The sequence below is a fragment of the Nostoc sp. PA-18-2419 genome, from assembly GCF_005869855.1.
Classification (GTDB): domain Bacteria; phylum Cyanobacteriota; class Cyanobacteriia; order Cyanobacteriales; family Nostocaceae; genus Nostoc.
In genome coordinates this window covers 1-57,671 of record NZ_SZNH01000016.1, presented here as the reverse complement: position 1 = coordinate 57,671, position 57,671 = coordinate 1, and the positions used below count along the sequence as shown (strand labels likewise).

Sequence of the window (57,671 nt, the reverse complement as noted above, 5' to 3'; positions counted from 1 at the left end):
GATATTGATTAATTTGGGTTTCGCCAGAATAGCTCACAACGTCACTGCTATATTCCCAGCGGCTTTGCCTATACCTAAAGCTTACAGATCCTAGCGAAAGGCAGGGGGCGATCGCAACTGTTCGCGCCAGAAAGTTGAAGGGAATGGGGAATAGGGCACTGGGAGATGGGGCATAGGGGCAGGGTGTAGAGGAGAAAATCTTCCCCTCTGCTCCCTGCTCCCCTGCCTCTTCCCATGCCCAATGCTCAATAATTAAAAGTTATTTCTCATTTCCCGAATCCGCGCAAAGGTTTGCACAGGATCGCTCCTCTTTACAGCTGATTGTAATGATGGGTGATCCCAACGTAAAAAGGGATTAGTGCGCTTCTCAACTCCTAGCAGTGAGGGTATGGTGGCTTCTCCTCGCTGCCGATAAGCTTGGACTTCACCGAAGTATTTTTGTAAGTCGGTGTTGTCGCCATCTAAACTTAAGGCAAATTTCAGATTTTTTAAAGTATATTCGTGGGCGCACCAGACGCGCGTATCATCGGGTAAGGAGCGAATTTTGCTTAAAGAGTCTACCATTTGTGTCGGCGTTCCTTCAAACAAGCGACCGCAACCTCCAGAAAATAAGGTATCACCACAAAATAATTCGCCCGTCTCACCAGCTTTTTCGGGAGGAAAGTAGTAGACGATGTGAGCACGGGTATGTCCGGGAACGAAGATAACTTCAGCTATGCGGTCTGCAAACTGCACGCGATCGCCTTCTTGCAAAAACACCTGCTGTCCAGGAATTCTACCACGATCCTCGGCTCCCCCATAAACTACCAATTGCGGGAATTGTTCAATTAACCGCTTGTTACCACCCACATGATCGTTATGGTGGTGCGTATTAAAAATCGCTACCAACTGAGCTTTTAGTTGTGCCAGTTTCTTTAATACTGGTTGAGCCTCAGCTGGATCGACAACAGCGGCAATGTTTTGTTTGGAGTCATGTAACAAAAATATGTAGTTGTCTGAGAGCGCTTCTAGACGGATTACCTGCATTACCTCTGTCTCCCTTACAACATAGATTAGTATTGAGTAGCAAGCCTACATGCAACTAAGTAATAGTGCTATCTGCACCAGCTAAAATGAGTATTTATACTTAAAGTTTTTGAGTCTAGTGCAATATTAACTATGATAATATACAACCTGGCTTTGGCGGTAATTATACTTAAAAAAAGTCAACTTCAGATGAATTTATCAGTGAATTTTCTCTGGGAAAAGCTACAAATATAAAGCTAAAGTTAATTTATTATTTTTTTGTTATTACAAACAATAAATTATCAGGATTATATTTGATTAGATTTATTCTATTATATTTAATAATAACTAAAATTAAAGTAATTTTTCTGAAGTCTAATCTGTTAGTTCAAGTGAAATTAAAAACTATTACTTAAAAATATGCAACCAGAAACTAGAGGATTTATTACTATTTTAACTGGACTTTATTCTTTTCAAGATTGTATTCATTTTTTAGCAGCCATTAGAAAATTTCATCAAGAACCAATAATTATTTTAATAGACGGAGTTCCTCCAGTTCTCTATCCTTTTTTAAAGGCTTTCAAAAATGTAATTTTAAAACCTGCTCCGCCGAATGAAAATACTGTTTTAGCATCACGAGAAGCAAAACTAGCTTTATATAGAACCTCTGAGTTTGATAAAACTATTTATCTGGATTCAGATATTTGCTTGCTTTCTGATATCAACGATGTATTTGAGTATTTAGATAAATATGATTTGCTATTAACTGAAATAAAAGTCCTTCATTGTACCTATCCTTATCGACCTCAGTATGCTAAAAATATTACTCGCTCCTTGTACACAAGAATTTTTGATAGATTGGCTAAAGTATTTTTACCGAATCAAGTTACAAATCCCTGGCGGAAGAAATAATTTATCAATAGGCAAATAGCTGATAATGAAAGAAAATTTAAAAGTATCATTGCTGGTATGGAATTTATCAACAAATGATGGATTTATTCGTGCATATTTATTAAAAAAAGCCCTGATTACCTTGGGCTATAAAGTACAAATATTAGGATTTTTATTTGGGAAAGAATTATATAAAGCAATTTCTGGTGAAGATGAAGTTTATACTGTGACTGGCTCAAATTATCCAAGTTTTTTTAAGTCCATTCGTCAAATTTTGAAAATTATTGATGGAGATATTATTTATGCTATAAAACCCCAGCCAGCAAGTTTTGGTATTGCACTTTTAAATAAATTCTACAGCAAAATACCAGTAATTTTAGATATAGATGACTGGGAACTTAGTTGGTATGGTGGTGATGAATGGCGTTATCGTCCTACATTTAAACAACTAGCTAGAGATTTACTAAAAAAAGATGGAGTTTTGAGGACACCTRATCATCCTTTGTACTTGAAATGGATGGAAGGTTTGGTCAATCAAGCTAATGCAGTAACCGTACATACTAACTTTTTACAGCAGCGTTTTGGCGGTCAGTATGTTCCCAATGGGAAGGATACTTCCTTATTTGACCCTGCTCGATACAATTGTGAAGAAAGTAGAACTCGTTATGGTTTATCTGAATATCGAATTTTAATGTTTCCTGGCGCCCCAAGACCTTATAAAGGATTAGAAGATGTTCTAATTGCTCTGGATAAAATTAATCAGCCAGACTTGAGATTGGTGATTGTGGGTGGTAGTCCTTATGATGATTACGATCGCCAACTTCAACAACAATGGGGACGCTGGATTATCAAACTACCAAATTATCCAGCTGATGTTATGCCTGATTTAGTAGCAGCCGCTCATATTGTAGTTGTTCCCCAGCGAGATACCCTAGAAACTCGCGCACAATTTCCTTTGAAGTTGACAGATGGCATGGCAATGGCTAAACCTGTATTATCAACACGCATTGGAGATATTCCCCAAATTTTAGATGATACTGGTTATTTAGTTGAGCCTGCTTGTCCCGAACAACTTGCTGAACAAATTCAATTTATTTTTCATAATTTAGAATTAGCAAATCAGCAAGGTATCAAGGCAAGACAAAGATGTGTAGAACACTATAGCATAGAGGCTATGGCTTCTACGTTGAAGTCAGTAATTGCCCAGTTGTGAATCATATTAATAAAAATACCCCATGTCTACCAGAAAACTACTACTAAGATTTGCAAAACCCTATCCTGGTTTGATTTTGCTAACAATATTGTTAGGATTTTCTGGAGCTTTATTTAATGGGATTAGCACAGCTTTAATTGTGCCGATAGTTTTAAAAATTGTTGGGCAAGAAGTAGATTTAACTACTGCGCCTCCCATCCTCAAAAAGATGCTATCTCCGTTTGATAATACTCCAGAAACTTATCGAATAGGAGTAATGGCTGGGGCAATTATATTTACAATTTTTTTAAAAAACTTAGCTACTTATGCCAGTGCCTTAGCATCGAGTTCCCTAACTCGCAAGCTGACATCAGATATGCGAGAAAGTGGATTAAAGCTATTACTAGAAATTGATATAGATTATTATGCCAAAACCAAGGTTGGTGATTTAATTAACCGCCTGGGTGGAGAAATTGGACGTGCTGCCAGTGCTGTCGGGAGTACAGTCAAAATTGTTATCTTAGGAATTACAATTTTAGTTTTTGTTGGTTTATTACTGTCAATTTCTTGGCAATTGACCGTTGCAGCTACGCTTTTGTTGTCGTTAGTGACGTTAGTCAATCAGTATGCTATTTCTCGCTCTAAAATTTATGGGAAGCAGCTCAGCGAGATGTCGAAAGCATATTCAATTTCTGTCTTGGAAACTTTAAACGGGATTCGCTTAGTTAAGGCGACAGGAAATGAAGAAAAAGAATACGAACGAATTAAAAATTTAATCCGCGATCGCGAATTAGCAGATTTTCGCTCTCAAATTAATTCTGAAGCAATCACACCCATCGGTGAGGTAATGGGTATTACAGCTTTGCTGATGATTGTACTTTTGAGTAAAACTTTCTTTGCTAATGAAGTTGCTTCACTTTCTACCGTACTTCTAACATATTTATTAGTACTGTTGCGAGTGTTGCCATTAATTTCTCAGTTAAATACTATTCGCAGTAACTTTGCTAGTACTGCCGCCAGTGTGGATGTAGCGAACGAGTTTTTAAGCTTGGATAATAAACCATTCATGGGTAACGGTAAACTTCCTTATACAAAATTACAAGAGGGAGTATCTTTTAATTCTCTTTGCTTTGCTTACCCCGATCATGAAAAGTTAGTTCTCAAAGATGTAAATTTATATTTACCGCGTGGCACGACTTTAGCATTAGTAGGCGGTTCTGGTGCGGGAAAATCGACTTTAGCAGACCTTTTGCCAAGATTTTACGATCCGGTGGCTGGTGGAATTACTATCGACGACACTGATTTGCGGGAATTTGATATGGTATCCCTGCGTAAGCATATGGGAATTGTCAGTCAAGATACCTTTCTTTTTAATGATTCGATAAAAAATAATATTGCCTATGGATGTCCTGAGGCGACTGAGGATGAAATTATTACAGCAGCTAAACGGGCAAACGCTTATGAATTTATTAGTAAATTACCTCACGGATTTGATACCTTAATTGGCGATCGCGGCGTCATGTTATCTGGTGGACAAAGGCAAAGACTGGCGATCGCCCGCGCATTAGTGCAAAATCCGGAAATTCTGATTTTGGATGAAGCCACCAGCGCTTTAGATACCGTTTCCGAACGCTTAGTCCAAGCTGCACTCGATGAACTCAGCCGCGATCGTACCACCCTAGTAATTGCTCACCGCCTTTCCACAGTCCAAAAAGCCGATCAAATTGCCGTATTAGATCAAGGACGAGTAGTAGAAGTGGGAACCCATGAAGAACTTTTACAAAAGGGTGGTTACTACTCACGCTTGTACTCAATGCAATTCACCGTAGATGCCGAGCAGCTTGTCGTCAGACATGGACCTAATAATAACTTGATTCAAACAAGAATCCTCAAGGCAATGCGCCAAAACTCAAAGAAATTTGCTGAACGTCCTGAAGTCATTACCAAACACAATCAAAGCTTGCTCCGGATTTCTCACGAAATTCGCACACAGTTGAACTCAATGATTGGGTTCCTGCGCTTATTACTTGACGATCTGGTAAATGATTCCCAAGAACGGCACGAATTAATTGAAAACTCTTACAAATCAGCCTGGAGAATTCTCAACACCATTGATATTTTTGAGGATGTTATTAACTTGCAAACCCAGGGGCAACTGATCTCCATTTCTGACCAAAATCAGAATGTTATCAGCGACTATTATCAAACCTTTAATCATATTTCTGTTGAATTTCGGACTTCTCTTAACCTCATACTTAGCTCTCTCCGCTCTTTAGCTGATTCTTTGATAGATACTCCTCAAGAACAACATGAATTAATCAGTGAAAGTTATGAATATGCTATGTACTTAATCGATAATTTAGAAAAATTTGAGGAAAGTATTAAAGTCTAACAATATGAAAAATCCTGCTGATCAAAAACACTATATTTATTTTATTGGTGAAGAATTGCCCCAGCCTGAGGCTCATTTAGTACAATCTACAAATGCTGCTAACGCCGTCGCTAACCTGGGCTACTCCACAGTTTTGGTATACCCTGATAAAAAAGCAAAAGCTACTAACCTAATTAACCTAGCACGTCCTTTTCAACCAAAAAAAACACCAACAGAACTTATTAAATATTACAACCTCCATAACAAATTAAAAGTTGCTCCCTTACCAATGCCTTGGCCGATTGACCATTTCTCCAGCAAATTCACAGATTCTAACACCATTGCCTGTAAATATTATTTTCCCTTTCACATACTTCCAACTACTAAACTTGTCCACAGTCGTAACTGGAATTTTGTCAAAGCTGCGATTAAAAATGGTGTTCCGGCAATTTACGAACATCATCATCACGAAGACAAACCATTTGAAGAAGAAATAGTTAATCATCCCCTATTACAAATTGCTGTCACTGTTGTAGAAACTATCCGCAAAAGCATGATCGAAAATGGGATGCCACCAGAAAAAGTAATTAGGCTGCACAACGGTTATAATCGCTTATTTATGGAAAGACAACCAGAAAAAGCAGCAGAATGGCGTCAAAAACTATTGTCAAATGAAAGTCAAAAATTAGTAGTTTATGCGGGAGCTATACAGCAATTTAAAGGTATTGATATACTAATTTATGTAGCTGAACAAATGCCGAATGTACAATTTGTTTGTGCAGGTGGAAAGTCAACAGAAGTCGAATACTACCAGCAATTAATCAAAGAAAAACAGGTTCACAACATTAAATTTTTGGGCTATGTCTTACATCATGAATTAGCATCTCTGCTACAAGCAGCCGACGTTTTAGTTCATCCTCATTGTTCGGGAAAAGCTGCAACTTTTACATCTCCCTTAAAACTATTTGACTACTTCGCCTCTGGAACCCCCATTGTCGCTACAGAAATTCCATCATTAATTGAATTTCAAAATACCCAAGCCATAGCCGCTTGGTGTGAACCAGATAACCCCAGCAAATTTGCTGAAAGTTTGCAGCGAGTCTTAGAAACTCATCCCCGAAAAATAGAAGGTTATCCAGATAGCATCGAATTTGTCAAACAATTCTCTTGGGAAAATCGAGCTGCAAAAATCCTAACTTACGTTGATAAATCTCTACTTCCTCCATTATAAAAAACCACATAAACTCCTCATTCCTCTTTGCGCCTCTGCGCCTCTGCGTGAATAGATCCTTATTTTAAAATCACAAATGACTATCAAAACTGTAGGCATGATTAGCAGTTATCGAGGTTTAGAAACCAGAGCCGATTGGCTTTGGCAACAAACCCCGCATCAATTTGGAATTTGGGGCAATATACAAATGCAAGCACTAGCAGCAAAACCTGATTTTCTGCTAATGTATCAATTTGATTTTCCCAAAGCAGTGCCACAACAATCCTGGTTTGATAGCTTACGCAAACGCCAGAAAAAATCAGTCATTAATGTTGATTCTCTATTGCGTGATGTCAACAAAGAACAGATTATTTATTTACTAAGAGAACCACCTTTAGATGAAGTTTTAGAAATCACTAATTATAATTATCAAGAAGCCCAGAAGTATTGCGCTTACATTTCTGGGCCTGATGATTTTGCCCCAACTCCTGACTATATGCCTGCTATTTGGTATCATTCAAATACATTTCAAGATTTGAATGAAATGCCACCTCCCCAAAAAGTTGCCCCATGTAGTTGGATTACTTCAGGAATTAACCGCACAGTCAAACATCGCCAGCGTTTAGACTTTTTAAAATCCCTACAATCTACTGGCATGAAGTTTGATTTGTATGGGCGCAACTTACCAGAATGGGCGAAAAAGTCAGGAGAATTGGGTAATAAGTGGTATGGCATGGCACCATATTATTATAATTTAGCAATCGAAAACTATGCTGATAATAATTGGTATGTAAGTGAGAAACTTTGGGATAGTTTACTTGCTTGGTGTCTGCCAATTTATTATGGGGGTCCGGCTGCTGATAATTTATTGCCACCCGGTAGTTTTTTAAGATTACCCAGTTTAGATGAAAAAGGCATTGCTTACATCCAAGAAGTGACAGCAACACCTGATGCTTGGTATCAAGCTAAAGATGCGATCGCCGAAGCACGGCAAATCATCTTACACAAATTAAATCTACTTAACTGGTTATCAAATTTTGTTGCTTAACACTGATAAATTATGAATGGTATTTGTACCCTTGGTAATGATTATGTTTTCGACCAGCTGGTGGCTTTACTCAATAGTATTGAGGTGATATTAGGCAAAGAAACTCCAGTTTGTATCTATCCTTTTGATGACCAAATACAACGAATTGCTGAGGAAATAACTCAGCGTCCTAATGTATTTATTTATGATAATCAAGAATCAATCAATCGCTGGGATCAATTTATGCTCTCAGCAGCCCCAGAACGATTGAATCGCAGTAAATTCCGTCTTTATGGCGCTCATCGTCGTTTTTGTGCTTTTGATGGTCCCTTCGATAAGTTTATCTATTTAGATGCAGACACTTTGGTGATGAATTCACTAGCGTCGGTATTTGAAAAGTTAGATAATTATGATTTTGTTGTCTACGATTTTCAATTTAAAGACGTTAGTAAAATCTATAATATTAATTCTCCAAAAGTATTAGAGATTTTTGAGCAAAAGCGCATTGATGCCGAAATATTTTGTTCGGGTTTTTATGGGTCAAAACAAGGAATATTTAACTCAGAACACCAAGATTGGCTGATATCAAATTTACAAAATGGTGAAGCGGAAATTTTATATGAAGGTGCTGGCGAACAACCTCTGATTAATTACATGGTCATGAGGTCTAATCTTCCTATTTATAACTTTGCTAAGCAATTACCAGATAATCTCAAAACAGGATGTTCTGCGACATCAAAACACTTTGAAGAACAAGAACATATTTTATATGATAAAGGTAATCGTCTAACTTACCTGCATTATATTGGTATTCCTCCTCATATCAATCAAGCAGTCTGTGCCGGAGAAAATATTGAGTTTCCCTATCGGGATTTATTTCTTTACTATCGTTATTTGCACGAACCAGAAAAGCGTCCAGTATTTACCAATCCCCCAAAGAACTATAATGACTCTCCCACACCAAATTTACTCACAAGAGCTTTGCGAAAATTAAAGTTAATAAATCAAGGATAATTTATGAACAGGGGAATTTATATTGTTGCCAATGACCGAGTGATCGATAATGCGATCGCTTTACTTAATAGTATTCGTTACTATGACCCAGAAGTGACTATTTATCTCATACCATTTAATGAAAATTATCACAAGGTAGCAGAACAACTTGCTACCTTACACAACGTACAAATTTTCCCAGATTTAGAATTTATTGACAAATTTACCAAACGCATCGGTGAAATTTTTGATAGAGATTTCCTCGCCTTACCCAATAAAATGCGTAAACTAGTGGCCTGGTTTGGCCCTTTAGATGAGTTTATTTATATTGATACTGATATTGTCGTTTTTGAAAAAATTGCTGATAATTTAGACAAATTTTCAGAAGTTGATTTCTTCTGTTGTGATTATCATCATGCTAACGACAAGCTGCGAAATATTTTTTCTCCATTGATAGAAGAACAGCAAATTTTTTCGGATGTCCAGCTTGAAGATGTTTTCAACAGTGGTTTTTGGGCTGCTAAAAAAGGAACTATTACCGAACAACAGATGGATGAAACTTTGCGCGAATGTGCTGCACATCGGGAATATTTTGATTTTTCCGAAGGAGTAACAGACCAACCAATTCTCAATTATTTAGTTCTCAAACTGATTGCCAAACGTGGTAATCTCGTCAAAATCCCTGGGGGAGGGCCTGGTAGTTGGGCGGGTTCGCGAAATTTTCAACAGCAAGACTACGCCTTATATGACCGAGGACAACGACTGAAATATCTCCATTGGGCTGGTACACGGATGAAAACTGGTAGCCCCTATTGGGAATTGTGGGAACACTATCGCTATCTTCATGAGGGTAAATTTGCCTTTATTCCTAAACTGACTCGGCGTTTATTTCCCTTTGTTGTTGCCCGCATTTAATATTAGGAGTATCCCAATGATTGATGGTATTTATATTCTGGCCAATGATGTTGTTTACGACCAACTAATTGCATTGCTTAATAGTATAGAGGCTAATGCTGGTAGAAAAATTCCTATTTGTATACTTCCATATAACGATCGCTTAGACAAGGTAAAAGCAGAAATTGCGTCTAGAGATAATCTCACGTTATTTGAAGACTCTGATGCCATAGCTTATTGGGATAATTTTGCTACCCAGATATGGAAAAATTACCCCAGAGCGCAAAAAACTTGGCGAGAGTGGGGTTTTCCAGAACTCTATGAGTTACCCATGCACCGCAAATTTTGTGCTATCGATGGCCCCTTTGATAGATTCATTTATTTTGATGCCGATACCTTGTTAATGGGGCCAGTAGATTATGTATATGAAAAATTAGATACTTGTGATTGGGTAGTCAACGATTTTCAGTATAAATCAGAATTAAAATTTATTTTTGATGGCTCTCCAGAGCAAATACAGCAAGTTTTTAATACAGACAATATCCAATCCAAAATATTTTGTGCTGGTTGGTTTGCCACTAAGAAAAATATTTTTTCCTCAGCTATCAGAGCCGACTTATTCGATAAATTAAAATCAGGTGAAGCTGATGTCATGGCTTTTTTAGCACCCGACCAATCTTTATTTAACTACATGGTATTGAGAAGCGGCATTTCATATTATAACTTTGCTTATCATAACTGCGAACAGGCAACTGGTAATCACTGGAGTTCTCAATTTGATGTAGTCGATAATATTCTCTACGACCAAGGGCGCAGATTGACATACTTACACTATATGAGTATATCTTCATCAGCTTTTGTGCGGCTTTGTGGGGGTGAAGATGTTGATATTCCTTACCGCGATGTTTTCTTACATTATCGCTACTTAAAATCGCCAGAAAAACGCCCCCAAACCTTTACACGCCCAAGCCAGTTAACACTTTTGCAAAAGTCTACTAGCAAGTTTATTCAACAAAGAATCAACAATTTTAAACTAAACTACCGTAATTTTAAAGATAAAATTACTCAATAAAAGGGGCTGGAGATTGAGTACTAAGAAAATATTCCTAAATATTTATTTCCTAATGCCTAGTCTCTAATCCTCCAACACCCTGCGGTTAAGACATATAGCCGTAGTTACATAGGTTAGGACAGTATTGATTGCTCAAACCTTGAATAAACTAGGTTTTTACTCACCACTTTGCTATATCTCCGTTGAGGCGGCACAAATGCTGCTTAACTTTTTTCTGGAACGGTATTTGACGTAAAATTATATTCAAAGAGTTTTCGTATATTTAAGTAGTTAGTTACGATGCCCAACCGTTAAGCAACTATTAGAAAATTTGATGAGAAGGAATCGCTATGTCTGAGGAGACGCGCAAAATTGTTTTTTTGGTTGGCTTTATCATCACTTATACGATTCGGTTTTACTTCGCAGGGCTTGCTAAACACAACAAGAAGGTGGTGGACGGACGGGTGACTGTTCTAGAAAAAGTTTTGCTATTTCTAGTAATTATTGGAATATTTGTCTTGCCTTTAGTGAATGTCTTTACACCTTGGTTTGACTTTGCTGCTTACGATTTACCTAATTGGACAGGATGGCTTGGTACAATCGTGTTTGGGTTGGCGATCGCCCTTTTTTGGCGCTCCCATACTGACTTAGGGCAGAACTGGTCAGCATCGCTTGAAATTCGTGACGAGCATACACTGGTTGAGAATGGAGTTTACCAATATATTCGTCATCCAATGTACGCGGCATTTTGGCTTTGGGGAATTGCCCAAGCACTGCTGCTACACAATTGGATTTGCGGACTGTCTTATCTGGTATCGTTTTTACCGATGTATCTATTTCGTGTGCCTCAAGAAGAACAGATGATGCTGGATACATTTAAACAGCAGTATCAGCAATACATGACTCGCACAGGTCGAGTTTTACCTAAATTCTTTCCACAATCCGACTAACATTAGACGCAAGCAGTAAGATTCTACTTCCCAATAATAAGAAGTGTTGCTTCCTTTGCAGAATAATTTTAGTGTTTTAGTGGGGTCAGCATCTCACCCGTCCTTTGTTTGCTTTTTATCTGTAATAAAAATCGAAATTACTCAAGGTTGCAAGTCTTAAGCGCAGCGAACGATAGTAATAGCCGATAGTTTTATCTAATCTAGATACCACCTTTTTGAAAATTGAACGCTTGGGGAATTCAATTGCTTCATGCTGTTGAAAATATATTAAACTTTCTTCTGGTTTTGCTTGTCCTTTTTTAATTTTTTGTCGTTCTACCCAATCTTTAAAATAAACAATATCCTCCATAGCATCCCATCTAACTGCTAATCCTGCTTTAGCAGCAGCTAATCCTATTGCATAACCTATAGCACAAGTAAAACCGTTTAACTCACAATAATATGCAATGGTTTCCCAATGCTTGAGAAATTCGATTTCGCGCCCATCTTGCCTTGTAACTGCAAATAGAACTTCCATCACAAACTGGGTATTATTATCTTCTAAATTTAAATCCAGTTTTTGTGCTAGCTTGTTAACAATTTCCAAGTCTCTAATTCTTTTTGGTTTATGCAAGTCATTGACTGAACCAACGTAAGCTTGATTATGTTTAACAATACTGGCGCAACTTCTCGCTGTAATTCCAGGAAGAAACTTGAGATTTGGTGCTACCTTATCCAATATTCGCATATCTACATCAACAAAAATGCCAGTATGAAATAGCGATAATGCTTTGGCAATCACAAATCTTTTATCGTGGTAACAACCAATACTTTGTTGTTGATGTGGAAAAGCTAAAACATGAGAATATTTACTAAATTCCTGTGGCTTATCTGTTAAGATTACAAACTTGGTTCCAGGTGAATGTTTTTCAATATCTTCAGCTAATAAAAAAGCATGAGAGCGATATCTCTCACCCAAAGCTAAGGCGCAAAAGCAGAAATCTTTTTCTTCTTGAGTCATAGTTTATAAAACTCCTCTTGTAAAGGTAAAAATAAATATTTATTTCTACAAAAAAATATTACAAAGTAGAGTATTCCTATTTATCTTTTTAAGCAGATATACTATGGTATTTTTACGTAATTCTAACGCAAATAAATATTGAAGTTTATGAAATTTCAGTAAAAAGTAAGTATTCACCGCCAGCAAATTATTTAGTGACGGTAAAGATTTACGTTGATTTAAATGTTGGTAAAGTGTTCTATACCTAAGAAAAAGAATCCAAATCTAGAGATTGCATTCCTTCGCGTTGGATAAAGGTGAGCATACTTCCTAATTGCAACCACACTAACAAACAAGTCAGCAGACTAATTGGTAAACCAACTCCTAAAGCTAGTAAGGAGGGAAAGCCAAATATTTCTAAGCCTGAAAACATAAATAAACAAATACCGCCTGTTATACCCAAAAATGGTACAAACAATTGTTTCAATGAGGAGCGCGGTTTAGCATTTTCTGTAGGCTCGCTTGGCCAATTCTGGACAATTACTTTCAAAGTTCCAGATAATGCAATACCAGATGTTAAGGCTGCTAAAAAGCCAACAAGTAATAGAAAATAAGGAGGTTGCAAGGGGAAATAGTACATGGAAACTCGTGGTTGAGATTAAAGACTTTTTAGTTTTTACTTGCTGACTGATTTCCAACAAAAGACCCAAGAAATGCAGCTTTTGGTAAAATTGCGGCTGCGCCTTCTCTGGATAATTCTGTTAAAATACCGATCGCTACGTTGAATAAACGATCCGGTTTTAAGTCATCTTTAACCAGGTTCCACAGGCGTTGGACTTCTTCGGTGTGCAAGCGGTCATCTTCTGTAAGAGCAAGCACCACTTGTCGCCGGAGAAACTTGCCTTCATCGGATATTAAATATTGGAAGCCCATTTGTGCTGTAGGTACAACATCAAAGTTACCATCAGTACGAGCGATCGCAATTAAATTTTCTAACCGCTGCCACTGGAATTTACCATCTTTGAATAGCACGTTCAATAATCGTCGCCGCAATTGGGCTGATTCTCCCGTCAGCAATCGCCGTGCTATATATGGATAACCCACCTCGACAATTTTGAAATCCCGGTTGAGGCTCAAGGCAATACCTTCTTGAGTCACCAAGGAACGAATAATCAAAGCAAACTTAGCCGGAACTCGGAAAGGATATTCATACATCAGTTCTGAGAATTCATCGGTGATAGTTTTGAAGTTAAAATCTCCGACGTTTTTACCGATAGCGTTTCCCAACACCGCTTCTAATGCGGGTACAATTGGGCAAATATTTGTGTCTGGAGTTAGAAACCCCAATTTGACAAAGTCTTCGGCTAAATCGTTATAGTCTTTATTCACCAAATGCACTAGTGCGTCTACTAGCGTTTCTTTGGTGGTTTGTTCTAACTGATCCATCATCCCAAAGTCTATGTAAGCCATGCGACCATCGGGCATAGCAAACAAGTTACCAGGATGGGGGTCTGCATGGAAGAAGCCGTGTTCTAATAACTGTTGCAAACCCGAGGTTACACCAATTTGGATGATAGCTTCTGGGTCTAAACCTGCTTCTCTGATGCGTTGAGTGTCTGTGAGCTTGAAGCCGTTAATCCATTCCAAAGTTAAAACGTGGGTATTGGTATAACGCCAATAAATCCCTGGAACTTTTACCTGGGGGTCGTTGTGGAAGTTGCTAGCAAATTTTTCGGCGTTGCGGCCTTCATTAATATAGTCAATTTCTTCAAATAACTTGATGCCAAACTCGTCCACAATTAAAGTCAGGTCATGACCGAGATTCAGGGGTAACCAAGGGGCTAGCCAACTCGCCGCCCAGCGCATCAAATATAAGTCGCGTGTCAGAATCGGGCGTAAGTTGGGACGTTGCACCTTGACTGCGACTTCTTCCCCAGTGACTAAACGACCACGGTATACTTGACCCAAGCTAGCAGCAGCTACCGGATTGGGTGAGAGTTCGCTAAAACTGTCGTGAATGGGGCGGTCAAGTTCGGTTTCGATAATTCGGTAAGCGATCGCATTATCGAATGGTGGTAACTGGTCTTGCAACTTGACAAGTTCTTCTAAAAAATCTTTGCGTATCAGGTCTGGTCTGGTGGAGAGGGCTTGACCAACTTTAATAAAAGTAGGACCCAGACCTGTGAGCAGTTTTCGCAACTGGATGGCTCGTTTTAATTTGTTCTGCTCAACTTTATCTTGCCATTCATCCAACTTTATATTAAGTAGAAATCCTGCAAAGGACCAGATAATTCTCAGTAATCGCCCCCAGGCTACCCAAGGACGGTAACGATAGTAGCGAGCGATCGCCTCTGGATTGTAGCGTTTTAGCTGAGCAGGTTGATACTGACCCACGCCTTTATTTGCCTCTTCAACTCAGAAATTTACACTTTTGTTGCTTTTTCTCCCGACCACAAGTTACTTGCATGTACAAGATAGCCGTAGTCTTCGATCTAAAACAGTTAGAACTTTACCCTTTTGGGATATCCTTCTAGGCAAATTTAGCCTGTGTTACTGCTTAGATTTGTTTATCTTTTTCTTAATTATACTTTATAAAACTACAACTACTTGTACGGCTCTCTGATAATTTTATCTTTTCTTAACTAACTTTTATATAATTCTACATATAAAAATTAGACAATGAACTCAAAATTCAGTAACTATATCTACTCTGAACTACATCTAATATCAGTATTCTCACTAAGATAGGAGTTGCTCAGTAGTCATAATTTATCTTGATTAGGCATGATTTTCTACAAAATAAAGTAAATTCAGAGTTTGATTTTTATAGATTCTGATACCAATTTACTTGTCAGTTGGACAATTTATAAATTTTTACTTCCACTCCCTCAACTGAAAGTTACGGTAAGACATGTAGATATTTCATAATTCAGACAGCCTTAGCCAAGCTTTTAGTTTTCCCTGAATAGTTGTACGGTGATGGTCTTGTAAAACGCTCATCCACACTGAAGTTAATAAAACAGCGCCACAAATTACTGCACTAGTGGCAATTACAGCCCATTCTGAAGTTATTCCTAACAGAAATAGACTTTTCTTAGCTAACCAAGATAAGCTCAAACAGCAGATTAAGACGGTAGCCCACAAACCAACTACCTGACGTAAATAGACACCAAAGTTGAGGCGCAAACGTACCATTGGTCTGTAGACTGCATACCAATTGTTTGTCAGCATCTGTGCCAACATTGTTGCCATTGCTACTCCAAGTAACCCCAGAGGTTTAATCAAAACCGATGTAAATACTAAATTCAGAATACCTGAAGTTAAAGCCCAAGGTGCGTACTTTTCATCCTCTGTGGCTCGGGAACTTGTTGTCAGAATCACATGTTGCGTTTCTAAGGTGACGATAATACAAAAAATCAACAAGACATCAAGACCAACAAAGTTACCATTACCCAACCACAATTTAATAAAATCTTCACCTGCCACAATCAAAAATGCAACTCCTGCTGCCACAATGGACAATCCTATGCGTGCATTACGTAAAGTCATTCGGTGAATTTCTGCTAAATTTCCTGCTTGCCAGGCTTGACTAATAAAAACTGCTGAAGAACCAGCAAAAGCAACAGCGGCTTGAGAAATATTAGCTATCAAATTATAAGTTGCTTGATAACTGGGAATATTGTGAGAACCCTTAAAAATAGCAATAAAATAAGTATCAGTTCGTAAAATCAAAAAGGTTCCTAAATCAGTTAACCACCAATATAATGATGGCTTAAATAGTGCTTTAGCATATTCAATATTCCAATTGCCCTGCAAAAGTAATAAATTAGGAAAACGCCAACGAATAATTGTGATAAATATTAACCGCTGGATTAAACCAGCAAATACAGAAATTGTTGCCAACGCTAATAATCCACCCCCCAACATGACTGCAATCATGTTACTAAATATAATTAAAAAATAGGTTAATACTGCAATCAGACCATCCCAACCAACATATCCCATACCTGCCAATAAGCAGTCAAAGTAAGATAACCAAACTGCGATCGCGTAACCAACACACATCAATGTCCAAGCCCAAAGTACTTGCTCTTGAGACACTTCATGTAACTCAAGTTGGCTGATTAAACCGTAACCAACAACCCACGCGATCAAGAAAACAGCTACAGCCAAGCATTGTAAAATTAACCGACCTGTAACTACTAAATCTCCGATATGTTGCTGAGTCTCATCTGTTAATTCTACTTCCGCATCGAAGCCACTTTTTCCTTTTGCCAAAGCTATATGCCGCGTCAAAGTTGGGGTAACTCCTAAAGACAGCAACCAGAAAAAAGATTGGCTATTACCTAATAAATACCATAACCCAAGTTCTTCTTTTCCCATAAACCGGAAAAGAGTTGGTGTTAAAACTAAGCCTGAGAAAATTATCGATACCCGACTTAGCCAGGAAACACTCACTGCAAAAGCAATTCGTCGAGAAACTGACATATAATATAATTCTTTAGATTGAGATAATGAGAAAAATTGTTAAAGCTAAACTGTGGCAAAAAATAATATTAAGTAGGCAAACCTAAAATCGGCGATCGCAATTTACAAGTCAGTCCTTGAACTCAAATATAATCTTCGACTCCAAACCACCTGATAATCGTTATTGCTAAAGTTAAACATATTTGGTCATTGAGGAAAAATTGATACAATACGACGACGGAAGGCGTAGATGATTACTAAAACTCTGTTAAAGCCGTCAAATCCCAACCATTCCATAATTGCGATCGCTATACTTAAACGAATGCACCAAGGCGAGTAACGTAGTCGAGAATAATAAGCGATCGCATTGTTACGAAAATAAGTCGCCTGTTGGCGATCGCCATTTTGTAGAGCTTTCCAAGCTAAATAGATATTGGCATAACCATAGCTACGATTTTTTAAAAATATTAGCTCTTTTGGAACTAATTGAAATAATTTTTCAATCACTCCAAAACCTTGTTCTAACATTTGCCAGTTTTTTGTAGCATTATTGAAATGTTGACGATAGTAAACTAGAGGTTCTTTAATTACAGCAAAGGAATAACGAGTAGCAATCCGCACCCACATTTCCCAATCTTGGGAGTAACGTAAGTCTTTATTAAATTCACCAACATTTTTCAAACAAAAATAACGGACTATTACAGAAGAAGTAACTACTGTATTTTGCTCTAACAATTTTTTTAAAGCGTTCCCCTCGGCATTAGATGTTATTACTCTCCCTGATGAATTTCCTTGCGAATCAATTAACGTCATACTTGTATGTAACAAGCCTACTTCTGGATGATTTATTAGATAATTTACTTGTTTTTCTAGTTTTGTTGGCTCCCATAGATCGTCAGCATCTAAAAATGCGATATACTTGCCTTTTGCATGGTTGATGCCTGTGTTGCGTGCTGTAGCTACACCCTGATTTTCTTGCACAATCAATCTCACTCGTGGGTCTGGTAACTCCCTAGCCCATTGCACAATATTGTCTGTACTACCATCATTAATAATTAATACTTCAAAATCACTGAAGGTTTGAAATAAGATACTTTTTAGAGTTTCTGGTAGATAATTCATAGCATTGTAGGCAGGAATAATAATAGAAACTTTTGGCATAAATCATTCTTATAGCTATAATTTGTAGTTAAGATTCTATTTGGATAATAATTTCATAAAGCTAGAGAAACATATAATAAATTTAAATAAGTCTTTAAAGTAAACAAATAATTAATAATAAAGAGTTAATAAATATTATTTTTAACTTTGTAACTCTGTATAAGCTTTTGATATCTGGGATGTTGAAGGTGGGATAAAATTTCACCCTTTTAAATTGCACGATTGCTCATGAGGGTCGTTAACTGATGATAGTTAATAGTCAACAGTCAACGATTAATACGAAAAGATGTGTTTTCTGAAATGGAAGAGCAGCTTAAGAGTATCTAGAGTTTATTTTTTTCCGACTGAATAATTGTCTGTAAAATTACATCTCGATAGCGTAAGGCAATAGCATCCCAGCTAAAACGTAAGGCACTATTTCTTGCTTTATCTTGCCAATCTCCACTCAAGACTTTGGCAATAGCAGCAGCATAGTTTTCTATATCAGTAACATCGCATAAAATTCCGGCATCTGCGACCATATAGCGACGCATTTCATCGTCTGTAGTAACTACTGGTAAGCCACTAGCCATTGCTTCCAAATAAGAAAGGCCACATGGTTCGTTAATGGAAGGCAATGTGAATGCATTTACACTTCGATAAACTTTTGGCATCCGATCAGCTGCAAAGGTTTTGATGGTAAAGCGATCGCTTCCCAACAACTGATCGCCTAAAGATTGAAAGTATGCTCGGTCGGTACCATCCCCACAAATGAGAAGACTGACTTGTGGTAAGCAAGCTACGGCTTTGATTGCTAGTTCAACCCGCTTATGACTGTCACGCTTGAGAGAAGCTACACACAAAACGAGAGGTTTGTTTAAACCTAAATCTAGCTGTTCTCCTTGGGGTGTAAAGCGGTTAGTATCTACGCCGTTAAGAATGATGCTTGTAGGTTGAGGAGGTCGTAAAGTTCGGGCAAAATTAGCCATAGTTTCCGAAAAAACTACGAGATGATCGGGACAAAATCGCAAGTTACGTGCAAGCGATCGCCCTTCACCTAACAATCCAGTGTGTTCAGTATAAATAATCGGTGTACCTATCAAGGCACGGACAAACGCTGCCATTGCTAAGCCTCCGTAGTCATTGCAAGGAAAAATTAAGTCAGCACGGCGTCTGAGCAGTCGTATAGCGCAAGGGAAAAAACTTGTCAGGTGTTCGATAACAATGTCAGGATGGGTAGAAAAACGTTTCAGTGGGGAAGCGATCGCTAAATAATTGAGAATCTGAMGCGCCTTTGTGCGGGGAATCCCATCAGCTGGATAGTAAAAAGGACTACAGCGGTCGCCTGCTAATAATTCCATTTCAAAGTAGGGGCTGAGGCGATCAGCTAGTTCGATAGCAAAAATCTCAGAACCGCCACTCCAGTTAACTCCTGCACTTGGATGAACCAAAACAACGCGATAGGGTCGTTCAACTCGAACGCTAAACTGGCGGTCATTAGTGGAGTCAATTATTTGGTAGGTCATCTTTACAGTACTCCAATTGGTACTCAATAAAGAACTGCGAATTTCAACATTCAGCTAGGTTTTAGCCACTTTAGATTTGAAAACAAAAAGCAATGGTTTCYCAATATATGCATAAACCAAACATCCGCAAATAATAGCTATCACGCCAATTATGACTCCTACAAAATTTAAATACCAAATATTGTGAACAATGTCTGGCTTTAATTTTTTTAAAATATTTGTCATATTATTAATGATAAAACCATGTGACAAATAAATAGAATATGAAGCATTACCTATAAATAAAATTAGTTGGTTTATTTTAATTGGTTGATTCTTTTCTAAAGATGCAGAACCCATGATCACTAAGGCTGAAGGAATACCGAAACAAATTATAGGTGATATTTGAATAAAATTATAATAATAATTAATAGCAGAAATAATATACAAAAATACTCCTATAATAATAATTTTTTTTCTATACTTCACTTTGTCTTGATATACTAAATAAGCTATTAAGCAACCTAAAACAAACTCAAGATTATGTCCCTCAAAAATAAATTGAGTTAAAAAATTTGCTTGATTAATTTCTACAATACCGAGAAAATGTAAAAATGTTCCTATGATCCACATCGTAATTATTGGTAAGTATAGCTCATATTTGAACAAAATTAATAAACTAAATAATAGATAAAAGAAAATTTCAAAGCTCAATGTCCAACTAACACCAAGAAAGTTACTTGACAGAATATTTCTATTTTGAGGAAATAATGTTAAAGCCTTAAAAATTTCTATAAAACTACTTTTCTGTGTTTCTATATTATAAGAAAAAAATACAGAAAATAAGATTTTATTAATTAATATTATCCAGTATAGTGGATATACTCGTGTAAATCTTTTTAATAAAAAAGGCCATGCTTTATCTCTTTTACCAATGTCTTTTTGGTGTATATAAAAGATGATAAAGCCACTTAATATAAAGAAAAAATCGACTCCTGAGCCACCAAAATTGAAGATTTTAAACAAAAAATCTTGATTCAAATTTTGATTAAATATCAGGTTTTCATGAGCAAGTACTACGAGTAATGCTGCCAATCCTCGAAATGCTTGAATAAGATTTAGCCGATTTAGTCTTTTATTGGACATAAATTTCAATTCATTATAAAACCGTAGTTTTAGCTGGTGGAGTATTTTTCGCAGGCGGCAGATTATTCCAGTTCCAACCGACTATTGCAAACAAAGTAAACCAGTAGAAAAAAAGAGTGGTATGACTCCAGATATTCTCAGTAATCATCGCCACTGGCATAGACACAAAAATAGCCAACAGGATAGAACACAGCTTGTACTGTGAACTTGAAGGGGATGTTGTTCGGATTAACTGAACAAGACGCGCACCCTGAACTATAAGAAAGACTAGAAAAGTTAACAGACCAATAATCCCTCCTTCTGTCAAAGCTCGGATGTAGTCATTATGGGGAAGATACACGCCTCCACCTGCTTGCAGACTCAAACCTAGACCGTAACCAAGGAGGGGATACTGTTGCGTTAAATTCAATAATAAATACCAATGAGCAAGTCGCCAGTTGAAGCTATTGCCGTCTCCTTGTGAGAGGAGAATTGCTCGTGATATATCCATGTCTGGATTGAGTAGTGGTGTGCTAGTAAGCGAGGCAAGGCGTTCTCGTCCAAACTCTGAACTAGCAAATATTCCTAGAACTACAGCAATAAATAGCACCGCATTAATGCAGCTAATTAAGCTTAATCTGGGGATAATCAAAACCAAACTAAAGGTAGCAAGCATGATTAAGCCAAATAAAGCTTTAGTACTCACGTAGAAAAATATTAGTAGGCTTAGTAGTATAAACCAGAGCCAGCGTTGCTTTGATTGACCTAGCTTCCAACAAGTTAGACCAATAAACAGTAACAGCAAAGTTACAAAGCCATTAGCGTGACCAATAGTCCCCTTGATTCGAGATGCAGATACTAAATCCTCTACGGTATTGATGGAGAGGATGGGAGGTAAAACCGATCGCATGAAAATCTGCATAAAGGCTACTGTGAGTGGGATGATAAGAGCTAAAAATAGCCCAGAGATTATCTTCTCTGGATGAAGTCGGTCTTTGAGCTGCATCACCAGTAAGTAGACCATTAGCCAGGAAAAAATCCGCACCCACTCACGGATGCTGTCTGGTAAAAACGAAGCATCGAACCCCAATCCTCCTAAAGGTAGGAGTATTACCCATAAACCTTGTAGCATCACCCAGCCAGCAAAGAACCACCAAAACCTATCGGTGTGTACAGTCCGACCAGTTAGTAACATCACTGCTACATAAAGCAAAGTCAAGACATCAACACCAATGGCAAATGCAGCAGGTATTTGGTGAGCAGAGAAAGGATCGAGCGCAGTACGCAAGATTAATAGCGCTAGTACGACTTGCTCAAATCTGGCAAAGAACAAGAAAACTACCAGTATTGCACCCACTGCTAACCCCAGGTAAACAGGTTGAATACCTGCGAGGAACCCCACAACTAAACCAATTCCTACACCTACCAAACTAATCCAAAGTGTTAACACAGAACTTGAGCTTTGATTAGTTAACATCTTTACTTCAACCTCAAACCGTTTACGGAATTGGCGGTATCCCTTAAAGTAGTTGAATCCTTGAAAGGACGGGATAAATAGCGGTAGGACTTTTCAATTTGAGGTGTCATCCCATTCACTACTACTCCTAGAATTGGTATCCGATTCTGTGTCAGTTCTGATACTGCTTTTCGTAATAACCCTTTGAGTGTGAAGTTGGGGCGTGTAATCAGTACAACACCATCACTATATCGACCCAATGTAGCTGCATCAGCGCTAGTATTCAGGGGTGGAGTATCTATGATCACTAAATCATATTTAGCGGTAGCTTCTGCTATTAGTGACCTCATCGTTTCAGAATCTAACAACTGCGAGGGGCGTGGGTGTGCTTTTCCACAAGTCAATACTGAGAGGTTCTCAATATCTCTAATCTGTACTGCATCCAGTAGAGAGCGATGTCCAGCGATCGCATCGGTAATTCCCGGCTTAGGATTTAAGTTGAATAACTTGTGCTGCATCGGGCGACGTAAGTCTACATCTATGATTAATGTCCGCCGAGATAACATAGCTGAGACGGCGGCTAAGTGCGAGACCACTACTGATTTACCTTCTCCAGATTTAGTACTACTAATCACAATGCTTCGCAACTTTCTAGAACTGCGAAACTCCAGCGTTTTTAGTAGCATTCGGTAAGGTTCAACCAAACCAATGTCGTCCAGAAATGTTTCTGCTGGTTCCAAGCTGAGTGTCTTGGCAGACAAGGACGGTAATGTTGCCAATATGGGGATTTTTTCCAGTATTTCTTCGGCTTCATCAGTATCGTAAAGTGTATTATCCATTGCTTCGATTAGCAGCACTACGCCAATGGCTAAAATAATTGCCAACACAGTAGCTAGTATCAGTACCAGAGAAAGCTTGGGGAAGGCAGGAGAAGTTGGTGGTTTCGCCGCTTCAACAATTCGGATATTACCAACCAATTGGGCTTCAGCAATACGTGCTTCTTCGAGTTTGGTTTGCAACAACTTTAGGGATGCAGCTGCTTCTTCGCGTTGGCGGGTGAGTGCAGTTAGGGGTTGCTGTTGAATTGGGAATTGTGCTAAGCGAGTTTGAAGGTTAGCTCTTAAAGACTTGACAACTCGTAGCTTATTTTCCACTGCCAAGCGTTCAATCTCATTCCTAATTAGCTCAGAAGTGAGATTCTGACTCAGGGGATCGGATGCAATATTATTAGGGGAAATAGTTGGATTTTCAGGCGAAAGGCGAGCTAGTTCACGAGCGTACAAGGTATGGATAGCTTGCTGCTGGTTTAGCAGCGAAATCAAAGTTGGATGGTTCTCTGTAAAGTGCAAACGCATAGTGACGATTTGCGTTTGCAAATCTGCCAACTTGGTGCGTAAGTTTTGAAGTTGTTGATCTTGTCCACTGCGTACAGAAGCGTAAGCATTAGTGAGGGTTGTGGCGGTAGTAATTTGGCGCAAAGATGCGTCCCGCGATCGCGTTTCTTGAAGTTGGGCAACTAAAGTCCGTTCTTGGTCTTCTAGAGTGGCCAAACTCTCAACTAAACTTTTGCTTTGGTCGTCAAAGGAAATAATGCCACTGGCTTGTCTGTATCTATTTTCCATAGCCTCAGCTTGTTGCAATCGCTGGCGAGCTGATGGCACCTCTATTTGCAAAAACTTCCTGACGCTAGCAGCTTCTTTGCGGATTTGTTGGGCACTTTCGTCAACCATTGTCTGGGAAATAGCATTAACAAGTTTCGCAGCCAGAATAGGATCTTGGGCTTGGTAGCTGATAACCAAGATATTCGTAGCTGGGACAATTTTTACTTGCAAACGTTTACTTAACTTTGCAGTTGTCAGCTGGCTTTGAGACTGGGGAAAAACCTTAGCTAGCGATCGCTCTAGTATCGGTCGCGATTTGACTAATTCTGCTTGATCGGCTAGTGGGCTAGGGCCACCTGGTGTACCCACAGGTACTTGGGTGAGGTCACGTCCCAATTCAGAAACACTCACCCGTTTATCATCTAATATCAAACGTGCTGATGCTTTATACAAACTTGGGGTAAAAGCTAAATATATAAATGATCCCCCAATTACAGCAGCAAATGTCGCCAAGGCTGGCAAACTTCGCCGCTTCAAGACCACTAATAAAGATGAAATGCCTTTGTCCATATATATCTTTGTGTCATTGGGCATAGAACGTTGGACAGCTGTGCCGACAGTCAAGCAACTGCCGTCATTGGGCATTGGTTTTTTGAAGTTACAAAAAACTAATGGCTAAAACCCTATTTTTTGTTAACAAACTCAGTAACTTTGCTGAAACTGGGCTCTGAAATACTTACTGACTCAGGCGAATTCAGAATTGTTGTATATAGTTTTAAGGTTTCAGAAGTAATTTGATCCCAACTATAGTGAAGCTGTACATATTTTTGGGCATTCTGAGCCATTACTGCCATTTCAGTCGGGTGATTAATCGCCCAGTCTAAAGAACGCATACAAGAGTCTAGGTTTCCAGCTGCAAAAAGCATCCCCTGCCTATTGTTAATCAATTGCTGATGAGGCGGGATATTACTTGCTAGCACTGGTACGCCTTCCTGCATCGCTTCTAACATTGCTAAAGGTAGTCCCTCGACGTCAGAAGGAAGGACAAATAACCCTGCTCCCCGGACGATTTCCCACAGACGAGAACCCTGGAGTTGACCGGCGAATACAATATCTCGATGATTCGCAACTGTTTCTAACAGCTTGGTGGTAAAGGATTTGCTATCGCTGACACCTCCGGCTAGAACCAGTTTCCATCCAGCTGGTTTCAATGCACAAAAAGCTTCAACAAGCAAGTCAGGACGCTTTTCTGGTACAAGTCTGCCCAAAAACAGAATATAGCGCCCCCTTAACAAACCCAGAGATGTGGCGTAGGAAAAGTTGGGGTCTGACCCACCGAAGCTAGCGGGAGCATTAGGGATATAGACAGTCTCCCTTCCATAAGTTTCAAGAAAGTAGGATTTTAAATCTTTTGATACTACAATTAGCCCTTGGGCAAAGCGCACAGCAGCTTTTTCCCCCATCAGAATTAGACGACTAGATAAATTGCCCCACTTAGCGCGTTGCCAATCTAACCCCTGACAGGTAACGACAACCTTTGCAGAGGTGGCTATTCTCGGTAAACAAGTAAATAGAGATGGGCCTAAAGCGTGAAAATGAACAATATCATATTGCTGACCGCTAGTAGCGATCGCTCCTAGCGCTGAGGTAATAAAGGCATCAACCCCACGCAAATGCAAACTGGGTAAGGAAATGACTCGCACACCCCAAAAGTCATAATGGTTAAACCAAGAATAGTCAGTATAAGAAGACCGAGCAAATAAATCAATACAATGACCCTGTGCCACTATGCGAGGATAAACTTCTGCACAGTAATGCTCAATTCCTCCCTGTTTGGGAGGCAAACCTTTGGCACCAATGACGGCTATTTTCATGGTAATTAATTCTTTTTTTGAAAATGGTTCATTAAGTCTTCAAGACGCTTGGTGTGCTTCTTTGCAGGAGTACCTTGGTGATTGAAGATTTGGCAGAATTTATTTCCCAGTACGCAGTCCCCAAGACTTACCTCCTAACTCCCAACGACTTAGCATTTTGTAGTAAATACCCTCGATAACAGTACGCGCATCATAAGGCTGTGCAGTCCTTAGACATGAAGCAATGGGATAATTTTCTGGATGTATTATTACCTGACGTAAGGCATCTGCTACACACTCTGATGTACGTTGCTTACAAATAACACCATTGTCAGCAGTTAACAATTTTGGGGTTTCACCGCATCTAGTGGTCACTACAGGTGTCCCACTACCTAGCGCTTCCAAAACTACTAAAGGCAGACCTTCGTAAGCACTGCATAGGATGAAAACATTACAAATACGATGTAACTTTGCTAATTCTTCTATTGCAACTGCTCCCAACATCGTTACCCGATTAGACAATCCCAACTGAGCAATTTCTAGGCGTATTTCCGTCGTTAACTCCCCATCACCTGCTATTAGTAAATGAGTGTTGGGTTCATTCAAAGCAGCAAATCCACGTACTAAGAGCATCGGATCTTTTTGCGGATGCAACCGACCCGCAAATAGAACAAAACGTGTTTCCTCATCCAAACCCAATTTTCTAGCTAATTTGCGTCGTTGTGCTTGCCGTTCTATCTGAGTTAAAGGGTAGAAAATTTCGCTATCAAAGGAATTTTTGATGTACTCAATACGCTCTTGGATATTGGGATAACGCTGTTTATAAAATTCTGTTGCATCTGTATTGCATGAAAGAATTTCGCTAAATTGACGAACTAGTAAACTTTCCAGAGCAAAATATAATGCGGGAAATCTTCGCCATAAAATCGCCTTTTGTTCGCCCCCAGCTTGTATCTGCGTGTGAATATCATTATGAACAAACAAAGTTTTTTCTCCCTGCCAATTCCAGGCTGCCAAACTTGGTTCTAGACGATGAAAATGCATAAAATCTGAGGAAAAACGACGTCCTAAAAGCGCAGCCGTATACTTGAGTGTGGTGGGAATCTTACTTCTAACATTATCATTTTTCAAAAAAAATAAAGGCAAAAAACTAATTTCCCTACCTACAATTTCTACTGTTTGCCACTTTTGAGTAGGCTGAAAGTTATCATCTCCTGTTCCTACAAGCCGCACCCTAAATTCTCTAGGTGCATATTTGATAAACATTTTGATTAACGTCTGAATTCCGCCAATACTGCTGTTCCAAGGATTAAATTGATAAAAAATTGTCAGAACTGGTTTACGCATGAAGTTAACCTTATATAACTTGCGTGTAAACACTCAGATATCTTTTCACATTTGACAATGTGAATGAGATTGACAAAATAGCTCTCAAACCTTTGTAAAAGAACTTTCTTAACTTATCCTTACAGATACTTAAACGTTATCAAGCATCTAAAATTTAGCAGAAGGTTACCCCAACTCAATTAACTCTGTTCCCGTTGGAGTTGAAGAAGGCTTGTAGTCAGATACTGCACTTTTATAGCCAAAAAAGTTAATTTATTGAGAAAATTCTCAATAAAATATCTCAAGTGACACTAAATGTGCATTTTAAATTTAGGAATTATTTCTAAATAAACCTTTCGCCTTTGATTTGTCAAACTCACGTTCAACAAAGACAGACGTAATCTTTGTTGTATCTACATCGGAACTTAATTACCTCTTCAATTTGTTGTATTCCGAAAGATAGATGCTTAACTGGAAAAGCAAAAATAAATTGTATGTGTCAATAATTACTATAAATCCTAAATCATTGCTCAAAGACAAGCTCCCCAACTTTTCAAAGAAGTCGAGGAGCTGTGACTTTCAATTTTCATAAATCAAATAAACAGAAACTTTTTTGTAGATCTAGCTGAAATTAGCTATTCGGTAATTAATAATTGTTGTAAAATTATTAATACTTACCAAATAGCTACTACTAATTAGACATTTTTTGTTATCATGTACTGCTACTTAGATTTAGCCTCCAAGTTTTCTAAGCGGCTTCTCAATTCTTGATTTTGTTGTTTGAGTTGGTCAAATTCCTCACGCAATTGACGCAGTGTTTTTTCAGTACCAATATTTTTTTGCACCTTAGAAATTTCTTCTTCCGCATAGCGGCGCACACGTCCGTCAGATGTTTGCTCGGCTAGTGATCGCAAAATTCCAATTGCTTTTGGTGTTTCCATCTGTCCTAATGCTGTGGCTACCGACACTTGCATTAAAAAGAATGTTTCTTTAGCTAATTCTGCTAATCTATCTAAAATCCGTTCCAAATTAACTGGACTTTGACCAACAGAAATTTGTCCTAAAGCGCGAATTGCAGCTAAACGCAAAGGTTGTGCTACACCGAGGTTAGTGTATTCCATCAGCAGATTTAAAGCTGCTTGTGAAGTTTTGAATTCAGCTAAACCACCAACTGCACCACTCCGCACTACTTCATTCCAACCCGCCTTTTCTTCTAAAACGGATTTCAGCAACTTTAATACCTTGTCTTCCTTGGGTTTTTCTTGCAAGCTAGCACAACCAATTGCCCCCACCGCCCGACAAGCTGCGGCTTCTACATAATAGCTAGGATCGCCCGACTGTAATAGTTCTTTGACAGCTTTATAGCTTTCGTTGGTTTTGATTTGAGCAAGTGCTTCTACTACAGCACGTCGCACATAAGCATTTCTATCTATCAACCCCATAACTAAGCCATCAAATGCTTGGTCTAAATTAACTTGCGTTAGTTGTTTGGCAACTTGCACACGCACACCCCAGAATGAGTCATTTTTTAACGCCTCAGATAGTGCTTTGGTTGCTTCTAACCCACCTTTTTTCGCCAAAGCTTCTGCTGCATAGATGCGGGAAATCGGGTCGGGATCGAATTCTAACTGCGCTTTTAATTCAGGTAATGAATACTCCAAAGATACTGTTTTTAGATAATTATTCCCAACATCAAAGCTGATATATTGGGGCTTATTTTCTAGGGGAAAATAGAAACTTTGTTCGCTTTCATTCACGCGCACTACAAAAGTTTTGAGTTGTGAGTTGGGAGTTATGAGTTTTTCATTACTCCTATTTCCTAACTCCTCACTTTTAACTTTTTCTTGCTGTACATAGCCAAAACCAATAGGAATTTTTAAATCAAACAAATCCTTACTGCGATTTTTTCCTTCAGCCGCTTGGGTTTGAGTAACTGTAATTTTCGCTAAATTAGCATCCCCATCCCAAGAGTAACCTATGTTAAATTCTGGATGACCACCACGATAAACGTACTGATCGAAGAGGAACAAAAGATTACGTCCAGTAGCCTTTTCAATTGCTCTAAGTAAGTCTACTGTTTCTACAGTTTTGTGGGCATTATCTTGGATAAATGTTTGAATTGCCTGCCAAAACAATTCATCTCCCAATTGGGCGCGAATCATGTGATAGACACAAGATCCTTTTTCATAGATGTGGCGATCAAAAAGTTCGATCGGTTCCCGGTAAACATGCGTTACCATCGGTCGGCGATAGCGGCTTTGATCTTCACTGAGGTAACGACGAGCCTCTAATAAACGATAGTAAGCTGCTTCTTGGAGACTATATTCATATTCTGTCCACATCACCTCAGAGTAAGAAGCCATCCCTTCCTTAATCCAAGCGTGAGACCAATGCTTAATTACTACCAAATCACCAAACCACTGATGCGCGAGTTCGTGGACGACCAAACCCTCGGTGTTGCGATTATCTAAAGCCGCCCGTTCATCCAGTAAGCATTTATCTGTCAACAGAGTTGTGGAAGTGTTTTCCATTCCCCCAAAGATAAAGTCATCGACGCAAACTTGGGCGTATTTTGGAAAAGGGTATTGATAACCATACATTTGGCTCAAAAATTCAATCATTCTAGGAGTTTTACCCATGCTGCGTTTAGCATCTTCCTCCCGTCCCTTTTCTACGTAGTAGATGACTGGTTTCCCGTTCCAGTGGTCGCGAATTTCAGCAAAATCACCTGCTGCTATAGTCATCAAGTAAGTAGGGTGAACTTGTTGCTGTGACCAATGGTAAATTTTGTAATCACCATCTTCTGTGGTATTAATCAATTCGCCGTTGGAAATCGCCACCAGAGGGTTGGGGACACGAACACGAATTTCTGAAGTAGACAGTTGTCCTGGATAGTCAAAGCAGGGGAACCAATAACGGGAGTCTTCGTCTTCTCCCTGAGTCCAGACTTGGGTGGGTTTGTTTGGATAATATTTGTCTGGTTGAACGAAATAAATACCGCGTTGTGGCTTAGTCACCGAGTAGGCGATCGCAATCAGCAAGCGTTTATCAATCTCAGTGCCTTGAGAAAGTTGAATCGAAAGCTGTTCGCCATTGTAGTCAAAATTTTGCGAGACCTCGTCTACCTGTACAGACTCGATATTCAGGTTGACAGCATCTAAAGTCAAACGGTCGATACCATTACGAATTGGCAACAGGCGAATACTACAAATGCCCTGACAGCTTTGCCCAGGAATATCTAAGCTCAGATCTAGAAAAATATGCTCTACTTGCCCTGGGCGATCAGGGCTGTAGTGGGGTCTTGCTCCCGGTAACTCAAAAGGTTTGTGTCCATTATTATCTGTATCAAAATAAGACTGCGACATTGATGCTTACTGACCTTCTAATCCTGAAAAGTCTGGCTTGGGTGGATGTTGTTAAGCAAAATAGCGGTATCTGATGTTTTTCCAGATTAATAGGGCAATATGGGGTGAGGACTCGCTTTTGGAATCGGGGATTAAAATTAATCTCACCGGAATTTTCCCACGCGACCTACCGAACTATAGAGTTTTGTCCATATCGCTTCCGCATTCACTTTTCTTGATGTTTTGCACTTTTTTGTCATCAAGTCAAGAGTCTCTTGCACCTCGATAGATTTTCATTAAGTACAAATACTCCTAATTATTCTTATAACTTAGGATAGCTTGCTGGTGTCGAACAGGCTATTTTGTTTGAGATGAACAGGATATCATTTGCGGATTCGCTCCTCATCTATCTGGTTAAAGTATTTTTGAGACTAATTTTAGACCGCTAATTTGTAGGATTACTAATTTTATCAGTAAAGATCGACCGTAGTTAAGACTAAATGACAGGATCGCTTGATATAAGGCAACTGAAATTGCGGCTGAAAAAATATCACACGCTCAATTGCAAGATTCCTGACAACAAAGCTTTTTGTGACTCAAATTTAATTTAACTTTGGCGATCGCTATTTGCGGTTAAATATTTTCAATATTAAATTTCAGTTAACTTGTGTCAATTTTCAAGCGATCGCCCTTTCATCATCCCAATCGTAAATAAGATACTTGAGTATATAAGCATCCCGTCCTGCTGGCACAAATTCAAAAAAGTTACCTACTATTAGTTCACAGCAGTCTAAAATTCCGGCTTGTTCAATGAGTGATTTTGCTCCTTTAATCGCCTCCGGTTGCTCAAATAAAATTCCCTTCATTTTGGGATAGGCTTTGAGGATGTCCGTTAATCACTTCCCATGTCCGTCACCAACATCTACCAAAGTTTGGACATCAGAAAAGTCGTAATCTAAAACTATTCCTGGGTTTTGAAGGATTGAACTAGTAGTTATGGTCTGGTTAAAGTTTTTCCAGCTTCTGGATTTTGAGCATAATAATCCAAAAGATTCATCCCATACAAATGTTCAAAAGCACTCTTGCCAGTCTGTATGCTGTATATTATTTCACTCCAAGCTTGATACTGTTCCTCACTATTCATAATTACTCTCGCCTTTTGGAAGTCAGGGACATCACTCCGTAAATAATTTCCCAGTGGTATGAGCATAAAATAAACAATAAACGCTTGATTGGCTCAAATTGCTGAAACCTTTACAAGATAAAACTTCACTTTAGTGTATAAATTAGCTTTAATTGCTATTAAAAATATCACGTTCAAATAACTTCATCAGCTTGTAATTATATAACTAGCAGTTTATTTCTGAAAAAACATAAATTTACCTAGAAAATTGTAAGTTTATTAGAATATTCAAACATCTGGTGTTGCACACAAACCCCCTAGAAAGTCGTCTGGGTGGACTAATAACAAACCGCTATTACGTATAATTACTGATAAGAATAGTCAAAAGTTACTTGAAGACGCAAAAAATAACCAGCAAAGTCAGCTTGACCTTTTAGGTTTTACATTTTCAGGTGTTTAGCTTGTCAGCGAGTGTTCTACTGAGTCGTTTTGCCATGCGTTAGTCTAAACTCCAGTAGCAATGGATGAGTGAAAATTATTAATAAATCCGAAAACTCTACAATGACACTTGTATAAATCTCGGTGACAATCTGAGCAAAAGAGGATAATAAGAATGCCTGAAAGTAAATCAAAGTTTCTCATTCCTGCTGTTGGTGCTGCTGTAGTCGTAGGAGGAAGTATCGCCGCTTATACATATTTAAAAGGTTCCTCTGGAGGTAGTACAGATGCTCTAGGCAGTGCGAAAGTAGTACCTTCAACAGCGTTGATGGCAACTTATATTACTACTGACTCTCAAGCTTGGGCAAAGTTACAACAGTTTGGGACTCCAGAAGCACAAAAGTTAGTGGCAAAACGTCTAGAAGATTTAAATAAGCAAATATTCAGTGACAGTAACGTTTCTTATGAAAAAGACATCAAGCCCTGGGCTGGTGGGCTGATGATTGCTGTGCTACCACCAGATCGTGTCAAACCCGTACAACTAAATTTGCCGCCTAACGCACCCAATCCACCGACCAGTGTACAGCCAGAACCAAATATCTTGGTAGTAGTCGGAATCAAGGATAAAATCAGTGCTTTGAATTTTGCTAATAAATTGAAGTCACAAAAAGACGTTAAATTCCAAGAATCTGACTACCAAGGTCAAAAAATTATTGAAACTACAGAAAATGGCAAACCGACGTATAGTGTTGTTTTAAATAATAGTCACTTAGTATTAGCTCCAAAAAAGCAAGCTGTAGAAAAAGCAATTGATACCTTTAAAGGACAGTCATCTTTTGCTAATAAAGAAGGTGCAAGCAGCATTCTCAAAGGAGTGGATGTAAAAAACAGCCTTGCCCAAATTTATGTACCAGACTATGCAGGCTTGGTACAGCAATTTGCAGCCACAAATCCTCAAGCAACCCAGTTACCTCCACAAACTCTGGCACAACTCAAGCAGGTAAAATCTGTGGTAGCGGGTGTTGGTGTTGATGATGCGGGAGTGCGAGTCAAAGCGATCGCCAATTTAGATCCGCAACTGATCAAATATCAGTATCAATCAACTCCTGGGAATATAATTGGGCAATTTCCCAATGATACCTTTGCTTTGGTTAGCGGAAATGGCATCAGCCATGGTTGGGAAACGGTTGTAGAACAATCAAAAGATTCTCCAGAATTGAAGCAAGCTCTCGAACAAGTGCGCGGACAATTGAAATTTGTCAATATTGATTTGGATAAGGATGTTTTTGGCTGGATGAATGGAGAATTTGCCTTAGGTGCTATTCCCTCAAATCAAGGAGTGTTAGCGAGTGTTGGTTTTGGAGGTGCTTTAGTATTTGACACTAGCGATMGCAAAACTGCTGAAGCCACCTTTACAAAATTAGATACCCTCGCCAAAACCCAACAAATTAATATCACTAACAGAAATATCGGTGGTAAAGACGTAACTGAGTGGCAAATCCCCCGCCAAGGAGCTTTATTGGCACACGGTTGGTTAGATCAAGACACTGTATTTGTAGCTGTTGGTGGCCCCATTGCTGAGGCGATCGCCGATCATAAGACTCCATCTCTCGACAGTAGCGACGCCTTCAAAGCCGTTACTGGTTCTTTGCAAAAGCCCAACGGTGGCTATTTCTTCCTAGATATGGATAAAACTAAAACTGTGCCCCTAGTCAATAGTTTCATCTCTTCTGATGCCAATACCATCCTGAGTTCCATTCGTGGTTTTGGGATCACCGCCACTAGCCCCGATAAATCCACCAGTGAATTAGAGATGCTGCTAGCACTCAAGCCTACTGCAAAGTAGGGCATTGGGCATGGGGCATTGGATATTGATTATTCTCCTGTGCTCCCCTGCTCCCTGATCTCCACTCCCCACTTACAAAACTTGATTATTCCGAGTTTCCAAGGTTTGATTGAGTCTATCCAACGCGCCAGTCAATCTTTCTTGGGCTACAAGGTTAGGATCCGGCAAGGGTTCATCGGCGACTTCTTCTTGTCTCTTAAATTTTTGTAAGGCTCGAATTGCCACAAATAAAACTAAGGCAATGATTACAAAGTCAACTATTGACCCAAGAAACTCACCAATCTTGATTCCCGGACCAATAGTAATTGTTCTCCAGTCTTTGCCAGCAAAACTAACCAAGGGATTAATTAATGGCATGATCACATCTTCAACAAAGGAAGTAACAATCTTGCCAAAAGCACCACCAATGATCACAGCGATCGCCAAGTCAACTACATTGCCTTTAAGGGCAAATTCTTGAAAATCTCTTAAAAAGCCACTTGCTCTTCTTCTTGCTCTGGCCATATTTGACTCCAATAAGCTTAACTTACTGTATATAGATGGCACTCAGCTTTTTGCTATCCCTGTTGAGACAAATGTTGCTAAGTATCAAAATTTTACCAGTCTTGAATAAAATTTTCTGATAAATATAAATAGGAACGCAGCATAATTCACATCTTCTGAGAACTTTGCTGGTCTCCAAATGTCAACCTTCTATAATATTTTTTGCTTGGGGTAAACCAAACGAGGCAGACTGCCGTTATACAATTCAATTCATTTTTAGACTGCCGTCCAGCTAGTATGTCATAAGTAGAAAAGGCTATTAAATGCAAACTGATTTATGACCGCTGCTGTAAACACTAATCTTGGCTTCGCTTCCCGCTTGGTGAATGCCATACTGGCAATCCAGCCTTTGGCCAACCTAGCCAAGCATCAAGCTAGACAAATGATGATTAAACGTGCCGAGAGAATTGGTGTGCCTTGGACGCAAGAAGTCGAAACGCTACAGGCGCGTGATTGGAAGTCCGATTTAGCTCAAGTAGAAAATCCCCAACTTTTCTACCCAGAATATTACTTGCGGCCATTCCACGCCTACGAAGGTGGAGACCTCAGTTGGAAAGCTGCTTGGGAGTTAGAAGTTGCTGCTCGTACTGTCCATGCTGGAATTTGGCAAGATGCTGGAGCAAAAGGAGATGCTAAACTCCGCCAAAGTTATCATGATATCCTCAAAGCGCAACTTCCCAATCAATCCCAAAACATTCTAGATTTGGCCTGCGGTGTGGGTTTGAGTACCTTTGCCATCCAAGAAATTTATCCCCATGCCAAAATTACAGGCTTGGACTTATCTCCCTACTTTTTAGCTGTTGCTAACTACCGCGCTGGGCAACGCCAAGCTAAAATTAATTGGCTTCATGCCCAAGCGGAATCTACCGGGCTACCTGATGCCTCTTTTGATTTAGTTTCTATTTTCCTGATGTGCCACGAATTACCCCAATTCGCAACCCGACAAATTTTTGCTGAAATGCGGCGGGTACTGCGTCCGGGTGGCTACTTGGCAATCATGGACATGAATCCCAAATCTGAAGTGTACAAAAAAATGCCAGCCTATATTTTGACTTTGCTCAAAAGTACTGAACCGTATTTAGATGAATATTTTGCTTTGGACATTGAGCAAGCTATTGTTGAGGCAGGTTTCCAAACTCCCACTATTACTAACAATACCCACCGTCACCGTACAATTATTGCTCAGGTGAGTGGTTGATTTATCTCTACTATTGTGGGCAGCAATACCACCCTTGCTGCTGCTATGCTACTACTTTTTTCGGATACCATTTGCCCCACCTGCGTTCAGGTTGCTGATGTTCTTTTTCATCGGGGCAATATTTGGTATTTTAGCGCTGAGCCTGGAATGGATTTTTGAAATTGTAGCCAACTGGGTTGTAGACTGGCAACACAGGCCATGTCTGACCACAAGTCGCTGCATGTCTGTGCTTTTTGGTATAGCCTTGCGCCAGCTTGTAGAAATAGCCCCAATTGAAGAAGGCTGCAAGTTTGCTGCGGTTGTTGTCCCAACCTACTATTTGCAACGCTCTTATCGATTACTTCACTCTAGCGTTTTCCTCTTCACTATAGCTGTTGCCCTTGGATTCACTGCCGAAGAAAACTGGATTTACCTTTTCTACGATACAGCATCAATTTTTGAACGTACTATCGGTACACCAGTTCACGCTATGTTCTCTGCACCTTGGGGATATGCCTTGGGAATCTATATTTCTTCCAAGACTAGGTTAAATCGAGACAATAAATTTATTATTCAGGCTTGGCTAAATTCTGTAATTTGTCATGCACTAGTTAATGTCTTATCTAGTGCCTGGCGTTACTCACTACCTCTACGTTTCTTGAGTTATGGTTTATTTCCCTTTCTATTGTGGATGTTTTGGCGACTAGAACAATTATTGCGAAAAGTCCAAGGCAAACCCCCTATTATGCTGATATCAGGCAATACACTTCAACGTCGTTGCTGGCTGAGGAGTTTAGTGCTGTTTGCCCTCTTGCTGGGTGGAAATGCTATTTTTGGGCTGTTTTTGTTAGTTAGGACTATTAGTCCTTTGAATCCATCAAAATTTTTTGACCTAGATATATTGTGGTTTATACTTACTCACTTTTCGCTAAATCTCTTTTTTGGAGTTTTAGCCTGGAGCATTTATCGCTATTTGCGACATACCGCCCGTCGTCGCTATTTTTAAAATATGATTTAGAAGAATGCTATACAATGCAATCAATTACCTAAAGTTGTGCTAGTACTGGCTGATTCACAACTGCACTAATTAAATTTGACTCAGACTCAATACAGTAAATTTCGCAAGAGTTATTGGGACTTTCAAATAGTTTAACTTTGTAAAGCTGAGCTCCTAATTTCTGAATAGGCGATTGCAGTAAGTTACTAATGTAAAGTGCGATATTCTCACTAGTAGGTACAACTTTGGCAAAGTAAGGAATGTCTTCGTTGATAAAAGTGTGATCGAATGGTTCTACCGCATAATCTTTTATTATCTGATTCAAAGCACCTAAATCGACAATCATCCCAGTAGTTGGGTCAATCTGTCCTTTGACAGTAACTTCCAGGTAATAGTTGTGTCCGTGACCGTGGGGACGCGCACACTTACCATAAATCTCGGTATTTTTTTCTTGACTGAGGCTGAGGTCAGCGAGTCGATGGGCGGCGCTAAAGTAAGTACTGACAGTGAAATAAGTTTCTGTTCCATTTCTGGTATAATCTGCCCAAAGTTCATGACTTTCAAATAACCTAACTTTGTACAGTTCGACGCCCAATTTCTGAATGGGTGAAGTCAATAAATTATTAATATAAAGTGAAATATTTTCAGTAGTGGGAACAATCTCGGCGAAGTAGGGAATGTCTTTGTTTAAATAGGAGTGATCCAATGGCTCCACTGCATAATCTTCCACTACTCGTTTCAAGGCATCTACATCTACAATCATGCCAGTGCGTGGGTCAATTTTTCCTTTCACAGTGATTTCTAGATGATAATTGTGTCCGTGGGTACGCGTGCATTTACCATATTTCTCTGGATTGATGTTAGGAGCTAACCTATGGCCAGCGCTAAAGTGAGTGCTGATAGTGAGATCAGCTTCCATTCCCTCTCCCATATAATCTGCCCAAAGTTGAGAATGTTCAAACAACTGGACGCGGACTAAAGGCAAGTGAGATGCTAGCCGTTGCCAGATTATGCGTGCAATATTCTCAGTAGTAGGTAGAGTTTCTTCAAAATCTGCCCACACATCGTTGAGATAAGACAAGTCCAGTTGATTTGTAACTTCCCGCTTGATCAGATGTTTCACGTCTGACAAATTCAACACCATGCCATATTCATTCAATTCTCCGCCAAGTGAGATAAATAAGACATAGTTATGTCCCTGTCCGGGAAATTTCGCTCTAGCACCAAATTTCTCAATATTCTCAGCTTCACTCAGCTGTTGCAACCAGTAGCGATGACTGGCGCAAAACTGAGCGCGGCGATTAATGACGCATTTCATAAGTATATTAGACACAAAACTTTAACTTTCTAAACCTTCCACTCTTGTGAGCAGCAACTAAATTTCTTTGTCATTAGTCCTTTGCCAATGACCAATACTTCGGCTTTGCTCGGCACAAGTCAAGGTAAGTCGCTCAGTACAAGTGCCTAATGACGCCAGTTGCTTTCCGACGCAAGGCGACGGAATCACACTGGCTCCCCCATGCCCATTAACTTACAGATGCTTGGGCTTCACAGTGTAATCTCGTAGCTATACGGAATAATTCATGACCTGTATGTAAATAACGCTCGTCGTAATTTAAAGGAAAGTAACCTAACTCATCGAGTCCATCTGCTACTCGGTCGAGGCTGTAGTAAAGATGAGCTGCTGTTCTTGCCAGACTGGGGGGATTGGGGAGGGAGCGAAAAGTAATTTGTGCCTGCTTCAAGTCCTCTCGACAGGTTTTTAAGTATTCCTGAAATTCATCTAATAATTCATCGTCAAAGGGATCGGCAGCTAATTGCTCCATTTGTTCTTCTAGAGAATAAAGAATGGTACAAAGCAGGCGATTTACTCGTTGATAAACTCGACGCAGCCATTCCTCGACTTGCTCATCAGCGTCGCGCCCTGTTTTGCGTGTTGCTTGGTAATGTTTTTGCGCTGATGCTGTACGCTGTTGGCGATCGCTATCTAATTTTTGAGATTTATCTTGCAGTTGTTGGTCATAATTGCGGCGATTTTGGTTGTCGCCTAAAACTTCATAGGCTGCATTGATACGGATAATCTGCTCTTGGTCAGCTGTTTCCTGGTTACTGTCAGGATGAAACAACTTCACCAAACGGCGATAAGCTTGCTTAATCTCCGCTTGGCTAGCATTTGGACTAACTTTGAGAGTTTGGTAATGGTTAGAAACGTGTTTAGAATTGACCATTAATTCAATTTATCGTTAGCTGACGCTAGCGGTTAACTTGGTCTCCAAGTCTTGGAACAACGGTGTACTTAAATACCTTTCTCCAAAACTAGGCTGAATCATAACAATTAAACGTCCTCGATTTTCTTGACGTTGAGCAACGCGAATTGCTGCACATAAAGCTGCTCCACTGGAAATTCCAGATAGTAGCCCTTCTTCTTTTGCCAAACGCCGACTGTAGGCGATCGCTTGTTCATCCGTGACAGTAATCACTTCATCTATCAATTTTAGCTTTAACACTTGGGGAATAAACCCAGCGCCAATTCCTTGGATTTTATGCGCCCCTGGTCGTCCTCCAGATAAAACTGGGCTATTAGCTGGTTCAACAGCGATCGCTTTAGCGTCAGGTTTGCGTGCTTTAATCACTTCTGCTACACCAGTGATCGTACCACCTGTGCCGACTCCTGCCACAATCATATCTACTTGTCCATCAGTATCTTCCCAGATTTCCTCTGCTGTAGCTTCTCGATGCACTTTCGCATTGGCTGGATTGCGGAACTGCTGCAACATATAGGTATTTGGCATACTATTAACTATCTGCTGCGCTCGGCTAATTGCCCCACTCATTCCTTCCATTCCTGGTGTTAGTTCCAGCTCGGCTCCGTATGCCCGTAACATAGCCCGTCGCTCTCCACTCATGGTCTCTGGCATTGTTAAAATTAGACGGTAACCCAAAGCTGCTGCTACCATTGCCAAAGCAATTCCAGTATTTCCAGAGGTGGGTTCTACCAATACTGTCTTAAGAGGAGTAATTAACCCTTCCTCTTCGGCGGCAGCGATCATACTTACCCCGATTCGGTCTTTAACCGATGCTGATGGGTTCATACTTTCCAGTTTCACCACAATTTCAGCAACACACCCTTCAGTTTGCGGAATCCGGTTCAACTGTACTAAAGGTGTACGCCCAATTAATTCTGTAATGTTACGAGCAATTCGCATAATTTAGTCCTTAGTTATTTATTTGTCATTGGTCATTGGTCATTTGTCATTAGTTATTTACAAAGGACAAATGACCAATGACTGACTAAATGTAGTACATATCTAACTGCCGCCGCGAATCTCGTTTTTCACAAAGATCCTGAAGCGTATATTTTTGTAACACTGAGTTTGCGGCGCAACTTGCTTCTTGCCAAATTTCTTCTATAACCGAACTGTCTACTTTTTTAGCATTAAGGTTTTCCTCACACGCCTTCACCTCTAAACCTTCTAAACATTCTAAAATCTCGAAAAGGAAAATTTTTCGAGGTTCTCTAGTTAATAAATAACCACCTTTTGAGCCACGCTGACTCTTGACTATACCTCCACGCCTCAAGGTTGCTAATAGCTGTTCTAAATAGCGATCAGGTATGTTTTGTTGTAGTGCAATTTCTCGAATTTGCAAAGGTTCACCACTTTCGTAATGGGCGGCTATCTCTAATAAAGCTAGAATTGCGTATTCAGATTTACATGATAGTTCCACAAGCAATAATAAGTTAGGAGTTAGGAGTTAGGAGTGATTCAATTTTAGATTTTAGATTTTAGATTTTTTCTTCAATGTAAAATCCAAGTTGCACTGTCAGCGCACCAAAGGTACAATCCAGAATCTAAAATTGGCAGAGTTAGAAGTTTTTTATTTTTAACTCACAACTCCTAACTTACAACTCCTGACTTTTATAGTATACTCCGGTTAACGACTGGGGTTTATTTGTTGCTCCTATTAACAATAAAAAGCCCCACCTAATGGCGGGGAGCAAAATTATTAAATTTTTAGCAGATTGTCAACACTCTAGAAGGTGAAAGTCGTTCTCAGTGTACCGATAATTGCATCGTCGTTAGCACTGTTCTGACCAGGAGAGGTCAACCAGATTACACCTGGGGTGATTGAAACATTATCTGACACGCGATACTTGTAGAAACCTTCAAAGTGATAAGGTACATCATTACCAGTACCAGCAAAAACTGCTCGGTTACGCGAATAAGGTTCTGCACCAGCAAAAAGACCCAAAACGTTACCCTTTTTACCGAAGTCAGGTAAGGCTACCCCAAGACCATAGCTCCAAGCTGTATAATCATCATTTACACCAAAGCCTGTGACATCGTGGTAAGAGACATAGCCACTAATTGAAAGTTTGTCGCTGGGTCTAAACGCAGCCTCCACACCGTATGAATTGCTGGAACTTGCATTTACTAAAGTGTTAGCTTGTTGAGTACCGACTGCAACAATCTCTGGGTTAGATATAGAACCAGAGTTGAATAAATTACCGCCAGCTCCATTATATGCGTGGACATACGTAGCGGCTAAAGCTAAGCGATCGCCAACGCTAAAGTTCAACTGTCCTAAAGCAGCATAGTCACCGTCGGTCAGACCTAAATTAAGACCAGGATTGTTAGCTTGTGATGCCAAGTAACCCGCAGTGATTGAGCTATTTCCCAGAATGCCACCACCTTTCCCAAGGGGCAGATTGAGCGCTATACCCGCACCACCACCAATTCGATAGATGGGACTTTCAGAAGCAAGGGTAGACAAAGCACCATTACCACCGTCGGTTTGGTCGAAAAAGTAAGGGTTGTTGACGGCAGCATAATGGCTGTGTCGTCCACCACTAGCCGCGAGGTAAACTTGGGCTGGACCTATGGGAACTTCATAAGTCAATCGGTCTATCTTGACGCTGTTGTTGCCATCGCCAGCACCGACTTGAAATGTTTGTGTACCTTCAGCGGTATTGATATCGTTACCAGCATTGTCAACTAGTGCAAAGGGTGTTGCATTACCTGCGGCAAGCCGGGTATGCAGTACATCTCTACCAGTAAAGCTGGTTTGCAAGTCTAAACGTACGCGATCTTGGAAGACAGTGTTGTTAGCGTCACCAGTGTTCCCACCAAACGCATCACTAGCGGCAAAAACAGCTTCACCAACTAGTTTGGTGGTAGTGGAAAACTGATTTGCTTCTAATTCAGCGGTACGCGCTTCTAAGGAATCTACCCGACCGCGTAAGGTTGCCAATTCTGCGGAAAATTCTTCTTGCAACCGCTGCAAGGTAGCTAAATCTTGTTTGGTTACCAAGTCAGCTGTTGCTGTGGCAATCAATTCGTTAACTCTATCCAAACAAGCATTTAAACCAGCGGCAAATTCATAACGGGTCAAAGCTCGGTTACCGCGATAAGTAGAATTTGGATAACCTGCAATACAACCATAGCGCTCAACTAAGGACTGTAATGCTTGGAATGCCCAGTCTGTGGGTTGGACATCAGAAAATTGGGAAACTGATGTTACTTGAGACTGAGAGTTATTTTGGTTGCCTTCGTTACTATAGCGGTTAATCTGGTCTAAGGTTGTTTGAGCCAATATTTCTGGCTGTTGGGCAACTTGAGTGACACCTGGTTGTTCAGCTGGTGATACTTCAGTGGTTGTATTTGGAGCCGCAATTGCTGTTGTTGAAACTAGTAATGTTGCTCCCAAAACTGCTGGACTAACCATTAAGGTTTTCCATAAGAGATTAGACATCTTTTCTTTACTCCTCACACCTTGTATAGATAATTGGGTTGCTTGCACCTAATTCTTAAAAATGCAACATCTTATTGAAACCTGTAGATGAGGCATAGTTACCCCCATTACGATTTTAGTTTTCACAAAGCTAATAAACGATTAACTTGCAGTTAAAATTTGATGTGATTAACTTATGCAAAAACATATCCTTATATCAAAATATTATAAAACATCTGGTTTAAATGGCAAGATTGGAGCGATCGCCTTAATAACTGTCACACATCAGCCATTTATATATTCACGTAGGGAGTAGGGTTTCAGGCATTGATTAATTTTAGCTTCGCTAAATTGATAAAGGTTTTATACACTTAGTAGCTTATAAGCAGAAATCCAATGTTGCATGTAGCCCTGAGAGTTAGAAGTTGTACACCATCTGTAGCCTAATTACTCGGCTAAACGAAGTTTGTCAAAAATATCGTTTAAACAAACACAAGAGCAAAAATCAATCAGGCTCATACATGAGTAACTAAAAATCAAGGATTTGAAATGGGTGTTGTTTATGGGGCATAAGGCATTTAAAATTTTCCAATACTCCGATGTTGAATACGCTATGTCCAACCTCATGTCAAGAGCAATCGCTTAGCAATCGCAAAAATCACCCAGGCAAGATCAAAGTCATTTTGTGTCAACCCACCTGCATCATGGATTGTGAGTGTAATCTTGACTTAATTGTCAGAAATCTCTAGATCTTGATGATGCCCTAATGACTCAACATGTTCCACTAGCTGATTGACAAATTCAATTGCTTGAATAAAATCCTCAAATTTACAGGTAGTCTGTAACTTTGCCCCCTCAACTCCCCAACCTAAAATAAGCTTTGCCCGTTATTCAATTTCTGCTTCAGTTAGTAATTGTGCTATCTTGAAAAACTTACAGCTATATATTTGGTTACATCTTGGGCATTATTAAACCAAACCCGTTTGATTGTGGACGCATAAGGTTCGGGAGCAATAAACTATAAAAGTGCAACTCATCAGAGTTCAGTTGGGTATTAAATTTAAAATAGCGGATGAATAAACTCTCAAACACCATACTCAAACTTTGAATTTGGCGGTTAATAAGAACAAACCGAACACTTTCAATCCTTCTCTATATTGATTTTGAATTATTCTTCAACTTTTGAAAAAACTATAATGTGATGGTATCTGAGTTTTCAAAAGCAATCACCGATTAGGGACTGACAAATAAAAACATATCCCATCGTTTTGGGGTAGGGAAGTCCTTCGCAAGGACACAAAAGTCCTAGCTGAAGTTCAGAAATTAGATAATTTATTCTGCGGAGTTACCTTAAACAAAAATTACCCATAAAAAACTATCCGCTCTGATTTAGATCGGGTGATCTAAGTCAAAGCGGTCTAGCGGGTCTTCAGGTTGCAACCAGACTGCCGGAAGGAACTCCTAGCTCGCCTAGCTACTTGAGCTAACTTAGTCTTCTCAAGATGACTAAGGCTAACTTTTAGAGAACAGCCCCGGCACACAGCCGGCTAACTGCAACCTGATGACCCATACTTTTACTACTTTCTATCATGGGCATCACCTCCTTGTTGCCTAAGCGGTCTTAGTCTCAAAAGGCAGAGCATTTTGCTCTGGGTTTATAACCTTTTTCTAAGATAACACATAAATTTAGAGTATTAACCATAAATAGAAAAAATCTCCCACTAAAAGGTGGGAGATAACTGGAGAATGGAGGATTAACACCTGCTTGGCTGATGTCAAGGAGATTGATTATTTAATCTCAGTTGTGTCAACATATCGCCAACCACAAGCCTGAGCCCGCAGGTTGAGTGCCAAACCGACAATACCAACCGCTGCCATCCACAAGCCTGTTACTGGCACAAACAACATAAAGAAGTGCAGCCAGCGCTTGTTAGAGAACGCAATACCGAATATCTGTGACCAGAAACGGTTTGCCGTCACCATTGAGTAGGTTTCTTCTGATTGAGTCGGATTAAATGCCCGGAAGGTGTTAGCTGCTTCACCGTCTTCAAACAAGGTGTTTTCCACGGTGGCTCCGTGAATCGCACACAATAGCGCACCACCCAATACACCTGCTACCCCCATCATGTGGAAGGGGTTGAGAGTAAAGTTATGGAAACCTTGGACAAATAGAATGAAACGGAAGATTCCGGCGACACCAAAGCTGGGAGCAAAGAACCAAGACGCTTGTCCCAAGGGATACATCAGGAATACACTGACAAATACCGCGATTGGGGCTGAAAATGCTAGGGCRTTGTAGGGACGAATTCCTACTAACCGGGCAATTTCAAATTGCCGCAACATGAAGCCAATCAATGCGAAGGCTCCGTGCAGGGCTACGAATGGCCACAACCCACCCAATTGGAACCAACGGGTGAGGTCGCCTTGGGCTTCTGGCCCCCATAACAGCAATAGCGAATGTCCTAAACTGTCTGCTGGTGTCGATACTGCAACTGTTAAGAAGTTACAGCCTTCCAGGTAGGAGGAGGCTAAACCGTGGGTATACCAAGAGGTGACGAACGTTGTGCCTGTCAGCCAACCGCCTAGTGCTAGGTAAGCGCAAGGGAATAGTAGTAATCCTGACCAACCTACGAATACAAAGCGATCGCGCTTGAGCCAGTCGTCTACTACGTCAAACCACCCTCTTCTACTCGGGGCGCGTCCAACTGCGATGGTCATTAGAGCAAATCTCCAAATCTTATAAGTACAGGTTGTATCTGTATTATAGATAACTATTTAGAAGCCTTCCATAATGCAGAAAGTTAACTAAGTTCTTAACTTAGTTTACAATTTTTTACTAACCTTTAATCATATTAAGTGCAAATCTCTAATTTTTCTAGAGTATTTGTCATAAAATTTAACTTTAGATAGAGATTAGGGACTGGCAGATAAGGGAGATCTGGTTCGACTTCTCTACCAGACGCTACGCCCAGCCTTGGTTAAGAGCAGGGGTACGCTCACCAACTGGGAAATGGGAGATAACCAGACAACCAGATAAATTGCAACAAGTCTTTCCCCTTGTTTCACCATTCTTTTTCCCACCCCTCCACACCTCCAGTACCCAGTAGCCAATACCCTTTTCCCTAGAATCACTCAGCTGACGCTAAAATGAGTGCTACAGTTAAATTCGATTAACGCTAAATGTTTACCATCGACTTAAGCATCAGAAACACTGCTTTCCCAATTTCAGTACAACGTAAGTCAGCAGAGGATGCTGAGGCTGTCTATCAGCTAATTTTGGCAGCGATACGTTCTGGCAATCCTGACATAGTGGAGCTAAAGTGCGAGGGGAAAACAGAGAAGAAAATTGCTGTTCGTGCTAGTGAAATTTCTGGAGTGCAGATTGTTCAAAAAGATGGTGTAACCACTGCTAGTGGTAGACCACCTGGCTTTTTCGCTCTTGCTGGTGAGTAACCAAGGTTGACAAATGTCTCAAGTGGGCATCGAGGTCAAAGATTTAAACTTCAGTTGGGCAAATGGAGAGAAAGTTGTTAAATCTTGCTCTTTAGAAGTTCCCAAGGGTGAATTTTGGATGCTCTTGGGTACAAACGGTAGCGGAAAATCAACGTTACTGAGACTAATAGCGGGATTATTAGCTCCTGAGTCTGGTGAAATTGGGGTTTTGCAACCCGTTGGCTTTGTCTTCCAAAATCCGGATCACCAACTGGTAATGCCAACAGTAGGGGCTGATGTGGCTTTTGGGTTGGTGGAGGAAAAGTTAGCACCTGCTGCTGTGAGATTCAGGGTTGAGGAGGCGTTAAGGGCGGTGAATTTACTGACCTTAGAACGACGCCCCATATATGCACTTTCTGGGGGACAAAAACAGCGAGTGGCGATCGCAGGTGCGCTTGCGCGTCACTGTGAAGTCTTATTATTAGATGAGCCCACTGCATTATTAGACCCAGATAGTCAGTTGGATTTAGTTGCTGGTGTCCGCCGCCTCGTCAAAAGTCGAGGTATCACAGCTCTGTGGGTAACCCATCGATTAAACGAGTTAAATTACTGTGACGGTGCTTTTTTATTAGAAAAAGGTTCTGTTGTGGATAGGGGTGAAGCCCAACGCCTTAAACAACATCTGATGCAAATGCACACTGAAGCTTCTTGATGGAGTGGTCAGTGAGGCATTGGGTATTGGTAATTGGTAATCGGTAATTAATAGTTTATCCAGTCCTTATTTCTCATTTATTACTCAGCACCGCTTAAATAAAACGCGCCTTTTAATAAAGGTGCGTTTTTTGTTAGTACCTCTGTCTTAAGGTCAGTTTTATAAAGCTATAGTATTTTTCGTCTTATGTAACATAGTGTTACATATAGGGTATCAAGTATTATAAAAATTATGAATGAATTTTGCTAACTCTAGAAAATTGTGATTAAATAACCATGCCCCGTTCGTTACTCCAGGCCGTTTTGTTAGTAGACGGCTACAATATAATAGGCGCTTGGCCTTGCTTAAAAAAAAGTCGTGATAGTGTTGGACTAGAGGTTGCACGCAACCAACTTGTGGAAGCGATGGCTGATTACAGTGCGTTTCAAGGTTATGCAACTCAAATAGTTTTTGATGCCCAATATCAAAATTCTTCTAGTAGTAAAGAAATCATTACAGAGCTTTTATCTGTTTATTACACTGATTTTGGGCAAACAGCAGATACTTATATTGAAAAATCTTGTGCCTCTTTTCGTCAGCAAATAGCTCAATCTTTGATTTCTCGTGTGATTGTTGCCACATCAGATCGAGCGCAGCAGCTAATGATACAAGGATATGGGGCTGAATGGTTGTCGGCACAACAACTTTGTGGCGAAGTGGAAGCTACTGTCTGTCGAATGCGACAAAAATATCATACACGCAAACAATCAAAGAGTAGATTTTTAGCTAATGCGATTGATGCCAAAGCGCGGCAGCGTTTGGCTGAATTACGAATGGGATTATAGTAAATATTTACTATTTAAGAGTCTTTGCTTAGGCTCTTGAGTGGTTATGGCTGCAAAAATCTATGATTAAGTATCTAAATATTAATGATAGCTGATTCTTTATCCGTCGTGGAGTGTTGTGACGACGAATACAGTCAGGGTTTGGAAGTTTTTTAGTCGGCATTATTTTGAGCAGTTTCTCAGCTTTTTGAATTCTTTGATACTGGCTGTTGACAAAACCTAAAAAACTTTAACTTGTCAACTAATCAGATAATCCTCAGAAATAAATTTGGGGATTTGATTGAAATGCATAAAAAAGTAAAAATAATCAATTAAAAGTAAAAAATATTTTGACAACTAGCGACTTTGCGTCTATGCAAAAGTTGGTACAATCGCTAAAAATACAATCTGGAAAGCGACTTGCCTAGATCAATTCAATCTACTCAACTACCACTGAAATTTATTCCCCAACAGTTTAAACCATCGGTACTGTACATTTTTCGGTGGTTACTTCCAATAGTGTTACGATTCCGGACTCGACCTTGGTTACCAGCTGGTATTGTCAAGATTGAAGCTGAGAATGTTGAGGTATTGGCTGGACTTTATCAACAATTCCAGGCTAGGAAAATTCGCTTTTTATTGGCATTTCGCCATCCAGAGGTGGAAGATCCGCTATGTATGCTGTATTTGCTTTCTTGGATTTTGCCAAAGATTGCCCGTCAGGAAAATATTGAGTTGCAACACCCTACTCACAGCTATTTTCTTTATGACCGGGGTATGACGGTTTGGGCTGGAAATTGGCTGGGTTGGTTGTTTTCACAGGTAGGGGGTGTGCCAGTTCGTCGCGGGAGACGACTAGACCGCCAAGCTATCCAAACAGCGCGGGAGTTGTTTGCTAATGGTAAACTGCCGATCGCAGTGGCACCCGAAGGCGGTACTAATGGTCATAGTGGCATTGTTAGTCCACTGGAACCTGGTGTTTCCCAAATGGGATTTTGGTGTGTAGAAGATTTGCAAAAAGCCAAGCGTTCTGAGACAGTTTTAATTTTACCGATCGCCATTCAGTATTCTTATGACCAGCCACCTTGGTCAAAATTAGATTGGTTGTTGAGTAAATTGGAAGCTGATAGTGGCTTACCTATGATGGAAATTACTCAAGGCGATGGTGAAGAAATTTATGATCAACGCATCTGTCGTCTGGGTGAATATCTAATTACAGAAATGGAAGAATTTTATCGTCGTTTCTATCATCAAGACATCCCTAAGACGATTTCAATTGATGAATCTGCAAGTAAAAATCAGATATTAATTGCTCGACTCCATCGGCTATTAGATAAGTCATTACAAGTTGCCGAACACTATTTTGGAGTTCAACCACAGGGAAACTTCATTGACCGTTGTCGGCGTTTGGAAGAAGCTGGTTGGAATTATATTTACCGCGAAGATTTGCCAGATATTAATAATTTACCACCTCTGAAACGCGGTTTAGCAGACTGGATTGCCCAAGAAGCAGACTTGCGAATGCGGCACATGCGGATAGTGGAAAGTTTTGTTGCAGTCACCGCAAATTATATGCAAGAAAAACCGACAGCAGACAAGTTTGCGGAAACAGCTTTGCTAATTTTTGATATGCTTTCTCGAATTAAAGATACCACACTTCCGGGACGACCCCGGTTAGGTTTGCGACGGGCAAAAATCACCGTGGGAGAACCAATTTCTGTTACTGAACGTTGGGAAAAATCTCAAGGCGATCGCCAGGCTGTTAGACAAGCTGCGAGCGAATTAACTCAAGATTTGCAAACTGCTTTAGAGAAGATGATTAGTTGATTAAATTACATGAAATTACAATACATTGAAAAGACGCGATGAATCGCCGTCTCTACAACAATCAATTTTTTGTAGAGACGGCGATTTATCGCGTTTCATATCTTAACCGAACATATTATTAGGAATTATGAGGTAGATTATCCGAAATCGCGGCTTTGCCGTCTGTATAATCACTGGAATGGGCAAGAGTGTCAAGCTGATTTCGGGTGATTTGTGATGAAACTAGATTTAGTCAGGTTTTTTCAGGCTTGCAACCCTGCCAAGACTCTGGTTGTCAGCAAACCGGAAGATAGGCAGTATTATATTGATTTTTCCCAAGTGCGTGGTGCCAAGATTATTGAGGAACTTGGACGAACTATCACCCGCCTTTCACCAGAAGAACCTACCTGTCAATTATTTACCGGACATATCGGCTGTGGCAAGTCTACTGAATTACTGCGCCTGAAAGCAGAGTTAGAACAGCAGGGATTTCATGTGGTTTATTTTGAGTCTAGCCAAAGCTTGGATATGGCAGATATTGATGTTACAGATATTTTACTGGCAGTAGCCCGTGAAGTCAGCCAAAGTCTGGAAGCAATAAAAATTAACCTGAAACCAGGTTATTTTAAAAATCTATTTGATGAAATTTCTGAATTTTTGCAAACACCTGTAGATATTGGCGTTGAGGCTCAATTGTCTGTGGGTATTGCCAAAATCACTGCCAAAACTAAAGACAGTCCCAAACTTCGCAGCCAATTGCGACAATATTTAGAGCCACGCACTAATGGCATTTTAGAATCAATCAACAAAGAATTGCTCAAACCTGCCAGAGAAAAACTCAAGCAGCAAGGTAAAAAAGGACTAGTGGTAATTGTCGATAATCTTGACCGAGTTGATAATTCTTTGAAGCCTTCCGGTTATTACCAACCAGAATATTTATTTGTGGAACGTGGCGAACAATTAAATCAACTAAATTGTCATGTTGTTTATACTATTCCCTTAGTGTTGATTTTTTCTAATGCTTTAGGCAGGTTAACAAATCGGTTTGGCGTAGACCCCAAGGTTTTGCCGATGGTTCCCGTGCAACTACAAGATGGTTCGCAATTTTCCCAAGGAATTACGCTACTGCAACAAATGGTTATGACTAGGGCTTTTCCTGGTGTTAGTTGGGAACAAAGCCAGCATTTAATTACTGAGGTTTTTGATAGTCCTGATACTTTAGAAAGGCTGTGCTTAGTTAGCGGGGGTCATTTACGAAATTTGCTGATGTTATTATTTCGTTGTCTTCAGCAAGAAGACCCACCCCTGTCGCAAGAGTGCGTCAGTAGAGTGATAAAACAACGTCGTAACGAGTTAACTTTAGCAATTACTGCTGATGAATGGGAAGTATTGCGTGAAGTAGCCCAAGAAAAAAGCTTAAGAGGTCATGAAAGATACGAACTTTTGCTTCGCAGTATGTTTGTATTTGAATACCGTGATGAAGATGGTTCTTGGTTTGATATCAATCCAATTTTGGTTGAAGCCAAGGAATTTAGGTTATAAATCGGCAGTAGGAGCAGTCATTGCGAGCGAAGCGAAGCAATCACAGCCCTTGCGATTGCTTCATTTCACTTCGCTCCATTCGCAATGACAGTGTGTAATTAATTCTGTCCGGCTACTTAGCGGCTTTAGACTTGAAGATAGCCACTACTGAGTTGAGAATAGCGACTACTGACTTGAGGTTAGTCGCTATTGACTTGAGGTTAGTCGCTATTGACTTGAGAATAGCGACTACTAACTTGAGAATAGCCACTACTAACTTGAGGTTAGTCGCTACTGACTTGAGAGTAGTCGCTACGGACTTGAGGTTAGTCGCTACTGACTTGAAGTTAGCTAGTATAAGGTAAATCATCTATGTTATGGGCGTTGCTGAATTGAAATATGAAATTCCCAAATCGACTGTTTAAAACTCTTATCTTTGCGCCTTTACGTGAGAGTAAATTCATACTCAAAATCAGCAATGCCATGTTATGAGTAATCAGCAAGAACTAGAAAATTTAGCACCTAACAATGAGCGTTCGTTACAAACTCTCGTGCGAACAATTACCCTTTCTCAGGGAGAATTTTCGCTGATTTTGTTGCGTTGTAATTATGCTGATTTACGTCAGCGCATGGTGGAACGACTGCACCAAATCTCTCCTGTACGCATACGTGAAATTACTTTACCTATATCAGTTAAAACGCTTTACACAAATATACGCGAGCAATTGGGAGATGAACAGCCACCTGCATTGATGGTTTTTGGTTTTGAGTCAGTCAAAGATGTTGACATAGTTTTGACTTCGGCTAATCAAGTACGGGAGGAATTTAGAAAAAACTTCCCGTTTCCAATATTGTTGTGGGTTAATGATTTAATTCTGCAAAAATTTATTCGTTTAGCAACTGATTTAGAAAATTGGGCGAGTATCATTGAGTTTGAAAACCCTACAGATGAATTAGTCAACTTTATCCAGCAAAAAACTGATGAAATCTTTGCTGGTGATGTAACACCTAGTTTCCAAATATGCCAGGAACTACAAACAGCTCGTCAAGATTTGCATAGTCGTGAAGAAGTATTAGAACCAGTACTGCAAGCAAGTTTAGAATTTGTACTTGGCTTAAATGATTATTTATATGACCGCATAGATTCTGCTTTAGGACATTATCAAACAAGTTTAAGTATTTGGCAGCAAAGTAATTTTTTAGAACGACAAGGTATTTTACTTGTTAATATTGCTTTAGTTTATAATCGCCAAGCTGAAAAAAATCAAGCAGAAAATCAACGTTATTGGCAAGAGTCTAGAAATTACCTTCAGCAAGCAATTGATATCTTTGAGCAAGCACAACGTTCGGATTTAGTTGCAAAACATATTACTAAACTATGTGAAGTACTACGATATTTACAAGTATGGTTAGAGTTGCAAAGCCTTGTGGAAAAATCTCTGCGGCTACATCAAAATTATGGTACGTTGTTGCAATTAGCTAAAGATTATGGTTTTTTGGCAGAGGTAGCCTTAGAGCAGTCACAATGGCATGAAGCTAATAGACTCGCAGGACAAGCATTACAAATATTAGGTGAGATATCTAATTTACAATCATATGAATTTACTTTATCTCGGTTTATTTTAGCTAAATCGCAACAGGGTTTAGGTGAAGTTCAAGCAGCAATTGCTAATTTAGAAGTTGCAAAAAATGAAAGCAATCACCAATACAATCCACAATTATATATATCTATATTAGAAAGGTTACGCTTACTTTACTTCGAGCAAGGTGAATATCTAGAAGCTTTTAATATTAAGCAAGAGCGACTACAAATAGAACAACAGTATGGTTTTCGCGCCTTCGTTGGTGCATCTTATCTTAATCCTCAGCGACAGGCAATTAATTCTACGCAGTTGCAAGCTGAAAACTCAGAAACCATTGCTCAAGAAATTGCTGCTTCTGGTCGAGGACAAGATGTTAAGCGGTTGCGAGAAAGAATCGGCGGGACTGAGCATAAATTGACTGTAATTCACGGTCAGTCAGGAGTAGGGAAAAGTTCTATTTTACAAGGTGGATTAATTCCGGCACTGCAACAGCAACCAATTGGTGAGCGCGATGCGTTACCTATTTTATTGCGAGTTTATACAGATTGGGTAGGAATGTTAGGGCAGAGTTTAGCTAGAGCTTTTGAGGAAGTTAGAGGTAATCAATTATCTGTTAATCTTGATTATTCAGCAGCTATTTTAGAACAATTACGGAAAAATGCTGACAGAAATTTGTTGACAGTTTTAATGTTTGACCAGTTTGAGGAGTTTTTCTTTGTTTATCCAGACCAAGGTCAAAGGCGAATATTTTATGAGTTTTTGCGAGTCTGTCTAGATATTCCTTTTATTAAGATTGTTCTATCTTTACGGGAAGATTATTTACATTATTTATTAGAGTTAGACCGTTTGTTTGATTTAAGTGTAATTAATAATAATATTCTTGATAAAAATATTCGCTATTATTTGGGTAATTTTTCTCCAGCCGATGCCAAGGCAGTTGTACAGAGTTTAACAGCACGTTCTCAATTCTATCTAGAACCTGCGCTGATTGATGAATTTGTACAGGATTTAGCAGGTGATTTAAGTGAAGTACGTCCCATTGAGTTGCAAATTATGGGGACGCAATTGCAAACTGATAAAATTACAACTTTAGAAAAGTATCGTCAGTTTGGTACTAAAGAAAAACTAGTTGAGCGATTTTTAGAAGAAGTCATTTATGATTGCGGTACGGAGAATGAACAGGTTGCACGACTGGTTTTATATTTACTTACAGACGAAAATGGTACTCGTCCCTTGAAGACTCGTGCTGAGTTAATTGCAGATTTAGCAGCAGAAGCTCATAAACTCGATTTGGTTTTAGACATTTTTGTGGCATCAAGGTTAGTATTGCTCTTGCCAGAATCGCCAGCCGATCGTTATCAATTAGTACATGATTATCTTGTATCGTTTATTCGCCAACAGCAGGGAAGTGAGTTGTTAGCAGAATTAGAAAAAGTTCGCAAACAACAGAAGCTAACTCAAGAAGAACTAAAGCGGGAACAACAAGCAAGACAAATATTAGCTGATGCTAAAAGGGAAGCGGACAAGCAAATTCAGCAAGGGCATAAGAGGTTAGCAATTAGTTCTGGTTTATCTGTAGCTCTATTAGTAGTAGCAGGTATTGGCTATGCTTATGCGGTTTTTAAAGCGCAGGAACTAGAAATGATACAAAAAGAAGTAGAAGAAGGAACAGGACTAGAACGGGTGGGAGTTAATGCTTTAAGACAATTTGAGTATACGGAGTTAGAATCGCTGGTGTTAGCAGTGCAGACTAGTAAAGATTTGAAAAGTCTGGTAAAAGATGGTCGCCCTTTAAATAAATATCCAACTGTCAGCCCTATTTTTGCTTTGGATAGTATTCTCAATCAAATTAAAGAACGTAACCAGTTCCAAGGGCATCAAGGCAGGGTCTGGGGTGTGAGTTTCAGCCCAGATAGCAAAACCATCGCTACGGCATCAGATGACAAGATAGCGCGGTTGTGGAACTTGCAAGGGCAACTGCTTAAAGAATTCAAAGGACATGAAGGCATTGTCAGGGATGTGAGCTTTAACCCGGATGGTAAAACAATTGCCACGGCATCAGAGGACAAGACAGCACGGTTGTGGAACCTGCAAGGGCAATTGCTCCAAGAATTCAAAGGGCATGAAGGAAAAGTCTTAAGTGTGAGTTTTAGCCCAGACGGTAAAACCATCGCCACAGGGTCAGAGGACAAGACAGCACGGTTGTGGAACTTGCAAGGGCAACAACTTCAAAAATTCAAAGGGCATCGGCACAATGTCTTAAATGTGAGTTTCAGCCCGGACGGTAAAACCATCGCCACAGCATCACAAGACAAGACAGCGCGGTTGTGGAACCTGCAAGGGCAACTGCTCCAAGAATTCATGCATCAAAATAGTGTCAGGGATGTAAGTTTTAGCCCCGACGGTAAAACCATCGCCACAGCATCACAGGACAAGACAGCGCGGTTGTGGAACCTGCAAGGGCAACTGCTCCGAGAATTCAAAGGGCATGAAGACAGTGTTTTAAGTGTAAGTTTCAGCCCAGACGGCGAAACCATTGCTACCGGTTCATCTGACTACACAGTGCGGTTGTGGAATCTGCAAGGGCAACAACTCCAAAAATTCTGGCATCAAGACTGGGTTAGAGATGTGAGTTTCAGCCGAGACGGAAAAACCATTGCTACAGCATCAGATGATAAGACAGCGCGGTTATGGAACCTGCAAGGGCAACTGCTCCAAAAATTCAAAGGGCATCAACTTAGGGTCTGGGGTGTGAGTTTCAGCCCGGACGGCAAAACCATCGCCACGGCATCACAGGACAAGACAGCACGGTTATGGAACCTGCAAGGGCAACAACTCCAAAAATTCAAAGGCCATCAAGGCATTGTTAGGGCTGTGAGTTTTAGCCCGGACGGCAAAACCATCGCTACGGCATCAGACGATAAGACAGCGCGATTGTGGAACTTGCAAGGGCAACTGCTCCAAGAATTCAAAGGGCATAAAGGCAGTGTCTATAGTGTGAGTTTCAGCCCAGATGGTAAAACAATTGCCACGGCATCAAAGGACAAGACAGCGCGGTTGTGGAACCTGCAAGGGCAACTGCTCCAAGAATTCAAAGGGCATAAAGGCATTGTTAGGGGTGTGAGTTTCAGCCCAGACGGCAAAACCATCGCCACGGCATCACAGGACAAGACAGCGCGGTTGTGGAACCTGCAAGGACAATTGCTCCAAGAATTCAAAGGGCATCAAGGCCCGATTAGAGGTCTGAGTTTCAACCCGGACGGCAAAACAATTGCTACAGCATCCGAGGACAAGACAGCGCGGTTGTGGAACCTACAAGGGCAGCTACTCCGAGAATTCAAACGGCAAGGTAAGGTGTTAAGTGTGAGTTTCAGCCCAGATGGCAAAACCATCGCTATGGGATCGGAGGACAACACTATGCGGTTGTGGACACTCAACGGGCAACTGCTCCAAGAAATCAATGAGCGTAAAGGCTGGGTCAGAAGTGTGAGTTTCAGTCCGGACGGCAAAACCATTGCCACGACACCAGATGACAACACAGCGTCGTTGTGGCCTGTAGAGAATTTAGACCAATTATTGGTACGGGGTTGCAATTGGCTGCATGATTATTTGCAGAATAACCCAAATTTGAATGAGAGCGACAAGCATCTGTGCGACGATATCAAGTAAAAGCCAAGTGAAAAATTGTGCATCGCCGGATTAATATCAGCTTGCCAGATAAAACGTCATTGCGAGTGCAACGTTCGCGGAGCGTCTCGTTCGCGTGCGTTGCGAAGGAAAGAGAAGCAATCACAAGCTCCATCCGGTGGCAATGTGATCGCCAGAAAACAGATTCCCATTGTAAGACAGGCGATCGCCTGCATCAGCCATTTTGCACCATCCAAACCAGTTTGCCCAAAATTTGCTCAACTGGTGGCAGTGGATAATCGGTCAGGTCAATCGTAACAGTTTGCCCTTCTAGTTTAAGAAACCGCCAAACTGTACCACTCGTTACCGTTCCGTAAATAGTTGAAATCGGCTGCTGCTTCTGTTGATTAAAGCGTTGAGCTGCCACCATCTCGGCTAAACATTGTCCCAGTGCTGGTTTAAGGTCTTCTTTCTTCGCTGACACCAAAACCACCGCAGGAGCCTTAATAAACAACTGCTCTGGAGAGCGACTAATGAGAAAATCAACATAACCCGTCAAATCAACCTCTGGCTGCACGCTGAACTCTTCACCCGAAAAGACACTAATTTGTCCTTTGAACTGACGTTTGACTTCTAACAAAACTGGATTGATAATACCTTCAGAACGCGCTTTTTCAGTACTGACTGCGATCGCCCAAGGCAGCGTTTCTTTGAGTGTATCTTTGAGTAAAGAACTTGGATTGACTGGGCAAATTTCAGGTAGAAAGCGATCGCCTTCAATGATAGTGAGTTGAAAATCCTCTACAGCTTTACTGAGGGTAAATTTACAATAAGGCATCAGGATTTTCCCTATTATTTTCTTATATAAAAACTATTTAATTAACCCGTAGCGAGCAAGATGCTTTCAATTCCATACCCGTCGCAAATTCAGGATAAAACCCGGCAACACCGCTTCACCCGACAACTCAGCAGGATTATCCAACACTTCCACATCCTTAGCCAGTCCATAAATTTCCACCCGTCGCTGCTGTGGGTCGATTAACCAACCCAGTTTAGCGCCATTGTCGATATACTCCCTCAATTTATCTTGCAGAGACTTGAGGGTATCTGAACTAGAGCGTAACTCAACCACAAAATCGGGGCAGATATTAGCAAACGTTCCTTTTTGTGCCGAAGTCAGCGCCTGCCATCGTTCTCCACTCACCCAAGAGGCATCGGTGGAGCGAGTCGCACCATTGGGTAAAATGAAGCCTGTAGAAGAGTCAAAGACCTTACCAGGTTCGCCCGCATTACGCCACCACAAATACAATTCGCCAGAAATACTGCTATTTCGCTCTCCAGTTTCCCAGCCTGTTGGTGGGTTCACTATTAATTCTCCTTGTGCGGTTCTTTCCAGTCTTAAGTCTCGGTTGGCTGCGGCTAAAGCAGCAAACTGTTCTTGGGTAACATACAGCCCAATCGACTTAGGCAACTCAATCAATAGGGTTTCGGTTTCTGGAGTGGCAGGTGTTTGTACCATCTTGACCTCTTACCAATAGGGATTCGGTAAATGATGCCTACCCTATTAATTAACAAATTCTACAAGCTTTCTTAGCGTCCGCTTCCAGCACTGTACGATGGCCTAAGCATCTCGAACAGAAGCGCAATTGCAGATAATTAGACCTCTTGCAAAAAAGTTTTGTGGTATGGTGGAGGATTGAGTTAAATTCAACAGGAATTTAGGCTTTTTGAATTTCGTAGTTATAAAGCCCAGCAATTAAATGACAGCGCAATCCAAAACGTTTCCTGCGATTACGGTAGCGCTGACTCAAAATCCGAAAAACTTTTAACTGCCGATTAACATGTTCAATCAGGACTCGACGACTCGCTAAAGTCCGGTTAGATTGCTTTTGCTCTTTGGTTAACTTACCTCCTCTAGGTTTTTTGTGAGGCAACTGACTATTTGTATGTACC

44 protein-coding genes and 1 pseudogene are annotated in these 57,671 nt (G+C 40.1%); 18 read left to right on the top strand and 27 right to left on the bottom strand.

Going from position 1 to position 57,671, the window contains the following annotated elements:
- Positions 1–252: 252 nt before the first annotated feature.
- On the bottom strand, positions 253–1,026 hold the full coding sequence (gene gloB, locus FCR06_RS17510; protein ID WP_138501921.1) for a hydroxyacylglutathione hydrolase: 774 nt from the start codon (positions 1,024–1,026) through the stop codon (positions 253–255).
- Positions 1,027–1,425: 399 nt separating this feature from the next.
- Between gloB and FCR06_RS17505 the strand changes: the two genes are divergently transcribed.
- The 9 genes from FCR06_RS17505 (at position 1,426) to FCR06_RS17465 (ending at position 11,584) form a co-directional block, all read left to right on the top strand.
- Positions 1,426–1,917: a hypothetical protein gene (locus FCR06_RS17505; RefSeq protein ID WP_138501920.1), complete on the top strand. Its 492-nt coding sequence runs from the start codon at positions 1,426–1,428 to the stop codon at positions 1,915–1,917.
- A gap of 25 nt (positions 1,918–1,942) precedes the next feature.
- A complete protein-coding gene (locus FCR06_RS17500) occupies positions 1,943–3,109 on the top strand; it encodes a glycosyltransferase family 4 protein (protein ID WP_189523467.1) in 1,167 nt (388 codons plus the stop codon).
- 22 nt (positions 3,110–3,131) lie between these two features.
- Complete coding sequence (locus FCR06_RS17495) at positions 3,132–5,480, top strand: ATP-binding cassette domain-containing protein (RefSeq protein ID WP_138501916.1); 2,349 nt, start codon at positions 3,132–3,134, stop codon at positions 5,478–5,480.
- A 4-nt stretch (positions 5,481–5,484) separates the two neighbouring features.
- Positions 5,485–6,690 carry a glycosyltransferase family 4 protein gene (locus tag FCR06_RS17490; RefSeq protein WP_138501914.1) on the top strand — a complete coding sequence of 402 codons (1,206 nt, stop codon included), beginning with the start codon at positions 5,485–5,487 and terminating at the stop codon, positions 6,688–6,690.
- 76 nt (positions 6,691–6,766) lie between these two features.
- Positions 6,767–7,717 (top strand): glycosyltransferase family 10 domain-containing protein, encoded by a 951-nt coding sequence (locus FCR06_RS17485; protein ID WP_138501912.1) that lies wholly within the window; start codon positions 6,767–6,769, stop codon positions 7,715–7,717.
- Between the two features lie 12 nt (positions 7,718–7,729).
- Entirely contained in the window at positions 7,730–8,710 is a 981-nt protein-coding gene (locus tag FCR06_RS17480; protein WP_138501910.1) for an Npun_R2821/Npun_R2822 family protein, read from the top strand.
- A gap of 3 nt (positions 8,711–8,713) precedes the next feature.
- Positions 8,714–9,604 (top strand): Npun_R2821/Npun_R2822 family protein, encoded by an 891-nt coding sequence (locus tag FCR06_RS17475; RefSeq protein WP_138501908.1) that lies wholly within the window; start codon positions 8,714–8,716, stop codon positions 9,602–9,604.
- Between the two features lie 16 nt (positions 9,605–9,620).
- Positions 9,621–10,655, top strand: a complete 1,035-nt coding sequence (locus tag FCR06_RS17470) for an Npun_R2821/Npun_R2822 family protein (RefSeq protein WP_138501906.1) — start codon at positions 9,621–9,623, stop codon at positions 10,653–10,655.
- Positions 10,656–10,984: 329 nt separating this feature from the next.
- A complete protein-coding gene (locus FCR06_RS17465) occupies positions 10,985–11,584 on the top strand; it encodes a protein-S-isoprenylcysteine O-methyltransferase (protein ID WP_189523466.1) in 600 nt (199 codons plus the stop codon).
- A gap of 115 nt (positions 11,585–11,699) precedes the next feature.
- Here FCR06_RS17465 and FCR06_RS17460 read toward each other — a convergent pair whose 3' ends face one another.
- From FCR06_RS17460 to FCR06_RS32735, 14 genes are all read right to left on the bottom strand, one after another.
- Positions 11,700–12,584 (bottom strand): hypothetical protein, encoded by an 885-nt coding sequence (locus FCR06_RS17460; RefSeq protein ID WP_138501904.1) that lies wholly within the window; start codon positions 12,582–12,584, stop codon positions 11,700–11,702.
- 244 nt (positions 12,585–12,828) lie between these two features.
- Positions 12,829–13,203, bottom strand: a complete 375-nt coding sequence (locus FCR06_RS17455; protein WP_138501902.1) for a hypothetical protein — start codon at positions 13,201–13,203, stop codon at positions 12,829–12,831.
- Between the two features lie 29 nt (positions 13,204–13,232).
- Positions 13,233–14,957 (bottom strand): ABC1 kinase family protein, encoded by a 1,725-nt coding sequence (locus FCR06_RS17450; protein ID WP_138501901.1) that lies wholly within the window; start codon positions 14,955–14,957, stop codon positions 13,233–13,235.
- 528 nt (positions 14,958–15,485) lie between these two features.
- Positions 15,486–17,051 (bottom strand): lipopolysaccharide biosynthesis protein, encoded by a 1,566-nt coding sequence (locus FCR06_RS17445; protein ID WP_138501899.1) that lies wholly within the window; start codon positions 17,049–17,051, stop codon positions 15,486–15,488.
- 186 nt (positions 17,052–17,237) lie between these two features.
- Positions 17,238–18,191: a glycosyltransferase family 2 protein gene (locus FCR06_RS17440; RefSeq protein WP_138501896.1), complete on the bottom strand. Its 954-nt coding sequence runs from the start codon at positions 18,189–18,191 to the stop codon at positions 17,238–17,240.
- Positions 18,192–18,514: 323 nt separating this feature from the next.
- Positions 18,515–19,696 carry a glycosyltransferase gene (locus FCR06_RS17435; protein ID WP_138501894.1) on the bottom strand — a complete coding sequence of 394 codons (1,182 nt, stop codon included), beginning with the start codon at positions 19,694–19,696 and terminating at the stop codon, positions 18,515–18,517.
- 54 nt (positions 19,697–19,750) lie between these two features.
- The gene (locus tag FCR06_RS17430) at positions 19,751–20,821 is read right to left on the bottom strand and encodes an acyltransferase family protein (protein WP_138501892.1); all 1,071 of its coding nucleotides are present in this window, start codon (positions 20,819–20,821) and stop codon (positions 19,751–19,753) included.
- 13 nt (positions 20,822–20,834) lie between these two features.
- On the bottom strand, positions 20,835–22,277 hold the full coding sequence (locus FCR06_RS17425; protein ID WP_138501890.1) for an O-antigen ligase family protein: 1,443 nt from the start codon (positions 22,275–22,277) through the stop codon (positions 20,835–20,837).
- Positions 22,278–22,279: 2 nt separating this feature from the next.
- On the bottom strand, positions 22,280–24,427 hold the full coding sequence (locus tag FCR06_RS17420; RefSeq protein WP_138502066.1) for a GumC family protein: 2,148 nt from the start codon (positions 24,425–24,427) through the stop codon (positions 22,280–22,282).
- 113 nt (positions 24,428–24,540) lie between these two features.
- Positions 24,541–25,731 carry a glycosyltransferase family 4 protein gene (locus FCR06_RS17415; RefSeq protein WP_138501888.1) on the bottom strand — a complete coding sequence of 397 codons (1,191 nt, stop codon included), beginning with the start codon at positions 25,729–25,731 and terminating at the stop codon, positions 24,541–24,543.
- A 99-nt stretch (positions 25,732–25,830) separates the two neighbouring features.
- On the bottom strand, positions 25,831–27,057 hold the full coding sequence (locus tag FCR06_RS17410) for a glycosyltransferase (RefSeq protein ID WP_138501886.1): 1,227 nt from the start codon (positions 27,055–27,057) through the stop codon (positions 25,831–25,833).
- A gap of 701 nt (positions 27,058–27,758) precedes the next feature.
- Positions 27,759–30,401: a M1 family metallopeptidase gene (locus FCR06_RS17405; RefSeq protein ID WP_138501884.1), complete on the bottom strand. Its 2,643-nt coding sequence runs from the start codon at positions 30,399–30,401 to the stop codon at positions 27,759–27,761.
- A 656-nt stretch (positions 30,402–31,057) separates the two neighbouring features.
- Positions 31,058–31,267 carry a methyltransferase gene (locus FCR06_RS17400; RefSeq protein ID WP_223280181.1) on the bottom strand — a complete coding sequence of 70 codons (210 nt, stop codon included), beginning with the start codon at positions 31,265–31,267 and terminating at the stop codon, positions 31,058–31,060.
- Between the two features lie 107 nt (positions 31,268–31,374).
- Positions 31,375–31,524 (bottom strand): hypothetical protein, encoded by a 150-nt coding sequence (locus tag FCR06_RS32735; protein ID WP_189523465.1) that lies wholly within the window; start codon positions 31,522–31,524, stop codon positions 31,375–31,377.
- 592 nt (positions 31,525–32,116) lie between these two features.
- Here FCR06_RS32735 and FCR06_RS17390 point away from each other — a divergent pair.
- On the top strand, positions 32,117–33,787 hold the full coding sequence (locus FCR06_RS17390; protein ID WP_138501880.1) for a DUF3352 domain-containing protein: 1,671 nt from the start codon (positions 32,117–32,119) through the stop codon (positions 33,785–33,787).
- Positions 33,788–33,859: 72 nt separating this feature from the next.
- On the opposite strand, the gene mscL is transcribed toward FCR06_RS17390, so the two are convergent.
- The gene (mscL, locus tag FCR06_RS17385) at positions 33,860–34,291 is read right to left on the bottom strand and encodes a large conductance mechanosensitive channel protein MscL (protein ID WP_138501878.1); all 432 of its coding nucleotides are present in this window, start codon (positions 34,289–34,291) and stop codon (positions 33,860–33,862) included.
- 316 nt (positions 34,292–34,607) lie between these two features.
- On the opposite strand from mscL, the gene FCR06_RS17380 reads away from it, so the two are divergent.
- Entirely contained in the window at positions 34,608–35,528 is a 921-nt protein-coding gene (locus tag FCR06_RS17380; protein WP_138501877.1) for a class I SAM-dependent methyltransferase, read from the top strand.
- Positions 35,521–36,513: a PrsW family intramembrane metalloprotease gene (locus tag FCR06_RS17375; protein ID WP_138501875.1), complete on the top strand. Its 993-nt coding sequence runs from the start codon at positions 35,521–35,523 to the stop codon at positions 36,511–36,513. The genes FCR06_RS17380 and FCR06_RS17375 overlap by 8 nt, the downstream gene beginning before the upstream one ends.
- Before the next feature lie 40 nt (positions 36,514–36,553).
- Here FCR06_RS17375 and FCR06_RS17370 read toward each other — a convergent pair whose 3' ends face one another.
- The 7 genes and pseudogenes from FCR06_RS17370 to psbD form a co-directional block, all read right to left on the bottom strand.
- A complete protein-coding gene (locus tag FCR06_RS17370) occupies positions 36,554–37,822 on the bottom strand; it encodes a 6-carboxytetrahydropterin synthase (protein ID WP_138501873.1) in 1,269 nt (422 codons plus the stop codon).
- A 208-nt stretch (positions 37,823–38,030) separates the two neighbouring features.
- Complete coding sequence (locus FCR06_RS17365) at positions 38,031–38,732, bottom strand: J domain-containing protein (RefSeq protein WP_138501871.1); 702 nt, start codon at positions 38,730–38,732, stop codon at positions 38,031–38,033.
- Between the two features lie 15 nt (positions 38,733–38,747).
- Positions 38,748–39,710: a cysteine synthase A gene (cysK, locus tag FCR06_RS17360; protein WP_138501869.1), complete on the bottom strand. Its 963-nt coding sequence runs from the start codon at positions 39,708–39,710 to the stop codon at positions 38,748–38,750.
- Positions 39,711–39,795: 85 nt separating this feature from the next.
- On the bottom strand, positions 39,796–40,230 hold the full coding sequence (locus FCR06_RS17355; protein ID WP_138501867.1) for an RrF2 family transcriptional regulator: 435 nt from the start codon (positions 40,228–40,230) through the stop codon (positions 39,796–39,798).
- A 306-nt stretch (positions 40,231–40,536) separates the two neighbouring features.
- Complete coding sequence (locus FCR06_RS17350) at positions 40,537–42,255, bottom strand: iron uptake porin (protein WP_138501865.1); 1,719 nt, start codon at positions 42,253–42,255, stop codon at positions 40,537–40,539.
- A 602-nt stretch (positions 42,256–42,857) separates the two neighbouring features.
- Positions 42,858–43,109: pseudogene (locus FCR06_RS17345) on the bottom strand (4a-hydroxytetrahydrobiopterin dehydratase).
- A 913-nt stretch (positions 43,110–44,022) separates the two neighbouring features.
- On the bottom strand, positions 44,023–44,952 hold the full coding sequence (psbD, locus tag FCR06_RS17340) for a photosystem II D2 protein (photosystem q(a) protein) (RefSeq protein WP_262984680.1): 930 nt from the start codon (positions 44,950–44,952) through the stop codon (positions 44,023–44,025).
- A 462-nt stretch (positions 44,953–45,414) separates the two neighbouring features.
- Here psbD and FCR06_RS17335 point away from each other — a divergent pair, with 462 nt between their 5' ends.
- The 5 genes from FCR06_RS17335 (at position 45,415) to FCR06_RS17315 (ending at position 50,529) form a co-directional block, all read left to right on the top strand.
- Positions 45,415–45,687, top strand: a complete 273-nt coding sequence (locus FCR06_RS17335; protein ID WP_138501863.1) for a hypothetical protein — start codon at positions 45,415–45,417, stop codon at positions 45,685–45,687.
- Positions 45,688–45,700: 13 nt separating this feature from the next.
- Entirely contained in the window at positions 45,701–46,378 is a 678-nt protein-coding gene (locus tag FCR06_RS17330; protein ID WP_138501861.1) for an energy-coupling factor ABC transporter ATP-binding protein, read from the top strand.
- A gap of 275 nt (positions 46,379–46,653) precedes the next feature.
- Positions 46,654–47,202, top strand: a complete 549-nt coding sequence (locus FCR06_RS17325; protein WP_138501860.1) for an NYN domain-containing protein — start codon at positions 46,654–46,656, stop codon at positions 47,200–47,202.
- A gap of 399 nt (positions 47,203–47,601) precedes the next feature.
- Positions 47,602–49,008: a lysophospholipid acyltransferase family protein gene (locus FCR06_RS17320; RefSeq protein ID WP_138501859.1), complete on the top strand. Its 1,407-nt coding sequence runs from the start codon at positions 47,602–47,604 to the stop codon at positions 49,006–49,008.
- Positions 49,009–49,224: 216 nt separating this feature from the next.
- On the top strand, positions 49,225–50,529 hold the full coding sequence (locus tag FCR06_RS17315; RefSeq protein ID WP_138501857.1) for a P-loop NTPase fold protein: 1,305 nt from the start codon (positions 49,225–49,227) through the stop codon (positions 50,527–50,529).
- 112 nt (positions 50,530–50,641) lie between these two features.
- On the opposite strand, the gene FCR06_RS17310 is transcribed toward FCR06_RS17315, so the two are convergent.
- The gene (locus tag FCR06_RS17310; RefSeq protein ID WP_138501855.1) at positions 50,642–50,878 is read right to left on the bottom strand and encodes a hypothetical protein; all 237 of its coding nucleotides are present in this window, start codon (positions 50,876–50,878) and stop codon (positions 50,642–50,644) included.
- Between the two features lie 118 nt (positions 50,879–50,996).
- Between FCR06_RS17310 and FCR06_RS17305 the strand changes: the two genes are divergently transcribed.
- Positions 50,997–55,760, top strand: coding sequence for an eIF2A-related protein (locus tag FCR06_RS17305; RefSeq protein WP_138501853.1), 4,764 nt, complete (start codon positions 50,997–50,999; stop codon positions 55,758–55,760).
- Between the two features lie 193 nt (positions 55,761–55,953).
- Here the strand turns inward: FCR06_RS17305 and FCR06_RS17300 are convergent, their stop codons facing one another.
- The 3 genes from FCR06_RS17300 to FCR06_RS17290 form a co-directional block, all read right to left on the bottom strand.
- Positions 55,954–56,556: a hypothetical protein gene (locus tag FCR06_RS17300; RefSeq protein WP_138501852.1), complete on the bottom strand. Its 603-nt coding sequence runs from the start codon at positions 56,554–56,556 to the stop codon at positions 55,954–55,956.
- 66 nt (positions 56,557–56,622) lie between these two features.
- The gene (locus FCR06_RS17295; RefSeq protein WP_138501850.1) at positions 56,623–57,237 is read right to left on the bottom strand and encodes a Uma2 family endonuclease; all 615 of its coding nucleotides are present in this window, start codon (positions 57,235–57,237) and stop codon (positions 56,623–56,625) included.
- Between the two features lie 199 nt (positions 57,238–57,436).
- Positions 57,437–57,671 (bottom strand): transposase family protein (locus FCR06_RS17290; RefSeq protein ID WP_138499596.1); only part of this gene is annotated, 235 nt, incomplete at its 5' end.

Coding starts and splice junctions, on each gene's coding strand:
- gloB (WP_138501921.1), bottom strand. CDS start 1,026: ATGCAGGTAATCCGTCTAGAAGCGCTCTCAGACAACTACATATTTTTG.
- FCR06_RS17505 (WP_138501920.1), top strand. CDS start 1,426: ATGCAACCAGAAACTAGAGGATTTATTACTATTTTAACTGGACTTTAT.
- FCR06_RS17495 (WP_138501916.1), top strand. CDS start 3,132: ATGTCTACCAGAAAACTACTACTAAGATTTGCAAAACCCTATCCTGGT.
- FCR06_RS17490 (WP_138501914.1), top strand. CDS start 5,485: ATGAAAAATCCTGCTGATCAAAAACACTATATTTATTTTATTGGTGAA.
- FCR06_RS17485 (WP_138501912.1), top strand. CDS start 6,767: ATGACTATCAAAACTGTAGGCATGATTAGCAGTTATCGAGGTTTAGAA.
- FCR06_RS17480 (WP_138501910.1), top strand. CDS start 7,730: ATGAATGGTATTTGTACCCTTGGTAATGATTATGTTTTCGACCAGCTG.
- FCR06_RS17475 (WP_138501908.1), top strand. CDS start 8,714: ATGAACAGGGGAATTTATATTGTTGCCAATGACCGAGTGATCGATAAT.
- FCR06_RS17470 (WP_138501906.1), top strand. CDS start 9,621: ATGATTGATGGTATTTATATTCTGGCCAATGATGTTGTTTACGACCAA.
- FCR06_RS17465 (WP_189523466.1), top strand. CDS start 10,985: ATGTCTGAGGAGACGCGCAAAATTGTTTTTTTGGTTGGCTTTATCATC.
- FCR06_RS17460 (WP_138501904.1), bottom strand. CDS start 12,584: ATGACTCAAGAAGAAAAAGATTTCTGCTTTTGCGCCTTAGCTTTGGGT.
- FCR06_RS17455 (WP_138501902.1), bottom strand. CDS start 13,203: ATGTACTATTTCCCCTTGCAACCTCCTTATTTTCTATTACTTGTTGGC.
- FCR06_RS17445 (WP_138501899.1), bottom strand. CDS start 17,051: ATGTCAGTTTCTCGACGAATTGCTTTTGCAGTGAGTGTTTCCTGGCTA.
- FCR06_RS17440 (WP_138501896.1), bottom strand. CDS start 18,191: ATGCCAAAAGTTTCTATTATTATTCCTGCCTACAATGCTATGAATTAT.
- FCR06_RS17425 (WP_138501890.1), bottom strand. CDS start 22,277: ATGTTAACTAATCAAAGCTCAAGTTCTGTGTTAACACTTTGGATTAGT.
- FCR06_RS17420 (WP_138502066.1), bottom strand. CDS start 24,427: ATGGACAAAGGCATTTCATCTTTATTAGTGGTCTTGAAGCGGCGAAGT.
- FCR06_RS17415 (WP_138501888.1), bottom strand. CDS start 25,731: ATGAAAATAGCCGTCATTGGTGCCAAAGGTTTGCCTCCCAAACAGGGA.
- FCR06_RS17410 (WP_138501886.1), bottom strand. CDS start 27,057: ATGCGTAAACCAGTTCTGACAATTTTTTATCAATTTAATCCTTGGAAC.
- FCR06_RS17405 (WP_138501884.1), bottom strand. CDS start 30,401: ATGTCGCAGTCTTATTTTGATACAGATAATAATGGACACAAACCTTTT.
- FCR06_RS32735 (WP_189523465.1), bottom strand. CDS start 31,524: ATGAATAGTGAGGAACAGTATCAAGCTTGGAGTGAAATAATATACAGC.
- mscL (WP_138501878.1), bottom strand. CDS start 34,291: ATGGCCAGAGCAAGAAGAAGAGCAAGTGGCTTTTTAAGAGATTTTCAA.
- FCR06_RS17380 (WP_138501877.1), top strand. CDS start 34,608: ATGACCGCTGCTGTAAACACTAATCTTGGCTTCGCTTCCCGCTTGGTG.
- FCR06_RS17370 (WP_138501873.1), bottom strand. CDS start 37,822: ATGAAATGCGTCATTAATCGCCGCGCTCAGTTTTGCGCCAGTCATCGC.
- FCR06_RS17365 (WP_138501871.1), bottom strand. CDS start 38,732: ATGGTCAATTCTAAACACGTTTCTAACCATTACCAAACTCTCAAAGTT.
- cysK (WP_138501869.1), bottom strand. CDS start 39,710: ATGCGAATTGCTCGTAACATTACAGAATTAATTGGGCGTACACCTTTA.
- FCR06_RS17350 (WP_138501865.1), bottom strand. CDS start 42,255: ATGTCTAATCTCTTATGGAAAACCTTAATGGTTAGTCCAGCAGTTTTG.
- FCR06_RS17335 (WP_138501863.1), top strand. CDS start 45,415: ATGTTTACCATCGACTTAAGCATCAGAAACACTGCTTTCCCAATTTCA.
- FCR06_RS17330 (WP_138501861.1), top strand. CDS start 45,701: ATGTCTCAAGTGGGCATCGAGGTCAAAGATTTAAACTTCAGTTGGGCA.
- FCR06_RS17325 (WP_138501860.1), top strand. CDS start 46,654: ATGCCCCGTTCGTTACTCCAGGCCGTTTTGTTAGTAGACGGCTACAAT.
- FCR06_RS17315 (WP_138501857.1), top strand. CDS start 49,225: ATGAAACTAGATTTAGTCAGGTTTTTTCAGGCTTGCAACCCTGCCAAG.
- FCR06_RS17310 (WP_138501855.1), bottom strand. CDS start 50,878: ATGATTTACCTTATACTAGCTAACTTCAAGTCAGTAGCGACTAACCTC.
- FCR06_RS17305 (WP_138501853.1), top strand. CDS start 50,997: ATGAGTAATCAGCAAGAACTAGAAAATTTAGCACCTAACAATGAGCGT.
- FCR06_RS17300 (WP_138501852.1), bottom strand. CDS start 56,556: ATGCCTTATTGTAAATTTACCCTCAGTAAAGCTGTAGAGGATTTTCAA.
- FCR06_RS17295 (WP_138501850.1), bottom strand. CDS start 57,237: ATGGTACAAACACCTGCCACTCCAGAAACCGAAACCCTATTGATTGAG.